Annotated in this window: 47 protein-coding genes and 1 pseudogene; 26 read left to right on the top strand and 22 right to left on the bottom strand. The window is 72.2% G+C overall.

Annotated elements, in window-relative coordinates; all coding sequences use genetic code 11:
- The 5 genes and pseudogenes from IE145_RS31020 to IE145_RS31000 all read left to right on the top strand — a co-directional run.
- Positions 1 to 1,027 (top strand): family 2 encapsulin nanocompartment cargo protein polyprenyl transferase (locus IE145_RS31020; protein ID WP_189528751.1); only part of this gene is annotated, 1,027 nt, incomplete at its 5' end.
- Positions 1,028 to 1,116: 89 nt separating this feature from the next.
- Positions 1,117 to 1,713 carry a GNAT family N-acetyltransferase gene (locus IE145_RS31015; protein ID WP_189528750.1) on the top strand — a complete coding sequence of 199 codons (597 nt, stop codon included), beginning with the start codon at positions 1,117 to 1,119 and terminating at the stop codon, positions 1,711 to 1,713.
- Positions 1,714 to 1,743: 30 nt separating this feature from the next.
- Positions 1,744 to 2,175: pseudogene (locus IE145_RS31010) on the top strand (DUF6304 family protein); the annotation flags it as partial.
- Positions 2,176 to 2,396: 221 nt separating this feature from the next.
- Positions 2,397 to 3,365: an SdpI family protein gene (locus IE145_RS31005; protein ID WP_189528748.1), complete on the top strand. Its 969-nt coding sequence runs from the start codon at positions 2,397 to 2,399 to the stop codon at positions 3,363 to 3,365.
- Positions 3,366 to 3,367: 2 nt separating this feature from the next.
- Positions 3,368 to 3,724 (top strand): GntR family transcriptional regulator, encoded by a 357-nt coding sequence (locus IE145_RS31000; protein ID WP_189528747.1) that lies wholly within the window; start codon positions 3,368 to 3,370, stop codon positions 3,722 to 3,724.
- 164 nt (positions 3,725 to 3,888) lie between these two features.
- Here the strand turns inward: IE145_RS31000 and snpA are convergent, their stop codons facing one another.
- Positions 3,889 to 4,542, bottom strand: coding sequence for a snapalysin (snpA, locus tag IE145_RS30995; RefSeq protein ID WP_189528746.1), 654 nt, complete (start codon positions 4,540 to 4,542; stop codon positions 3,889 to 3,891).
- 259 nt (positions 4,543 to 4,801) lie between these two features.
- Here snpA and IE145_RS30990 point away from each other — a divergent pair, with 259 nt between their 5' ends.
- The 5 genes from IE145_RS30990 to IE145_RS30970 all read left to right on the top strand — a co-directional run bounded on the left by IE145_RS30990 (position 4,802) and on the right by IE145_RS30970 (position 9,783).
- Positions 4,802 to 5,755 carry a LysR family transcriptional regulator gene (locus tag IE145_RS30990; protein WP_189528745.1) on the top strand — a complete coding sequence of 318 codons (954 nt, stop codon included), beginning with the start codon at positions 4,802 to 4,804 and terminating at the stop codon, positions 5,753 to 5,755.
- Between the two features lie 92 nt (positions 5,756 to 5,847).
- Positions 5,848 to 6,846: an NAD-dependent epimerase/dehydratase family protein gene (locus tag IE145_RS30985; RefSeq protein ID WP_229825977.1), complete on the top strand. Its 999-nt coding sequence runs from the start codon at positions 5,848 to 5,850 to the stop codon at positions 6,844 to 6,846.
- Positions 6,847 to 7,003: 157 nt separating this feature from the next.
- Positions 7,004 to 8,512 carry a choice-of-anchor A family protein gene (locus tag IE145_RS30980; protein WP_229825976.1) on the top strand — a complete coding sequence of 503 codons (1,509 nt, stop codon included), beginning with the start codon at positions 7,004 to 7,006 and terminating at the stop codon, positions 8,510 to 8,512.
- 33 nt (positions 8,513 to 8,545) lie between these two features.
- Positions 8,546 to 8,905: a DUF952 domain-containing protein gene (locus IE145_RS30975; protein ID WP_189528744.1), complete on the top strand. Its 360-nt coding sequence runs from the start codon at positions 8,546 to 8,548 to the stop codon at positions 8,903 to 8,905.
- Positions 8,902 to 9,783 (top strand): SDR family oxidoreductase, encoded by an 882-nt coding sequence (locus tag IE145_RS30970; RefSeq protein ID WP_189528743.1) that lies wholly within the window; start codon positions 8,902 to 8,904, stop codon positions 9,781 to 9,783. Before IE145_RS30975 ends, IE145_RS30970 begins: the two co-directional genes overlap by 4 nt.
- Before the next feature lie 16 nt (positions 9,784 to 9,799).
- Here the strand turns inward: IE145_RS30970 and IE145_RS30965 are convergent, their stop codons facing one another.
- The 7 genes from IE145_RS30965 to sodN all read right to left on the bottom strand — a co-directional run bounded on the left by IE145_RS30965 (position 9,800) and on the right by sodN (position 17,148).
- Complete coding sequence (locus IE145_RS30965) at positions 9,800 to 11,023, bottom strand: DUF1266 domain-containing protein (protein WP_373296652.1); 1,224 nt, start codon at positions 11,021 to 11,023, stop codon at positions 9,800 to 9,802.
- A gap of 5 nt (positions 11,024 to 11,028) precedes the next feature.
- Positions 11,029 to 12,207 carry a DUF1266 domain-containing protein gene (locus tag IE145_RS30960; protein ID WP_189528742.1) on the bottom strand — a complete coding sequence of 393 codons (1,179 nt, stop codon included), beginning with the start codon at positions 12,205 to 12,207 and terminating at the stop codon, positions 11,029 to 11,031.
- A gap of 43 nt (positions 12,208 to 12,250) precedes the next feature.
- Positions 12,251 to 12,925: a response regulator gene (locus tag IE145_RS30955; RefSeq protein WP_189528741.1), complete on the bottom strand. Its 675-nt coding sequence runs from the start codon at positions 12,923 to 12,925 to the stop codon at positions 12,251 to 12,253.
- Positions 12,922 to 14,244 (bottom strand): sensor histidine kinase, encoded by a 1,323-nt coding sequence (locus IE145_RS30950; RefSeq protein WP_189528740.1) that lies wholly within the window; start codon positions 14,242 to 14,244, stop codon positions 12,922 to 12,924. Before IE145_RS30950 ends, IE145_RS30955 begins: the two co-directional genes overlap by 4 nt.
- 28 nt (positions 14,245 to 14,272) lie before the next feature.
- Positions 14,273 to 15,445: an acyltransferase family protein gene (locus IE145_RS30945; RefSeq protein ID WP_189528739.1), complete on the bottom strand. Its 1,173-nt coding sequence runs from the start codon at positions 15,443 to 15,445 to the stop codon at positions 14,273 to 14,275.
- The gene (locus IE145_RS30940) at positions 15,442 to 16,407 is read right to left on the bottom strand and encodes an alpha/beta hydrolase (protein WP_189528738.1); all 966 of its coding nucleotides are present in this window, start codon (positions 16,405 to 16,407) and stop codon (positions 15,442 to 15,444) included. The genes IE145_RS30945 and IE145_RS30940 overlap by 4 nt, the downstream gene beginning before the upstream one ends.
- 345 nt (positions 16,408 to 16,752) lie before the next feature.
- On the bottom strand, positions 16,753 to 17,148 hold the full coding sequence (gene sodN, locus IE145_RS30935; protein ID WP_003966342.1) for a superoxide dismutase, Ni: 396 nt from the start codon (positions 17,146 to 17,148) through the stop codon (positions 16,753 to 16,755).
- 191 nt (positions 17,149 to 17,339) lie between these two features.
- Between sodN and sodX the strand changes: the two genes are divergently transcribed.
- Positions 17,340 to 17,768, top strand: coding sequence for a nickel-type superoxide dismutase maturation protease (gene sodX / locus IE145_RS30930; protein WP_078489397.1), 429 nt, complete (start codon positions 17,340 to 17,342; stop codon positions 17,766 to 17,768).
- Here the strand turns inward: sodX and IE145_RS30925 are convergent.
- Complete coding sequence (locus IE145_RS30925) at positions 17,681 to 18,301, bottom strand: CGNR zinc finger domain-containing protein (RefSeq protein ID WP_189528737.1); 621 nt, start codon at positions 18,299 to 18,301, stop codon at positions 17,681 to 17,683. The genes sodX and IE145_RS30925 overlap by 88 nt on opposite strands.
- Before the next feature lie 100 nt (positions 18,302 to 18,401).
- On the opposite strand from IE145_RS30925, the gene IE145_RS30920 reads away from it, so the two are divergent.
- On the top strand, positions 18,402 to 19,163 hold the full coding sequence (locus tag IE145_RS30920) for a class I SAM-dependent methyltransferase (protein ID WP_189528736.1): 762 nt from the start codon (positions 18,402 to 18,404) through the stop codon (positions 19,161 to 19,163).
- Between the two features lie 83 nt (positions 19,164 to 19,246).
- Here the strand turns inward: IE145_RS30920 and IE145_RS30915 are convergent, their stop codons facing one another.
- Genes IE145_RS30915 through IE145_RS30905 form a run of 3 tightly spaced genes read right to left on the bottom strand, consistent with a single transcriptional unit; the run spans position 19,247 to position 21,967 of the window.
- Positions 19,247 to 20,011, bottom strand: a complete 765-nt coding sequence (locus tag IE145_RS30915; protein ID WP_100561495.1) for an amino acid ABC transporter ATP-binding protein — start codon at positions 20,009 to 20,011, stop codon at positions 19,247 to 19,249.
- A complete protein-coding gene (locus IE145_RS30910) occupies positions 20,008 to 20,976 on the bottom strand; it encodes an amino acid ABC transporter permease (RefSeq protein ID WP_189528735.1) in 969 nt (322 codons plus the stop codon). Before IE145_RS30910 ends, IE145_RS30915 begins: the two co-directional genes overlap by 4 nt.
- 28 nt (positions 20,977 to 21,004) lie before the next feature.
- On the bottom strand, positions 21,005 to 21,967 hold the full coding sequence (locus IE145_RS30905; RefSeq protein ID WP_189528734.1) for an ABC transporter substrate-binding protein: 963 nt from the start codon (positions 21,965 to 21,967) through the stop codon (positions 21,005 to 21,007).
- Between the two features lie 523 nt (positions 21,968 to 22,490).
- Here IE145_RS30905 and IE145_RS30900 point away from each other — a divergent pair.
- From IE145_RS30900 to IE145_RS30875, 6 genes are all read left to right on the top strand, one after another.
- Positions 22,491 to 23,744 carry an NAD(P)-dependent malic enzyme gene (locus IE145_RS30900; protein ID WP_189528733.1) on the top strand — a complete coding sequence of 418 codons (1,254 nt, stop codon included), beginning with the start codon at positions 22,491 to 22,493 and terminating at the stop codon, positions 23,742 to 23,744.
- Between the two features lie 237 nt (positions 23,745 to 23,981).
- Complete coding sequence (locus tag IE145_RS30895) at positions 23,982 to 24,950, top strand: zinc-binding dehydrogenase (RefSeq protein WP_189528732.1); 969 nt, start codon at positions 23,982 to 23,984, stop codon at positions 24,948 to 24,950.
- Positions 24,951 to 25,037: 87 nt separating this feature from the next.
- Positions 25,038 to 26,471 (top strand): cellulase family glycosylhydrolase, encoded by a 1,434-nt coding sequence (locus IE145_RS30890; protein WP_189528731.1) that lies wholly within the window; start codon positions 25,038 to 25,040, stop codon positions 26,469 to 26,471.
- Entirely contained in the window at positions 26,449 to 26,988 is a 540-nt protein-coding gene (locus IE145_RS30885) for a GNAT family N-acetyltransferase (RefSeq protein WP_189528730.1), read from the top strand. Before IE145_RS30890 ends, IE145_RS30885 begins: the two co-directional genes overlap by 23 nt.
- A 31-nt stretch (positions 26,989 to 27,019) precedes the next feature.
- Positions 27,020 to 27,229: a helix-turn-helix domain-containing protein gene (locus IE145_RS30880; protein WP_189528729.1), complete on the top strand. Its 210-nt coding sequence runs from the start codon at positions 27,020 to 27,022 to the stop codon at positions 27,227 to 27,229.
- The gene (locus IE145_RS30875) at positions 27,229 to 27,816 is read left to right on the top strand and encodes a Clp protease N-terminal domain-containing protein (RefSeq protein WP_189528728.1); all 588 of its coding nucleotides are present in this window, start codon (positions 27,229 to 27,231) and stop codon (positions 27,814 to 27,816) included. Before IE145_RS30880 ends, IE145_RS30875 begins: the two co-directional genes overlap by 1 nt.
- Before the next feature lie 33 nt (positions 27,817 to 27,849).
- On the opposite strand, the gene IE145_RS30870 is transcribed toward IE145_RS30875, so the two are convergent.
- Both IE145_RS30870 and IE145_RS30865 read right to left on the bottom strand, forming a co-directional pair.
- Positions 27,850 to 28,920 (bottom strand): PadR family transcriptional regulator, encoded by a 1,071-nt coding sequence (locus tag IE145_RS30870; RefSeq protein ID WP_189528727.1) that lies wholly within the window; start codon positions 28,918 to 28,920, stop codon positions 27,850 to 27,852.
- Between the two features lies 1 nt (position 28,921).
- Positions 28,922 to 29,779: a DUF4097 family beta strand repeat-containing protein gene (locus IE145_RS30865; RefSeq protein ID WP_189528726.1), complete on the bottom strand. Its 858-nt coding sequence runs from the start codon at positions 29,777 to 29,779 to the stop codon at positions 28,922 to 28,924.
- 164 nt (positions 29,780 to 29,943) lie between these two features.
- Here IE145_RS30865 and IE145_RS30860 point away from each other — a divergent pair, with 164 nt between their 5' ends.
- Positions 29,944 to 30,768: a hypothetical protein gene (locus tag IE145_RS30860; RefSeq protein WP_189528725.1), complete on the top strand. Its 825-nt coding sequence runs from the start codon at positions 29,944 to 29,946 to the stop codon at positions 30,766 to 30,768.
- A gap of 24 nt (positions 30,769 to 30,792) precedes the next feature.
- Here the strand turns inward: IE145_RS30860 and IE145_RS30855 are convergent, their stop codons facing one another.
- The 5 genes from IE145_RS30855 to IE145_RS30835 form a co-directional block, all read right to left on the bottom strand.
- Positions 30,793 to 30,978, bottom strand: a complete 186-nt coding sequence (locus IE145_RS30855; RefSeq protein ID WP_003966321.1) for a DUF6104 family protein — start codon at positions 30,976 to 30,978, stop codon at positions 30,793 to 30,795.
- Between the two features lie 90 nt (positions 30,979 to 31,068).
- Entirely contained in the window at positions 31,069 to 34,869 is a 3,801-nt protein-coding gene (locus tag IE145_RS30850; RefSeq protein ID WP_189528724.1) for a multifunctional oxoglutarate decarboxylase/oxoglutarate dehydrogenase thiamine pyrophosphate-binding subunit/dihydrolipoyllysine-residue succinyltransferase subunit, read from the bottom strand.
- Between the two features lie 282 nt (positions 34,870 to 35,151).
- Entirely contained in the window at positions 35,152 to 36,228 is a 1,077-nt protein-coding gene (locus IE145_RS30845) for a HAMP domain-containing sensor histidine kinase (protein ID WP_189528723.1), read from the bottom strand.
- Complete coding sequence (locus tag IE145_RS30840; protein ID WP_006127534.1) at positions 36,225 to 36,962, bottom strand: response regulator transcription factor; 738 nt, start codon at positions 36,960 to 36,962, stop codon at positions 36,225 to 36,227. Before IE145_RS30840 ends, IE145_RS30845 begins: the two co-directional genes overlap by 4 nt.
- A gap of 234 nt (positions 36,963 to 37,196) precedes the next feature.
- Positions 37,197 to 37,928, bottom strand: coding sequence for a spermidine synthase family protein (locus tag IE145_RS30835; RefSeq protein WP_229825974.1), 732 nt, complete (start codon positions 37,926 to 37,928; stop codon positions 37,197 to 37,199).
- A 269-nt stretch (positions 37,929 to 38,197) separates the two neighbouring features.
- Between IE145_RS30835 and lon the strand changes: the two genes are divergently transcribed.
- Positions 38,198 to 40,621 (top strand): endopeptidase La, encoded by a 2,424-nt coding sequence (lon, locus tag IE145_RS30830; protein WP_189528722.1) that lies wholly within the window; start codon positions 38,198 to 38,200, stop codon positions 40,619 to 40,621.
- Between the two features lie 128 nt (positions 40,622 to 40,749).
- Here the strand turns inward: lon and IE145_RS30825 are convergent, their stop codons facing one another.
- Positions 40,750 to 41,502: a polysaccharide deacetylase family protein gene (locus tag IE145_RS30825; protein ID WP_189528752.1), complete on the bottom strand. Its 753-nt coding sequence runs from the start codon at positions 41,500 to 41,502 to the stop codon at positions 40,750 to 40,752.
- Between the two features lie 241 nt (positions 41,503 to 41,743).
- Between IE145_RS30825 and IE145_RS30820 the strand changes: the two genes are divergently transcribed.
- A complete protein-coding gene (locus IE145_RS30820; protein WP_189528721.1) occupies positions 41,744 to 42,226 on the top strand; it encodes a MarR family winged helix-turn-helix transcriptional regulator in 483 nt (160 codons plus the stop codon).
- A gap of 19 nt (positions 42,227 to 42,245) precedes the next feature.
- Here the strand turns inward: IE145_RS30820 and IE145_RS30815 are convergent, their stop codons facing one another.
- Positions 42,246 to 43,040, bottom strand: a complete 795-nt coding sequence (locus tag IE145_RS30815) for a protein phosphatase 2C domain-containing protein (protein WP_189528720.1) — start codon at positions 43,038 to 43,040, stop codon at positions 42,246 to 42,248.
- 364 nt (positions 43,041 to 43,404) lie between these two features.
- Here IE145_RS30815 and IE145_RS30810 point away from each other — a divergent pair, with 364 nt between their 5' ends.
- From IE145_RS30810 to IE145_RS30790, 5 genes are read left to right on the top strand one after another with little or no spacing between them, the layout of a single operon-like run.
- Complete coding sequence (locus tag IE145_RS30810) at positions 43,405 to 46,569, top strand: sensor histidine kinase (protein ID WP_189528719.1); 3,165 nt, start codon at positions 43,405 to 43,407, stop codon at positions 46,567 to 46,569.
- Entirely contained in the window at positions 46,566 to 47,045 is a 480-nt protein-coding gene (locus IE145_RS30805; RefSeq protein ID WP_189528718.1) for a roadblock/LC7 domain-containing protein, read from the top strand. Before IE145_RS30810 ends, IE145_RS30805 begins: the two co-directional genes overlap by 4 nt.
- Positions 47,042 to 47,458: a DUF742 domain-containing protein gene (locus tag IE145_RS30800; protein ID WP_030579658.1), complete on the top strand. Its 417-nt coding sequence runs from the start codon at positions 47,042 to 47,044 to the stop codon at positions 47,456 to 47,458. The genes IE145_RS30805 and IE145_RS30800 overlap by 4 nt, the downstream gene beginning before the upstream one ends.
- Complete coding sequence (locus tag IE145_RS30795) at positions 47,439 to 48,113, top strand: GTP-binding protein (RefSeq protein ID WP_189528717.1); 675 nt, start codon at positions 47,439 to 47,441, stop codon at positions 48,111 to 48,113. Before IE145_RS30800 ends, IE145_RS30795 begins: the two co-directional genes overlap by 20 nt.
- 38 nt (positions 48,114 to 48,151) lie before the next feature.
- Positions 48,152 to 49,387 carry a styrene monooxygenase/indole monooxygenase family protein gene (locus IE145_RS30790; protein ID WP_189528716.1) on the top strand — a complete coding sequence of 412 codons (1,236 nt, stop codon included), beginning with the start codon at positions 48,152 to 48,154 and terminating at the stop codon, positions 49,385 to 49,387.
- Between the two features lie 118 nt (positions 49,388 to 49,505).
- On the opposite strand, the gene IE145_RS30785 is transcribed toward IE145_RS30790, so the two are convergent.
- On the bottom strand, positions 49,506 to 50,816 hold the full coding sequence (locus IE145_RS30785; protein ID WP_189528715.1) for a C40 family peptidase: 1,311 nt from the start codon (positions 50,814 to 50,816) through the stop codon (positions 49,506 to 49,508).
- Between the last annotated feature and the right edge of the window lie 231 nt (positions 50,817 to 51,047).

The raw sequence follows: 51,047 nt of genomic DNA, 5'->3' as shown, positions 1-51,047 counted from the left end.
AGCGACGGAAGGGCACGAGGCCGCCGCGCTCCTGGAGCGCACCCGCGTCGTCGTCGACCCGCATCTGCGATCGGCCGTGGAGTCGTTGCCCGGCGCCATACGCCGCATCGCGATGTACCACTTCGGCTGGCAGAACGCCGATGGAACCCCGGCCTCCGGCCAGGCCGGAAAAGCCATCAGGCCGGCCCTCGTGCTGGCCGCCGCCCGCGCGCTCGGTGGCGATCCGGAACGCGCGATCCGGGCCGCCGTCGCCGTCGAACTCGCCCACAACTTCACCCTGCTCCACGACGACGTCATCGACGAGGACACCACCCGCAGGCACCGGCCCACCGCCTGGGCGGTCTTCGGTGTCCCGGACGCCATCATCACCGGCGACGCCATGCTCGCCCTCGCCCAGCGGCTGCTGGCCGAGGACGCCCATCCGGCCGCCGCGCCCGCCGTCTCCCGGCTCTCCACCTGTGTCATCGAGCTGTGCGCGGGCCAGCAGGCGGACTGCGCCTTCGAGGAGCGCGGACCCGACGAGGTCACCCTCGACGAATGCCTCACCATGGCGACCGCCAAGACCGGCGCCCTGCTCGGCTGCGCCTGCGCGCTCGGCGCCCTCTACGCCGGGGCGGAGGACCGGGCGGTCCGGGCGATGGACGGGTTCGGCCGGGAGGCGGGGCTCTCGTTCCAGCTCATCGACGACCTGATCGGCATCTGGGGCGACCCCGACCGCACCGGCAAGCCTGTCGGGGCCGACCTCTCCGCCCACAAGAAGTCCCTGCCCGTGGTCGCCGCCCTCACCTCGGGCACCCCGGCCGCCGCCGAACTCGCCGCGCTCTACCGGGGGCCCATGAACACCGCCGCCGACGTGAGCAGGGCGGCCGACGCGGTGGACCGGGCCGGCGGGCGCGACTGGGCCCAGGGCTGCGCGGCCGACCGGATGGCCCGGGCGGTCCACCACCTCTCCCGGGCGGTCCCCGACCCGAGCGCGGCGGGCGACCTGCTGGCGCTGGCCGAATTCGTCACCCGCCGGACCAGCTGACCCACCTCGGGTGACCGGCGACACCCTGTCAACTCTAGTATTCCGGAGGTTGGTTGAAGGAAGGCAGCGCAGAGAGGCGGCGGCCCGTCATGGGTATACGGATTCAGCAGGCGGAGCGACGCGACCGGGGGCTCGTCGTCTCGGTCATGGAGGAGGCCTTCCACGACGACCCGGTCAGCGGCTGGGTGTTCCCCGACGAGGCGCACCGGCGCGCGGTCCACGGGAAGTTCCTCGGTGTCTTCGTCGACGTCGCCCTCGACGAGGGCCGTATCGACATCGCCGAGGACGAGGCGGCCGTGGCCCTGTGGCTGACGGTGCCCGCCGGGGCCCCGGAGGAGGAGGACCCCACGCCCGCCCTGATGCGTGAGACCGCCGACCCGGACAACGAGCGTTGCGAGCTGGTGGGCAGGCTCACCGGGGCGGTTCACCCGCACGACCGCGCGCACGCCTACCTGCTGATGATCGGCGTCCGCCCCGACCGCCAGGGAGAGGGCATCGGGGCGGAGCTGATCGGGGCCGAGCTCGAACGCTGCGACCGGGAGGGGCTGCCGGCCTATCTGGAGGCGAGCAGTGCCCGGAGCCGGGCGCTGTACGAGCGGCTCGGATTCCGCTTCCTCGGCCGCACGGTCGACCTGCCGGACGGCCCGCCGATGTACCCCATGTGGCGGGAGCCCCAAGCGGGTTGATGTCGGTGGCAGGGGCTACAGTCCCTGCCCATGACAGATGAGTCGTGGGCCGGCTGGTACCGGGACCACAAGGGTTCCGATTCCGTCGTTCTCACCACGGACGGACAGTGGATCCGGATCCGGATCAGAGGGGCCGATTTCGAGGGCGAGAGCTTCGACGGCCTGAGGCCCGTCGCGGGCGTGCCGCCGGAGAACGGAACGTTCGGTCTGCGGGACGGCGTGCTCGCCGACTGCGTCCTGGAGTGGGACCGACCGCTGCCCGTTCTCGTCGCGGGCACGCCCCGCCCCGCCACGCTCAGTTGTCTGCTCTCCCTGCGCCGGGCCGAACCGGATTTCCATCTCGCCCTCCACCTGGACGGCGCGGTGTACGAATCGGCCCGCGCCGAACGTGACTTCGCCGCGGCCCTGGCGGCTGTCCAGCGGCTCCTGCCGGACGACGTCAGCGTTGAGGCCTGTTTCGCCCGGTCCGGGGCGGCCTGACCCGAAGCCGTCCAGCCGCCACCGGCTACCCGGTGACCGGCGCTCTCCCGGTCACCGCCGGCCTCCCGCCCCCGCGTCCCTGCCGACCCGCTCGCCTCCGCCCCGTACCGCGTCCCGGTACGGGGCGGACGCGCGTCTCCTCCGCGCCGCTCCGTTGCCTCCGCCATATTGTTCTACTAGCATGCGAACAACGGAGGTTTTCCATGACCAGCAAGAACCTTGGCCGCGTCGCTCTCGCCGCCCTGCCCTTTCTGCTCGCACTCTTCATCGACCTCACGCTCTACGCCGCCGTCGAGGACCGCCTGCCCGACCGGCTGGCCGTCCACTTCGACGCCGGCGGATCCGCCGACGGGTTCATGAGCCTCGGCGCCTATCTGCTCTTCACGCTCCCCTCGCTGCTCGTGCTCGGTGCGCTGTGGGCGTTCATCGCGGTCAGGGGCGGGCTCCACGGCCGCGCCGACCGCTGGTTCATCGGCGGAGGTTTCGCCGTGGCCGCGTTCCTCGGCTATCTGCTGGTCGCCGTCCTGTTCGTCAACGTGGACGGCCCCGAAGGCGGTCCGGCCGACGGGCTCCCGCTGTGGCACATCGCGGCGGCCCTCGCGGCGGCCGCCCTCGCCGGAGCCCTCGGGGCGCTGCTGTCCCGGTCGGCCCCGCTGCCCGAGGACCCGCGTCGCCCCGGCCCGGCGACCAGGGAGAGGATCCTGCTCGCCGACGGCGAGGTGGCCGCCTGGGGGTGCGGCATCGGCGCCTGGTGGGCACCGGTCGCCGTGCTGGTGCTGCTGGCGGCCGGTGTCACCGCGGGCCGGGAGCAGAGCTGGTTCATCGGGGTGCCGCTGATTCTGTTCGCCCTGGTGACGGGCACCTTCTGCCGCCCCCACGTCACCGTGGACCGGCGCGGCCTCACCGTCTCCGGCCTGCTGCCCCGGCCCCGGGTGCGGGTGCCGCTGGAGCGGATGGAGATCGCGGACAGCCGCCCGGTCAACGCCCTCGCGGAGTACGGCGGCTGGGGCTATCGCATCCGCCCCGAGCGCAGCGGGGTCATCACCCGCTCGGGCGAGGCCATCGTCGTCAGCCTGACGAGCGGCCGCGAGTTCGCCGTCACCGTCGCGGACTCGGCCACCGGCGCCGCTCTGCTCAACACGCTGCTCGACCGGCAGCGGGCGGGGCGCTGACCATGCTCTTCCGGGTCGATCCGACCTCCACCGTGCCGCTCGGCGACCAGATCGCCGCCTCCGTCCGGCGAGCGGTCGCCGAGGGCACGGTGGCCCCGGGTGAGCGGCTGCCCGCCGCCCGGGCGCTCGCCGCATCCCTCGGCGTGAACGTCCACACCGTGCTGCGCGGCTACCAACGGCTGCGCGAGGAAGGGCTCATCGAGCTGCGCCGGGGCCGGGGCGCGGCGATCACCGCGGGCGCCTCGCCGCAGCGCGCCCGGCTGCTGGAGAGAGTCCGCGAAGTGGTCGCCGACGCCCGGGACCTGGGCATGACCGAGGACGAACTGCTGACCCTCGTCCGTAACGAACTCGACGCCTGACCCCGGCGCCGGACAGCGCAGAGGGCCGCTCCGGAGACGGAACGGCCCTCTGTGTGAAGCGGCGGGGGGCAGGCCGGCCCCGGGACGGGGGACCGGCCTCCTGCTCCCTCGTGGGGAGCCGCACGGTGGTGCGGAACGGGGTGCGCAGCGATGCCGTGTACGAGTCAGGAGGCCGCGGCGGCGAACCCGTAGCGCCACAGCTGGTCGACCCGGGCCCGCTCGTTGTAGTCCGGCTGGGCGTTGGTGCAGGACGGGCCGGGGCCGCCGCCCGACATCAGCTGGCTGCACGGGCCGGAGTAGGTGTCGGGGAGGCCGAGGACGTGCCCGGTCTCGTGGGTGGTGACGCGGGTCGAGTTGTACTGCTGGTTCTGCCGGTAGTCCAGGAAGATGTAGCCGCGGCCGTGCCCGTCGGTGCTCGCGTAGGAGCCCCGGGAGTCGTTGCCCTCGTAGTACCGGAAGTCCGCGTTGGAGCCCTCCTGGAGGCGGACGTTGGAGACCGAGCTGTTCCAGATCTGGGTGCTGCGGGCTATCTGGGTGCGGAAGCTCGGGGCGCTGGACGCGTTGTACGTGACGGTGACCGCCAGCGCTCCCGGGTTGGCCGCCCGCTTCTTCGCGACCGACTTCATGACCGCGTCGTGGAACGCCTTGTTGGCCGCGGCGTTCTCGCTCGACCCGGTGTAGGCGGCGATGGTCGAGGCGGTGGACGTCGTGGGCGTGACGGGGGCCGGAGCGGCGGTCACGGCGGGTGCGGCGCCCAGCGTCGCCACGAGGCCGAGACCGGCGACTGCGGAGGCGAGAACGGTCCTGAGGTGTCTCATGGGGGGTCTCCTACGGATCCGGTGAACCCATGCCGTGGGGGTGCCCTGGGTAGGGGCCCGGCGTGGGGGCGGTACGGGGAGAGTGTGGTGGAGCCGACAGGCGTCGCGGATGATGTCAAACGGGGATAGGGCCGCCCTATCCCCGGTGACCGAACTGGTGCGGGCGCCCGTCCTGTTGGCCAACACTCGGTGAAATAAGGCCGTTTGTTGGGACAGCGACGTCTGGCGTGCGACTGGTGGCGGTCATAGTCTCCGCAGCATGGAGCTGGAGGTGAGACACCTCAGGGCGCTGTGCGCCATCGCCGACGCGGGCAGTCTGCACCGGGCGGCCCGTCGCCTCGGCGTGAGCCAGCCCTCCCTGACCACTCAGCTGCAACGGATCGAGAACGTTCTCGGTGCCGAACTGTTCCTCCGTGAACGGACCGGCTGCCGCCCGACCCCCCTGGGGCGTGCCGTCCTGAGCCGGGCCCGGCCCCTCGTCGACGGTATGAGCGACCTGGTCGCCACCGCGCTGGCGGAGGCCGAGGCCGCCCGTCCCCGCGGCCCCCGGCTGCGCATCGGCTCCACCGCGAGCCGGGTCATCGGCGGCTGGCTGCGCCGACTGCGGGTCGCCCTGCCCGGCACCGACATCTCCCTGCGGGTCGACGTCTCCGCCCACGCGCTGCTGCGCTCGGTCGCGGCGGGCCGCCTGGACGTTGCGTTCGTGCACGAGGTGGAGGGCTGTCCGCTCACCTTGCCGGAGGGCCTGGAGCAGCGCGTACTCGTGGACCGGGAACCGCAGTTCATCTCCCTCTCCCGGGACCACCCGGCCGCCCGCCGCCGCGTGGTGGAACTCGGCGATCTGGCGGGCGATCCGTGGATGGTCGATCCGACGGTGGACGGCGAGTGGGACGGGGTACGCCGGGTGCTCGGCGCCGCCGGACTGAACCCGCCGGTCCTGCACGGCGACTACCTCACCGCCGCCTCCCTCGTCGTGCTCGGCGAGGCGGTCGCCCCCTGTCAGCCGACGTCGGGCCCGCGCGACGACATGGTGATCCGCCCGCTGCTGGGCGATCCGCTCGCCGTCCGCCTCCTCCTGGCGTCCCGGCCCGGGACCGACATCGAGGTGGTGTACGCGCAGTTGGAGGACGCCTACCGGGACGCCGCACGACGGGCGAGCGGCTACCACGAGTGGCTCCTGCGCCACCGCTCCCCGCTCGCCCGTACGTCCTGACCCGTATGGTTCCGCGCGCCCCGGAGAGTTCCCCGTTCCGCTGACAGCGTGCCCGGGTTCCTTTGCCGTCCGCCGGTGGGCAGAGTCGTTCCATGAGGCTTCTGATGCTGGGCGGTACGGAGTTCGTCGGACGGGCCGTCACCGACGCCGCGCTGGAGCGGGGCTGGGACGTCACGGTGTTCCACCGCGGCCGCCACGCGCCCCCGCCCGGTGTGAGCGCGCTGACCGGGGACCGGACCGCGGGCGCGCGGGGGCTCGCGGCACTGGCGGAGAGCGGGCGGGACTGGGACCTGGTCGTCGACACCTGGAGCGGCGCCCCGGCGGCCGTCCGGGACGCCGCCCGTCTGCTGTCCGGCCGGGCGGGGCACTTCAGTTACGTCTCCAGCCGCTCGGTGTACGCCCATCCGGCCGCCCCCGGGCTCGACGAGGACGGCCCGCTGGTGACCGGGGCCTCGCCCGACGCCGGCGGGGACGCGCCGTACGACCTGGCCAAGCGCGGCGGCGAGCTGGCCGCCCTCGACGTCTTCGGGGACCGGGCCCTGCTGGCGCGGGCCGGGCTGATCATCGGCCCCGGGGAGAACATCGGCCGGCTTCCCTGGTGGCTGTCGCGTATCGCCCGCGGCGGACCGGTGATCGCCCCCGGCCGGCCCGGCACCGAGCTCCAGTACATCGACGCCCGGGACCTGGCGGCGTGGATCCTGGACGCGGCGGCGGACGGCCTCCACGGCCCGTACAACACCGTCAGCCGCCCCGGCCACGCGACCATGGGCGAGCTGCTGGGGGCCTGTGTACGGGCCACCGGCTCCGACGCCGAGCTGCGCTGGACCGATCCCGAGGTGCTGCTGGCCGCCGGGGCCGAGCCCTGGAGCGACCTGCCGATCTGGCTGCCGCCGGGCGAGCTGTACGACACGCTCCACCGGGGCGACCACACCAAGGCGTACGCGGCGGGGCTGCGCTGCCGCCCGGTGGTCGAGACCGTCGCGGACACGTGGGCCTGGCTGCGGGCGCTCGGCGGCACCGCGCCCCGGCGCCCCGACCGCCCGGCCGTCGGCCTCGACCCCGAGCTGGAGGCGAAGCTGCTGGCGCTCTGACGGCTGCCGACGCGTCGGCGCCCTGACACTCGTGCGCTCCGACCCTGCCACTCCCGCGCGCGTGTCGCGCGAAGAAACCACCTATAGGCCTACGTAACCGGGCAAGAGTGGCGTGTCATACAAAACGACAATGTGGTGAGCATGCATATTGCGCGGCATGGAACAGAAGGCGCGCAGGCGCGGCAACGCAATCCGGGCAGCAGTGACAGTGGCCACGGCCGCGGCGATGGTGGGCGTGCTGGCCCCGGCCGCGGGGGCCGATCCGCTGCCGGGCGGACTGGGACCCTGCCTCGGCAGCTCCTGCCCGCCCAGCTGGAACGATCCCAACAACGGTCCGGTCGTCGGCTTCGACAGCAACATCAACGTCTTCGTCGGCGGGGACTTCCTGGTCCGCGAGGCGGCGGCCGAGGCGGAGGGCAAGGTCGTCACGCTCGGCGAGTTCGACATGAACAAGCGGGCGGGGGTCTCTCAGGTCTACAACGTCGGTATCGCGGGTGTCGGCTCGCGGGTCCCGCCGCCGGACGGCTCCGACTACCTGACGACGGGCGGTGACATCACCATCGCCGAAGGCCAGCGCCTCCTCGCCGAGGAGGGTGAGCACTCCGGCCGCGTCGCGTACGCGGGGGAGCTCACGGGCACGGTGAACCCCACCACCGCCCCCCGCTTCGACGGGGACGCGGCAGCCCCCTTCACCCAGCTGCGCCCGCAGCTCACCGAGGCCAGTCAGTGCTACGCGTACGACGGCGCCGAGCACCGGGAAGCGACGGGCACGTGGCAGCAGGTCGGTGACGTCATGACGTTCACCGGCGACGGCACGTCCGCGATCCAGATCTTCGACGTGGACGCGGACCTGGAGTCGGAGGCGGGCGGCAACACGGGGTTCGTGTTCAACGGGATCCCCGAGGGCGCGACCGTCCTGGTCAACGTGTACGGCAGCACCCGCAGCGTCGCCACGTTCATGGGTTCGTTCCCCAACGAGGGCCTCCGCGAGAACCTGCTGTGGAACTTCCCGGACGCCACCGACCTGTCGCTGACGGGCCCGGCCCAGTTCGAGGGCAGCGTCCTGGTCGGCCAGCCGACGAGCGCCACCGTACTCAGCATGAGTGGTACCAACGGACGCTTCTACACGGCGGGTTCGCTCACCCACACCTCACAGGGCCAGTCGGGCGGCCAGGAGATTCACGCGTACCCCTTCGACGGGGACCTGCCGTCGTGCACCCCCGACCCGACGCCGACGCCGACGGATCCGACCCCGACGCCGACGGACCCGACGCCGACGCCGACGGACCCGACGCCGACGCCGACGGACCCGACGCCGACCCCGACGGATCCCACGCCGACGCCGACGGACCCGACGCCGACCCCGACGGATCCCACCCCGACGCCGACGGACCCGACCCCGACCCCGACGGATCCCACGCCGACGCCCACCGACCCGACCCCTACCCCCACCGAGCCGACGCCTTCCCCCACCGAGCCGACGCCGACCCCGACCGCCACCCACCACACGCCGCGCCCCACGCACTCGCCGAGCCACCCGGGTGAGCTGCCCGACACCGGCTCCCGCGGCGGCGAATGGATCATCGGGTCCATCGCGGCAGCGCTGGTGGCCGCCGGCGGTACGGTCCTCGTGGCCACGCGCAGGGCTCGTCGCCGCACCTTCTGACCGGCGCGAAGCAGCGCCCGTTAGCGTGGTTCGATGACCGAACCGCTGCTGCACCTCGCCGAAGCACCTCTGTGGGAGGCGGCCCGCGGGACAGGGACGTACGAGACGTCCACCCGCGGCCGCACCCTCCAGGAGGAGGGCTTCATCCATCTCTCGCTGCCCCACCAACTCCCCGGTGTGGCGCGGATGCTCTACGGGGGCGACGACCGGGACCTCGTGGTCCTGGTCGTCGACCCCGGCCGCCTCACCGATCCCGTCCGGTACGAGGCGATGAAGCCCGGCGGCGAGGAGTTCCCGCATCTGTACGGCCCGCTTCCCGTAGGCGCGGTCGTCGAGGTGCGGTCCCTGGCCGACTGGTACCACGACCGACGAGAGGAAGAGGAATCCCAGTGATCGGCCCCCTCACCGCGGTGACCGGAGCGAGCGGAGCGGTCGGCGGCCGGGTCGCCCGACGGCTGGCCCGGACCGGTGTCCCCGTGCGGCTCCTCGGCCGCGACCCCGCCCGGCTGCCCGACATCCCCGGCGCCGACCACGCGCCCCCCGCCCCCTACGGCGACGGGGAGGCCATGCGCCGCGCCCTCGACGGAGCCCACACGCTGTTCCTGGTCTCCGCCCACGAGAGCCCGTACCGGGTCCGCGAGCACACCACCGCCATCGACGCCGCCGTGGCGGTGGGGGTGGAGCGGATCGTGTACGTCTCCTTCCAAGGGGCCGCGCCCGACGCCACGTTCACCTTCGCCCGCGACCACTGGGACACCGAGGCCCACATCCGTACCGCCGAGCTCCGCCACACCTTCCTGCGGGACAACTGGTACCTCGCGGGGCTGCCCGCGATGACCGGGACCGACGGCGTCCTGCGCGGACCCGGCGGCGACGGGCGGGTGGCGGCCGTCGCCCACGAGGACATCGCCGACGCGGCGGCGGCCGTCCTGCTGGACGAGGGCACGGACCACGACGGCCGGGTCTACGACCTCACCGGGCCCGAGGCGTTCACCCTCGCCGAGGCGGCCGACGAGCTGAGCCGGGTCACCGGACGGCCCGTCGTCTACGTCCCCGAGACCCGGGAGGAGGCCTACGCCTCCCGGGCCGGTTACGGGGCCGAGGACTGGGAAGTGGCCGGCTGGGTCACCTCGTACGAGGCGATCGCCAACGGCGAGCTGGCCGCCGTCTCCGACGCGGTGCCCACGCTCACGGGACGTCCGGCGCAGAGCTTCGCCCAGTTCCTGGTGGAGAACCCGGACAGCTACCGCCATCTGCTCCCCGGCGGCTGACCGGGAGACCCCCGCCTCAGCGCCACGGGATGTGACGCCACGGACTGCCCTCGCTCTCCGTCAGCAGACGGTGGGCGAGGACGTTCTGTTCGTAGAACGGCCCGTACTCCTCCTCGTCGAACCGCAGCACCCGCCCCAGCGCGTACCCGGCGGAGAACTCCTCCCACGAGCGGTACGCCGACTTGCTCAGCGCCCCGGCGTACACGATCGCCGCCTCCGCGTCGGCCGGACCGCAGAACCGCGCCGACAACCCCCAGCGCGCCAGGTTCACCGCCCGCCCGTAGTCGTACGCCACCGTCGTGCGCACCCGGCCCTCCGGCGGCAGCAGCCCGTCCGCGCGGAACCGGGCCTCGTAGCGCATGATCCGGCGCACCAGGTCCTCGATGCCCTTGACCGTGCTCGCGTCGGCCCCGAGGTCCTGGGCGTGACCGGCGGCGGTCTCCCGCCACAGATCCGCCGAGGGGGCTTCCCCGATGGCCGCCGCCAGCTGTTCGCGGGCGCGCAGCGCGAAGTCCGGTTCCGGCGGGCTGTTGGCCGCGTCCAGCAGGAAGTCCAGCTCCCGGCGCCACCCCTCGTGGCCGGTGATGCCCCAGGAGTCGCGGAGCTGCTCGCGCTCGTCGACGTACTCGCGGTAGACGGTGCCGACCTCGTTCCACGGGACGGCGTTCCCGATCGCCAGATGCACCCCGCAGGCCAGCCCGTACGCCAGCGGCCCGTGCAGCGCGCCGTGCCGCAGGGCGACGAGCCGGTTGCCCGACGCCCGGTCGTTCTCCGCGTACGCCCGCTGCCACAGGGCCAGGTCGGGCGGGGCGGTGGGCAGCAGCAACTGACCGGGCGTTCCCACGTTCACGCCCAGCCACACCTGCGGATCGGACCAGCCGAACTCGGCGACCCACCGCAGCGAGACCCCGCGGAAGACCCAGTCCGGGTGCCACGCGGGCAGCATGCCCCGGGTGAGGAGCGGCCGGCAGACGAAGCCCGCCGGGTCGACGTGCCGTCGCCACATCACGGTGTCCGGATCGGCGTCCACCTCGGCGCGCGGGGCCGGGATGTACAGCTCCGTCCCGGCCAGCGCGGCCAGTTGGCCCCGCACGTCGCCGCGCAGGGCGGCCTCGTGGAGGAGCTGCTCGGTCTCGGACGGCGGAACCCAGGGGGCGGGGGCCCAGGGCGCGGACCCGGGCGCCCCGGGGGCCGGGGGAGCGGCGTGAGAGCCCGGGTCGGGGATCGGATGCGGATTCATGAGGTTCATGACCAGGGGAGGTTCCGGTAGGGGCCGGTGGGGTCCTGGGTCAGGGTGCGGTGCTCGGCGAGCGACTGTTGGTACGTGTCCTCCGCCGCCTCCGGGCCGTCGTCCTCCGCGCGGTGGACCAGCCGGGCCATGAGGTAGCCGAGGGAGAAGTCCGGCCAGGAGGAGCAGGCGCTCCGGGCGAGTTCGCCCAGGCGCAGGACGTCCTGCTCGGCCTCGTACGGGTCGGTGTACCGGGCGCCGAGCGCGAGCCGTACGACGTTGACCGCCCGGCCCAGGTCGAAGGCGGCCAGGGTGTCGACGCGGCCGTCCGGGGCTAGCGCGCCATCGGCCCGGAGCTTGTCCTCGTACAGGGTGATCCAGCGCAACGACCGTTCCGCCAGGGCCCGGTCGTAGGCGTCACGCGCGGCGAACGCCCGGCCCACCGCCTCGGCCCACTCCTCGCGCGCCGGTGTCCGCCCCGTGCGGGCGGCCAGGGTGTGCCGGGTGCGCAGGACGGCTTCCTGGACGCGCCCGACCAGCTGGTACTTCATCAGCGACGCGAGGCGGTCGCGGTACTCGGCGCGGTGCTGGATGCCCCACGGACGGCGCAGCCGGGCCCGGTCGGTCGCGTAGTCCTCGTAGGCGGCGCCGAGCCGGTTCCAGACGAGGCCGTTGGTGACGGCCAGGTGGGCGCCGAGCGCCAGTCCGTGGGCGAGCGGGCCGTGCAGGGGCCCGCCGCTGTCGGTGAGCAGCATCCCCCGCTCGGTCCCGCCGAGGCGTTCGGCGGCCTTCAGCCAGGCCTTGAGGCGCCCGGGCCGGGCGTCGACCATCGCCGCGTACGGGGTGCCGTGGTTCACCGCGAGGCGGCGCACGTCGTACGGCCAGGTCCGGGCCAGTTCGCCGAGACCCACCTCGCGGAAGACCCACTCCGGGTGCCAGGGCGGCAGCATCCCCTGGGTCAGGACCGGGACGCAGGTCCGCCGGGTGGCCTCGTCACGGATCGTGGGCAGCGGGGCCGTCCAGCCGGGGATGTCCGCGTGCAGCCGGGCGACGAGCACGTACAGCCGGGTCCGCGCGAGCAGTTCCACCACCGCGTCGGCGCTCCCGGCCCCGACGGCGGCGGACAGCGCGCGCTCGATCTCCGTGGGCGGCACCGTACCGACGCCCCCTGTTCCTGCCCCGTTCCCCGTTGTCACGGAGCCGATCCTACGGAACGGGCCCCGCGCCCGGCCCGGGTGGTCAGAGGCCCGCCGGGCGGACCAGCCCCGACTCGTACGCGAACACCGCCGCCTGGGTCCGGTCGCGGAGGCTCAACTTGACCAGGATGCGGCCCACATGGGTCTTCACCGTCTGCTCGGCGACGATCAGCTGCCGGGCGATCTCGGCGTTCGACAGGCCGCCCGCGATCAGCGTCAGCACCTCCGTCTCCCGCTCGGTCAGGTCCCCGACCCGCTCCTTGAGCGGGGCGCGGGGCGCCCCGGCCGTCCGGGAGAACTCCACGATCAGCCGCTTGGTGATGTTGGGGGAGAGCAGGGCGTCGCCCGCCGCCACCACCCGGACGGCATGGGCGAGTTCATCGGCGGAGGCGTCCTTGAGCAGAAAGCCGGAGGCGCCCGCACGCAGGGCCTCGTAGACGTACTCGTCGAGATCGAACGTGGTCAGGACGAGCACCTTCACCGTCGAGCCCTCGGGGGAGGTGATCCGCCGGGTCGCCTCGATGCCGCCCAGCTCCGGCATCCGGATGTCCATCAGGACGACGTCCGGGGTGAGTTCGGCGACCTTGTCGATCGCGTCGAGCCCGTTCACGGCCTGGCCGACGACCTCGATGTCCGGCTCGGCGTCGAGCAGCACCGTGAAGCCCTGGCGGACCATCATCTGGTCGTCGGCGATCACGGCACGGATGGGTGGATTCATCGGGCTTCCTCGGTCGTCCGGGTGGTCTGCGTGCTGGTGCCGGGCAGGATCGCGGTGACTTCCCAGCCGCCGTCGGGGGTCGGTCCGGTGGCCAGTTCGCCGCCGAGCATCGCCGCGCGCTCACGCATCCCGAGCAGTCCGTGGCGTACGCCGGGGGACGGGGCGGCCGGTCGCTTGGGCGGGGAGTTGACGACCCGGACGGTCAGCCCGGCGGGCCGGTGGCCGATCACCACCTCGGCGCTCGCCCCGGGCGCGTGGCGCATCACATTGCTCAGGGACTCCTGCACGATGCGGTACGCGGACAGCTCGACGCCCGGCGGGAGGGGGCGGGGGTCGCCGGTGGTGGAGACGGTGACGGCGAGACCGGTGGAACGCACGGTGGCGACCAGCTCGCCGAGCCGGTCGAGACCGGGCTGCGGGGCATGCCGCGCACTCTGCGCGGGCGCCTCCTCCGAGCGCAGGACCCCCAGCACCCGGCGCAGTTCGGTGAGGGCTTCGAGCGCGTTCTCGCGGATGCCGGTGAGATTCTCCCGCAACTCCTCGGTGGGGTGCTCCACCAGATGCGGGGCGACCTGCGCCTGGATGGAGATCACCGACATGTGGTGGGCGACCACGTCGTGCAGCTCGCGCGCGATCCGGTTGCGCTCCTCCAGCAGGGTGCGCCGCGCCCGCTCCTCGGCCGTCAACCCGGCCTGGACGACGAGGTCCTCACGGGCCAGGCGCAGGCTGCGCAACGCCGCGCCGAGGACCAGGGCGACGACGAACACCGGCGCGGAGCGGTCCAGGTCGAGGTTGTGCCGCTGCGTCTGGTGCAGCGTGAGGGCCATGCCCGCCAGCAGGGTGAGGGCCAGCGCCCCCGTCGCGCGGCGCAGCGGGACGCGCAGCGCCAGCAAGAACAGCGCCCCGCCCTGGAACACCATCCCCATGACGCTCCAGGGGAACAGCCGGTCCGGGCTCATGACCGGCTCGGTGACCAGGACCGTGGTCACCGAGAGCGCGGTCGCCGCCCACCAGGCCCCGACCGGGCGGATCATCCCGGCCACCAGCACCACGGACTGCGCCAGGGCGGCCAGCACCGCCCACCCGCTGACTCCGTTGCTCGCGTCCGTGACCAGCTCGTTGGTACGGGGCACCGCGAAGCAGGCGGCCGCGATGATCAGCAGCACCAGCAATGACGGCCGCCACGCCGGCGCGCCCGGCTCCCCCATGCGCGGCACCCGGTCGGCGGGCGCGGCCCACAGCTCCTCGTACAGCGCACGCGGCGCACGGCGCACCGCCGCCCGCAGGCGCACCGCTCTCGATGACGTCACGGCCCCCACCGCCCCCTCGGCTCGACCAGCCCACAGACTAGGCACGACGCGCCCGTCCCTTCCGCTCGGGGGCGGCCTCCCGCACGACGAGGGAGCCCCCGACCGTACGGCGTCCGCCCTGCTCGTAACCCCGGAACGCCGCCCAGCACCCCAGCAGCGCCAGGGCGAACACCGGCAGCCAGAGCAGTCGGGCGGCCACCCAGCCGGCTCCGTCGGGCACGGTGTGCAGCCCCGGCAGCGGCCCGTCCGCGAGCAGCAGCGCGCTCGTCGTCACCACGATCATCGCGGTCTGGTGCCAGAGGAACACGGTCATCGCCGCCAGGTTCACCACCGCCACCGCGGCCCACGCGGCGGGCCTGCGCAGCACCCGGCGCAGTGGCCCGAGCAGGAGCAGCGCCGCCCCGCACTGGGCCAGGCCGAACGCGACGGCGGCCGGGCTCGGCGGGTCCAGGTTGGACATCCGGCCGCCCGGAACGCCGACCATGGACGCCGGATAGCCGGCCCACAGCACGAGTCCGGCCGCCGCCGTCGCCCCGCCGAGCAGCAGCGCCCAGCGGCTCCTCCGGCCGCGCAGCCCGCCCCGGGCCACCAGCGCCCCCAGGCAGTACGGCACCAGCCACCCCGCGACCACGTTGACCCACCCCAGCTCCCGCGGACCGCCCAGACCCAGGCGTACGAGGTCGACGTGCAGCACGATCACGAGCGGCCACATCGGGTGCAGCCGCGCCACCAGCGGAGTCAGCGCGGTCAGCACGGCGAAGACCAGCAGGAACCACAGCGGGGACCAGACCAGCTTGCCCAGCGCCCGGACGGTCGACTCGCCCGCCCCGGCCGCCAGCATCGCCGCAGCCGCGAGCGTCCACACCACCAGCACCGCCGCCACCGGCCGGAACAGCCGAGCCAGACGGCCGCCCACCCACGGCCCGTACGGCACACCCCGCTTCCGTGCCGAGGCCCAACTCCCCGCCGCCACCATCCCGCCGACCAGGAAGAACACCGCGAGCGTCTGGAACACCCAGGAGACGGGGGCGAGGTGCGGCATGGCGGTCAGCGGACTCGCCCCGCGCACCGTGCCGCTGTCGGCCACGAGCGCGGTGACCAGCCAGTGCCCGCCCACGACGCCGAGGATCGCCAGGGCCCGCAGGGCGTCGACGGCCCGGTCGCGGCCGGGCGGGGTGGCGGCCTCGATCCGCGCGACGAGCCCGGTCATCGGGAGGCCCCCAGCGGTTCGGCACCGGCCACGATCCGGGCCAGATTCGTCAGCGAACGCGAACCGCGCAGCAGATAGTCGCTGTGGCCGCCGTCGCCCGCGTCGAACACCTCGGCCCCGAACTCCTCCGTCACCGGATCGGTCCCGAACCCCACCGTGGCCACGAACGGCACCCGCACCCGGACGTGGGGCACGCGGGCGATCCAGTCGTCACCGCCGCGCCCCGCCCACACCCGCGCACCGGTACGGAGCGCGGTGGCATCGTCGCTGCCGACCCCGGGGCTGCCGTAGAGGACGAGGGCGTCGGCGGAGGTCCCCGGTGCGGACCGGGCGCAGATCACCGAACCGTACGAGTGGCAGAGCAGGCTGATCCGGGCGGCGGGGCGCACGGCGCGCACCTCGTCCACCAGGGCCCGCAGCCCCGGCGCGGCGTCGTCGGCCCGCCCGGTCGTCAGGGCGGCCGGGCTGACGGTGGCGGGTGAGCGGTACCCCAGCCAGACGACGACGGCCCCGCCCTCGCCCAACTCCCGGCGCAGGGCGGTCGCGTCGCGCCGCAGCCGCCCGTACGCGTCCAGGCCGACACCGGCTCCCGGCACCAGGACGGCGATCCGCCGAGCCGAGGACAGCTCGCCCACGACCTCCACGCTCCGGCCGCCGTCCCGCCCGTCGAAGGACAGGAACTGCCGCCCCGGCGCGGCCATCCCCCGCAGCGAGTCCGCCCGCTTCAGGTCCCCGTGCGCCTCCGCCGCCCGCCCGGCCGCCCGGATGTCGCTCCGGCTGACGGCGTACCGCTCCGCCAGCGCCGCCGCACCCGCGTCCCGCAGCGGCCCGAGCACGGTCGGCGCGGGGGCGGGCACGGCCTCGGGACGGGCCGCCCCGGACACCGGCACGGCCACGGCGAAGGTGACGAGGGCGGCGAGCAGGGAGCGGCGCAGACGGGGTCTGCGCGGGCGGTCGGGCATGGGGAGGGGTCCTTCCGTACCGGGGTCCTGGGGTGCTTCCGGTACAGAAGGTAGGGAGGAGCGGCGGTAGTCGACGTCCCGCTCGGGAGGGCACCTGCGGGGTGGCTCTCAGGTATGACGTGGGGGACGCGGCCCGGGAGTGCGGCTCCGGCCGGTCGGCGCGTACCGCCGTCTCCACGCCGGCGAGTTGGGCGGCGAAGAAAAGACCGCACCCGGTCCGTGATGGACGCCGTTTTACGGCGGCCTGTGGACCGGGTGCGGACCGGGGCCGGTGGCCGGACGGGGAACGGCCCCGGTCCGCACGCGAAACGTGCGGACCGGGGCCGTCGAACCCTGTGCGGGTGATCAGGCCTTCTTGGTCTCCCAGAAGATCCGGTCGACCTCGGCGATCAGGTCCAGCGCCTTCTGGCCCGTCTTCGGGTCGTTCGAACCCTTGGCCGCGGAGAGCGCCTTCAGGGTGTCGTTGATGAGCTGGTGCAGCTCCGGGTACTTCTCGAAGTGCGGGGGCTTGAAGTAGTCGCTCCAGAGCACCGAGACGTGGTGCTTCGCGAGCTCGGCGCGCTGCTCCTTGATCAGGACCGCGCGGGTGCGGAAGTCCGCGTCCTCGTTGGCCTGGTACTTCTCCTGGACGGCCTTGACCGACTCGGCCTCGATGCGGGCCTGGGCCGGGTCGTACACGCCGCAGGGCAGGTCGCAGTGGGCGCTGACCTTCACCTTGGGGGCAAACAGGCGGGAAAGCATGGAGCTGTCCTCCTCGTGATCGTCTTCTCAGGTGGGACATTACTCCGTGGAGTGCCGCTTTCCGTGGCTGCCCCAGGGGCTTAGGTCAAAAGTCCGGTGTGAGAATCGGGCCGTCGGCCGAATGTACGGGGCGGTCCGCGGAAGGGCGTCCTACGGGACGGTGTACGGAGGAGGAGCGGACGGTGGCGCAGATGCCGGAGCGGCGACAGGTGTCCGGGGGCGGGCGGGTGACGCGGCGTCCGCTGCGGGTGGTGGAGGTGACGGGGCCCTCGATGGTGCCCACGCTCTACCACGGCGATCTGCTGCTCGTGCAGTACGGCGTGCCCGTCCGCCCCGGTGACGTGGTCATCCTGCGGCACCCCTTCCAGCAGGATCTGCTGGTGGTGAAGCGGGCCGTCGAGCGGCGGCCCGGTGGATGGTGGGTCCGGGGCGACAACACCTTCGCGGGCGGGGACAGCACGGATTACGGGGTCGTGCCCGAGGAGCTCGTGCTGGCCCGGGTGCGGGCCCGCTACCGGCCCCTGGCGAAGGGTCAGCGGTCGGTGACGGCGGTGCTGGGCTGGGCGGTCTCCGCGCTGCGGCCGGTGCGCTCGGCCTCCTCGCGCTTGCGGGCCCGGTAGGCGGCCACGTTCGCCCGGGTCGCGCAGCGGTCCGAGCAGTAGCGCCTGGAGCGGTTGGTGGACGTGTCCAGGTAGGCGTTGCGGCAGGGTGCCGCCTCGCAGAGGCCGAGCCGGTCCACGCCGTGCTCGGTGAGGTGGAAGGCCAGGCCCATCGCCGCGATGGCCGCGTAGCCCGCGGTCGCGTTCGACGGGTGGTCCGCCAGGTGCATGTGCCAGTCCGGCCTGCCGTCCTCGTCCCGGAAGTCGTGCCCCGAGATCTGCGGGCTCACCGGGAATTCCAGCAGCAGCGAGTTCAGCAGGTCGACCGCGAGTGTCTCCTCGCCGTCGTCCGCGGCCTCGAAGACCGCGCGCAGCCGTGCCCGTACGGAACGGAACCGGGTCACGTCCGCCTCCGTCGCCCGCCGTGCCGCCTGCCGGCTGCCGCCGAAGAGCTCCCGGACCGCCTCGACGGAGATGAGCGTGTCCTTGCTGCGGGCCGGCTCCTCGGTGTTGACCAGGCGCACGGCGTAGTCCGAGTAAGAGGCCAGTTCCACTTGTAGTCCTTACGGCGTCGGTCTAGAGTCGGGGCATCGACCAGTGTAATGGTCGAGAGGTTCTATCAGGCATTACGGCAGGTATGGCGTGGAGGCTGATGTGACGGAGACGGCTACGGGCACCGACTGGCAGTCCTGGCAGGAGAGCTGGGACCGGCAGCAGGAGTGGTACATGCCCGACCGCGAGGAGCGGTTCCGGGTGATGCTGGACATGGTCGAGGCGGTCGTCGGACCGGAACCGCGGGTGCTCGACCTCGCGTGCGGTACGGGAAGTATTACGGACCGGCTCCTCAAGCGGTTCCCGAACGCCACGAGTACCGGCGTCGATCTCGACCCCGCGCTCCTGGCCATCGCCCGCGGCACCTTCGAAGGCGACGACCGGGTCACCTTCGTCACCGCCGACCTCAAGGACCCGGACTGGACCGAGCGGCTGCCCCACACCTCGTACGACGCCGTCCTCACCGCCACCGCCCTGCACTGGCTGCACAGCGAGCCGCTCGCCGCGCTGTACGGGCAGCTCGGCGGGCTCGTCCGGGACGGCGGGGTCTTCATGAACGCCGACCACATGATCGACACCGGCACGCCCCGCATCAACGCCGCCGAGCGCGCCCACCGGCACGCCGCGATGGACCGCGCCAAGGCCGCGGGCGCCCTGGACTGGGCGGAGTGGTGGGCCGTCGCCGCCAAGGACCCCGTCCTCGCCGCACCCACCGCCGAGCGGTTCAAGATCTACGGCGAGCACGCGGACGGCGACATGCCCTCCGTCGACTGGCACGCCCGTACGCTCGTCGCCTCCGGCTTCGGTGAGGCCCGCGCGGTGTGGGCGTCCCCCTCGGACAGCCTGGTCCTCGCGGTGAAGTGAAGCAGGGCGCGGGAGCAGGACGAAGAGGGCGGTACGGACATGTGTCCGTACCGCCCTCTTCCGCATCGGCTGTCAGCCCGCCGCTACAGCACCTTCGACAGGAACGACTTCGTGCGGTCGTGCTGCGGGTTGGTCAGCACCTCGCGCGGGTGGCCCGACTCGACCACCACGCCGTCGTCCATGAAGACCAGCGCGTCGCCCACCTCGCGGGCGAAGCCCATCTCGTGGGTGACGACGATCATCGTCATGCCGTCCTCGGCGAGGCCCCGCATGACGTCCAGGACGTCGCCGACCAGCTCGGGGTCGAGCGCGGAGGTCGGCTCGTCGAAGAGCATCAGCTTCGGCTCCATGGCCAGCGCGCGGGCGATGGCCACGCGCTGCTGCTGGCCGCCGGAGAGCTGCGAGGGGTAGTTCTTCGCCTTGTCGGCGAGGCCCACCCGGTCCAGCAGCTTCTCGGCGCGGGCCCGGGCCACGGCCTTGGCCTCGCCCTTGACCTGGATCGGCGCCTCCATGACGTTCTCCAGCGCCGTCATGTGCGGGAACAGGTTGAAGCGCTGGAAGACCATGCCGATGTCGCGGCGCTGGAGGGCGACCTCGCTGTCCCTCAGCTCGTAGAGCTTGTCGCCCTTCTGCCGGTAGCCGACCAGCTCGCCGTCGACCGAGAGCCGGCCGGCGTTGATCTTCTCCAGGTGGTTGATGCACCGCAGGAAGGTCGACTTGCCGGAGCCGGACGGGCCGATCAGGCAGAACACCTCACGCGGGGCGACCTCCAGGTCGATGCCCTTGAGGATGTGGGCGGCGCCGAAGGACTTGTGGACGCCCTCGGCCTTCACCATGGGGGTGGTCATGCGGAGACACCTCCGGAGGGCCGGTTGCCGAACGCGGTGAGGTTGACCTTGACGCGCTGCCACGGCGTGAGCGGCAGCGAACGCAGCGAGCCGCGGGCGAAGCGGCGCTCCAGGTAGTACTGGCCGACGCTGAACACACTGGTCATCACGATGTACCAGATGGACGCGACGAACAGCATCTCCATCACCGCGTACGACGTGGAGCCGATCTGCGAGGTGGAGCGGAGCAGTTCGTTGTACGTGACCGCGTAGACGAGCGACGAGGTCTTCAGCATGTTGATGAACTCGTTGCCGGTCGGCGGGATGATCACCCGCAGCGCCTGCGGCAGGACCACGCGGCGCATGGTCTTCGCCTGGGTCATGCCCAGCGCGTGCGAGGCCTCGGTCTGGCCCTCGTCGACGGACTGGATGCCGGCGCGGCAGATCTCCGCCATGTAGGCGGCCTCGTTCAGCGCGAGACCCAGCAGGGCGCACATGAACGGGGTCATGACGTCCGTCATCTCGTCCTTGTAGATGAACGGGATGTTCAGCACCGGGAAGATGAGCGCCAGGTTGAACCAGAGCAGCAGCTGTACGTAGACCGGGGTGCCCCGGAAGAACCAGATGTACAGCCAGGCCACCCAGCTGGTGACCGGGTTCTTCGACAGCCGCATCACGGCGAGCACGATGCCGAGGATCACGCCGAGCACCATCGCGAGGACGCTGATCAGCAGGGTGCGGCCCGCACCGGCGACGACGTTCTTGTCGAACAGCTTGTCGCCGACGGCCTGCCACTGGATGTTGCCCTGCGAGAAGGCGTACACGAGAGCGACGAGGAGGCCGATGACCACGACGCCGCTGATCCAACGGCCGACGTGGCGGACGGGAATGGCCTTGATGTTCTCCGGGGCCGTGGTGGCGGCCTTGGAGACGGACACCTGGCCGGCCGGTGGGGCGGCGGGTGTCTTGTCGAACTTGTCAGTCATGGTGACTGCCCTTCGGTGAAGCGTCCGGTCACTTGCCGCCGTTGATGGCGGCCTTGTCGATCGCTCCCGTACCGGCGCCCCACTTGTCGAGCACCTTCTGGTACGAACCGTCGGCGATGATCGCGTCGACGGCCTCCTTCAGGGCGTCACGCAGCCCCGTGTTGTCCTTCTTGACGGCGATGCCGAACGGGCCGGCGTCGACCTGCTCGCCCACGACCTCGAACGCGTTGCCGCCGTCGGCCTTGCGGGCCAGGTCGACCGCGACCGGGTAGTCGTTGACGCCGGCGACCGAACCGCCGGACTTGACGCGGGTCTGTGCCTCGGTGTCGTTCTCGAACGACTCGATCTTGATGGCCTTCTCGCCGCCGTCCGTGCAGGCCTTCGACTGCTTCTTGAGGGCCTCCTCGTACGTGGTGCCGCGCTGCACCGCCGCGGGCTTCCCGCACAGGTCCTCGATGGACTTGATGTTCTGCGGGTTGCCCTTCTTGGTGTACACGGCGGTGCCGGCCAGGAAGTAGTCGACGAAGTCGACGCCCTCGCCCAGCTTCTTGCCGGAGTCGTCCAGACCCTCCTGGCGCTGCTTGTTGTCCGTGATCGACGACATCGCGATGTCGTGGCGGCCGGAGTTCAGGGCGGTGATGAGGCCGTCGAAGGAACCCGAGGTGAACTCGAACTTCACACCGAGCTGCTTGCCGAGCGCGGCGGCCAGATCGGGGTCGACACCCACGATCTTCCCGTTCTCCACGGACTCCATCGGGGCGTATTCGGCATTCGTGCCGACCTTGATCACACCGGACTTCTGGTACTTCTCCGGCAGCTTCGAGAAGAGCGGAGCGCCGCTCTTGGTCTCCTTGCCGCTGCCGCTCTCCTGGGAGGCGCTGTCGGTCTGGTCGCCACAGGCGGTGAGGAGCAGCGTGCCGGCGACCGCGATGGCGCCGACCGCCGCGATCCGGGCCCTGGCGGTCGTACGACGCGTGGTGCTTGCGGTCATGTCGGGATCCTCCGGCAGGTGAGGGTGAGGTACTGATGGGGCGGCTTGGCACGCACCTTCGAGTGTCGCCACCTCGTGTGAACGGCATCCTGCCATTCGGACTGGCCCATTCAGGGGTCCTGCCATGTCAAAATCGGATAACGGGCGACCCCCGAACATCAACGGCCGGTACCTCGGGACCGGACCTTCTGCAGGGATTCATTCCCCCCGCCGGAGAATCTTCGGTGCGTCTCGACTGGTGGACGGCATTTATGCCGGTTTGCCGACTTGTCCAGATATTCGACTATGAGTCACGTCACCGCGTCGATATGGACTCGTCCGTAACACCGTTCGTCCGGTAAGAAAGACGTTTACACCCCTCATCCGGGGCTCAGGGCGCGTGTGCGGCGCGCCCGCGCGTATGTACCTCTCCCTGCCAGGGCGGGCCAACCGCTCGGTGCGGGGCACGTACGCGGTGCCCGCCCACCCCTCCTCAACCAGGAGTGGCCACCCTCAAACGATGAAGACTTAAGGGGTCAACACCATGGCAGCGGAGATCGTCAATCCTCGCAGCGACAGCACCATCGACAACGCCACCGACCGTGGCATCCAGCGCACGCGCGCGACGGGCACCGGGGCCGACGAGCCCTTCGATCCGGCCTTCGCCCTCCACCGGGGCGGGAAGATGGCCGTGCAGTCCACCGTCCCGATCCGGGACAAGGACGACCTCTCCCTGGCGTACACGCCCGGAGTGGCGAAAGTGTGCAGCGCCATCGCCGACAACCCCGAGCTCGTCCACGACTACACCTGGAAGTCCCAGGTCGTGGCCGTCGTGACGGACGGCACCGCCGTGCTCGGCCTCGGCGACATCGGCCCCGAGGCGTCCCTCCCCGTGATGGAGGGCAAGGCCATCCTCTTCAAGCAGTTCGGCGGCGTCGACGCGGTGCCGATCGCGCTCGCGACCACCGACGCCGACGAGATCGTCGACACCGTCGTCCGGCTCGCCCCGTCCTTCGGCGGCGTGAACCTGGAGGACATCTCTGCCCCCCGCTGCTTCGAGATCGAGCGCAAGCTCCAGGAGCGGCTGGACATCCCGGTCTTCCACGACGACCAGCACGGCACCGCGGTCGTCACCCTCGCCGCCCTGCGCAACGCCGCGAAGCTCTCCGGGCGGACGCTGGGCGATCTGCGCGGTGTCATCTCCGGTGCGGGCGCGGCGGGCGTGGCCATCGCCAAGTTCCTGCTGGAGGCGGGGATCGGCGACGTCGCGGTGGCCGACCGCAAGGGCATCGTCAGCCGCGACCGCGACGACCTCACCGAGGTCAAGCGCGAGTTGGCCGAGCTGACGAACCGGGCCGGGATCTCCGGTTCGCTGGAGCAGGCGCTGGCCGGTGCGGACGTCTTCATCGGCGTCTCCGGCGGTACGGTCCCGGAGGCGGCGGTGGCGTCGATGGCGCCCGGCGCGTACGTCTTCGCGATGGCCAACCCGAACCCCGAGGTCCACCCGGAGGTCGCGCACAAGTACGCGGCCGTGGTGGCGACCGGGCGGTCGGACTTCCCGAACCAGATCAACAACGTGCTCGCCTTCCCGGGCATCTTCGCGGGCGCGCTCCAGGTCCGGGCCTCCCGGATCACGGAGGGCATGAAGATCGCCGCGGCGAACGCGCTGGCGGACGTCGTGGGCGATGAGCTGGCGGCGGACTACGTGATCCCCTCCCCGTTCGACGAGCGGGTCGCGCCTGCCGTCACGGCCGCCGTGGCCGCGGCGGCGCGGGCGGAGGGGGTGGCTCGGCGCTGAGGTTGTAGCCGAGCTATGCGTGAGGGGCGGGGCCCGTACTCGTACGGGGCCCGCCCCTGTGCCCAGCCCCTGCGGCGCTTGAGCGGCGGGGGCCTGGGGGCGGAGCCCCGGAACCCGCTGCTCAAGCGCCGCAGGGGCTCAGTGGTGCGGCTCGAACGCCGCAGGCGCTGGGTTTGTTGGTGCGCGTCACACGGGGAGGCGGTTTCGCCGAGGACCCGGCCCGCCTATCGTCGACCCATGTTCGCCGCCTACGCAGCCCGCATCGACCCCGACCAGCCCCTCGACGGCCTGGAGCTGGGCGATCGCCCGGCCCCCGAGGCGCGTCCCGGGTGGTCCACCGTCACCGTCCGGGCCGCTTCCCTCAACCACCACGATCTCTGGTCCCTGCGCGGCGTCGGCCTGCCGCAGGACCGGCTGCCGATGATCCTCGGCTGCGACGCGGCCGGCGTCGACCAGGACGGCAACGAAGTCGTCCTGCACTCCGTCATCGGGCAGTCCGGGCACGGTGTCGGGCCGAAGGAGCCGCGCTCCATCCTCACCGAGCGCTACCAGGGCACCTTCGCCGAGCAGGTCACCGTCCCCACCTGGAACATCCTCCCCAAGCCGGAGGGGCTCAGCTTCGCCGAGGCCGCCTGCCTGCCGACCGCCTGGCTCACCGCGTACCGGATGCTGTTCACCAACGCCGGGGTGCGGCCCGGGGATTCCGTGCTCGTCCAGGGCGCCGGCGGCGGGGTCGCCACCGCCGCGATCGTGCTCGGGAAGGCCGCCGGGCTGCGGGTCTTCGCCACCAGCCGGGACAAGGCCAAGCGCGAGCGGGCGGTCGAACTCGGCGCGCTGGAGGCGTACGAGCCCGGTGCCCGGCTTCCGCAGCGCGTGGACGCCGTCATCGAGACCGTGGGGGCCGCCACCTGGTCCCACTCCGTGAAGTCGCTGCGCCCCGGCGGCACGCTCGTCATCTCCGGGGCCACCAGCGGTGACCGGCCCGCGCACGCCGAGCTGACCCGGATCTTCTTCCTGGAGCTGAAGGTCGTCGGCTCCACCATGGGGTCCAAGGACGAGCTGGAGGACCTGCTCGCGTTCTGCGCCACCACCGGCGTGCGACCGGTCATCGACGAGGTGCTGCCGCTCGACCGGGCCCGCGAGGGGTTCCAGCGGCTGGAGTCCGGCGACCTGTTCGGGAAGATCGTGCTCACGCCCACCCCCTAGGCCCGCAAGAACTGCTCCACCACAGATACTTGAACAAGTCTCAGCTTTGCTGATGGGATGCCGCCCATGCGAATGGGCAGAGCACTCATGGCACTTGTCGTCGCGTCCGTGCTCGCGGCGGGGGCCCTCGCCCCCGCCGCCTCGGCGCGCCCCGCACCCCGCTCCTCGTCCCCGTCCCCTTCCTCGTCCGCGTACGAACGCGCCCTTCCGCCTCTCACCGACGACCGGGGCCGCACCCTCACCCTGCGCGGCTGGAACGTCGAGGACAAGGCGAACCGCGGCGAGGACGCCCTCAGCGCCATCACCGAACGCCACTTCCGCGACCTGCGCGCCAACGGCTTCAACTTCGCCCGGCTGCTGGTCTTCTGGGACGATCTGGAGCCCCGGCGCGGGCAGTACAGCGCCCGCTACCTCCACAGGATCGAGCGCATCCTCGACTGGGCCCGCAAACACCGCGTCCACGTCCTCATCGATGCCCACCAGGACGTCTTCGGGCCCGCGTTCGGGCACCGGGGCATCCCGGAATGGGCCACCAGGACCGACGGGCTGCCGTTCACCCCGAACCCCGACGACTGGTTCTCCGAGTACTTCCAGCCCGCCGTGCAGCGGGCCTTCACCCACCTCTACGAGGACCCCGACCTCCAGCGCGCCCAGGCCGCCATGTGGCAGCTCCTCGCCGAACGGTTCGGCCGCCACCCCGCCGTCATCGGCTACGACCTGATCAACGAGCCCATGGGGGAGCTGCGCCCCGGCGAGGACCTGCCGACCGCCGCCCGCCGCATCGAGGCCGAGCACCTCACGCCCCTGTACAACCGCCTCGCCCGCGCCGTCCGGGCGAAGGACCGCTCCACCTGGATCTTCGTCGAGCCGACCCCCATCGTCGGCGAGGGCGTGCCCACCGGGCTGGGGCGCATCGAGGACAGCCGGACCGTGTACGCCCCGCACTTCTACAACACCGCCATGGAGGCGGGCGCCGACTACGACCCGGACGCGGGCTGGATCGAGGCGTACGAGGCCGCCGTCACCGCCTATCCGGCCCGCCACCGGATGCCCGTGGTCGTGGGGGAGTGGGGGCCGCTGAACAACGCCCTCCCCAACATGGGCCGCTTCTACCGGGAGGCCGTCGCCTCGCTGAACCGCTACAGCTCCGGCTGGGCGGGGTACGTCTGGTGCTACGGCGGCGGCTACTGCGCGGTCGACGAGCGCGGCCGATTCCGTACGAACAAGGAGCAGACCGCCACCCCGTACGCCCCGGCCGTCGCCGGAACCGTCCGCTCCGACACGTACGACGCGGGTACGCGCACCTACCGCCTCGCCTACCGGGCCGCCGTCCGGCCCGGGGTGACGGAGCTGTCCCTGCCGCCCTCCTCCCGGGGGTGGCGTGTCTCCGTCACCGGCGCCGCCCGCGTCCTCGGCGACGGGGCGCGCGGGGGATGGCCGGCCGTCGTGGCGTGGCCCGGGGCGGAGGTGGTGGTGACCGTGCGGGAAGCTGGCCCTTATGGACGAACTGACCACCCCTGAAGGGTTTCTGCTGCGCCCCTGGCTGCCCGACGACGCCTCGGCGGTCCTCCGCGCGTTCGCCCCGGCCGAGATGGACCGCCAGACGGACCGGCCCGTGGACGACCGGTCCGGGGCGCTGGCCTGGATCGCGGAACGCGCGCGCGAACGAGGGGCGTGCACCGGCTACTCCTGGGCCGTCGTGGGGGAGGACGGCGAGGCGCTCGGCTGTGTGGCCCTCAACGTCGTCAACCGGACGCACGACAGCGGCTGGGTCTCCTACTGGACCACCGAATCCGCCCGCGGCCGGGGCGTCGCCCCGGCCGGCGTGCGGGCCCTCGCTCGCTGGGCCTTCGACGAGCTCGGGCTGTACCGGCTGGAGCTGGGACACCGCACCGACAACGTCGCCTCCTGCCGGGTCGCGACCCGCTCCGGATTCGCGTCCGAGGGCATCGAACGGGCCAAGCTGCGGTACGGCAAGGTCCGGTACGACGTCGAGCGGCATGCTCGCCTCGCCGACGATGTTGTCAACTTCCATTGACGCGCGACAGATGTCAACGTAGGTTGACGTCATGACCGAAGCAACGGATCTGGCCGCGCGCGCCGGTGACCGCGACCCGCGCGTCGGGCTGCGGGCGGTGGCCGCGCTGCGGCGGCTGCTGGAGCAGCTCGAAGCCGTACAAGTCGCAAGCGCCCGCGAGCAGGGCTGGTCCTGGCAGGAGATCGCCGCCGAGCTGGGCGTCAGCCGGCAGGCCGTGCACAAGAAGTACGGGAGGCGTTGATGTTCGAGCGATTCACCCGAGGGGCCCGCGCGACCGTGAAGGGGGCCGTGGCTCAGGCCGAGCGGGCCGGAGCCGGCTCGGTCACCGAGGAACACCTGCTGCTCGCGCTGCTGGAACAGGAGGGCGGCCGGGCCGCGTTCGCCGTCACCGCGCTCGGCCTCCACGACCGCCGGTCCGCCCTGGAGGCGTCCTTCGCCGAGGCCCGCCGCCGTGGCGGACTGACCAGGGCCGACACCGAGGCCCTCGCCGGTCTCGGGATCGACGTCGGCGCGATCGTCTCCCGTGTCGAGGAAACCCACGGCGAGGGCGCCCTCGACGCCGGCCGTGGTGGCCGCCGGTGGTGGTGGTCCGGGCACCGCCCCTTCACCCCGGGTGCGAAGACCGTGCTGGAGAACTCCCTCCGGGCCGCCCTCGGCCGCGGTGACCGGTTCATCGGCGAGGAGCACCTCCTCCTGGCCCTCACCGCGAAGCCCGGATCCGTCGCCGACGTCCTCGCCGAGCACGGCGCGACCCGCACGGCCGTGCTGCGCGCGCTGTACGGCTCCGACGACGGCGCGGCGGGCCAGGGGCACGCCCAGGCCGGGTGAGCGGAGGGGGCGGGGCTGCCTCCCCGCCCCCTCTCAGGCCCGTTTGCCGTCCTCGTCCTCCGCCGTCAGCAGCGCCTCGATCCGCGCCGCCGCCTCGCCCAGGTGGCGGCGGGCCTCCGCGAGCCGGGCCTCCGTCACCCCGTGATCGCGGGCCGTGTCCCGGATGCCGTCGCGGAACCGGTCCAGCAAGCGGTCCAGATCGCGCACCGGGTCGCCCGTCGTCGGCACGTCCTGCCCCCAGTCCGCGCCGGGGGCCGGGTCCTGGACGGGCGGGGCGGGCTCCGGGCCGGGCTTGCCGAACGGAGGCCAGGCGCCGGACCGGGCGAAGCCGCCGAGCTGGCCGGTGATCTCCGCGAGGCCTTCCCGTACCCCGGAGGGCCAGTCGCCCCGGGCGAAGTGCTCCTGCACCTGGCGGGCGGCGTTCTGCATCTGCTCCCGCGCCTTCTCCTGGGCCTCCTCGGCCTGGCGGCGGGCCTGCTGGGCGTCCTCGCGGGCGCGCCGGGACTCGTCCTTCGCCCGGCGGGCCTGCTCCTTCCACTCCTGCTTGGCCCGGCGCAGCTCCTCCTTCGCCGTGCGCCACGCCTCGCTGTCGCCGAGGTCGCCCAGACTGCCGAGGTTGCCGAAGTCCCCGAAGTCACCGAAGGGGGACGAGGAATCGCCCTTCCCTTTCCCCTTCGCCTTGCCGGACCCGGACCCGGACCCGGCCTTCGTGCCGTGCCGGGACTCCGACGCCGCCGCCCGCACATCGCTGCGGAGCCGGCCCGCCGCGCCCCGTACGTCATCGCGTATCTCGGCGGCCAGCTCGGAGAGCGAGTCGCGGATCTCCAGCTCCAGGTCGGCCAGTTCGCCGCTGCGGCCCGCCAGCTCCTCGCGGCCGGCGTCGGTGATCGAGTAGACCTTGCGGCCGCCCTCGGTGGCGTGGGTGACCAGGCCCTCGGCCTCCAGCTTGGCCAGCCGCGGGTAGACCGTGCCGGCGGAGGGGGCGTAGAGGCCCTGGAAGCGTTCCTCCAGCAGGCGGATGATCTCGTAGCCGTGGCGCGGAGCCTCGTCCAGCAGCTTGAGGAGATACAGGCGCAGTCGGCCGTGGGCGAATACGGGGGGCATGTCAGAGAACCTTTCCGGTCGGCTCGGCGGCGTACGCGTCGTCCTCGGCGGGCGGCCTGCGCAGGAGGGCGATCGAACCCGACACGGTCGTCGCCCGCAGGGTCCCCGTCCCGGCGCCCAGGGTGCCGGTGATCTTCTTCGCGCCCCAGTGCCCGCCGACCCGCAGGTCCTCGAAGGCGTTGGAGACGGCCCCGCTCGCGGTGTTCGCCTCGACCCTGGCGTCCGCCGGGTGCGGCAGCCGGATCGCGATCTCGCCGGATACCGAGGTCAGCCGGATGTCCGTGGGCTTCCCGGACGGGTCGACGTCCAGCACCATGTCACCGCTGACCGACTCGGCCCGGACCGAGGCCCCCGCCCCGTCGATCACCGTCAGATCACCGGCCACGGACTGGAAGCGCAGGTCCCCCGTGACGCTCTGGGCCTCCAGGCTGCCCGACACCGACTCCCCGCGCACCGCGCCCGTCAGCCCGACGAGCGTGGCGTCCCCCGTGATGCCGCGGACCTCGGTGCGGCCGCCGATGCCGGAGACGACGGCCCCCGCGCCGATCACGCCGACCTCGACCGAGGCCGTCGTGGGCACGACGAGCGAGACGACGGCGCTGCGGCGGCGGCCCTTGGGGTCGAGCCAGCGCAGCAGGTCCTGCCAGGGCAGATCCTCGTACGCCACGGTGAGCCGGCCGTCCTCCTGGGTCACGATCAGCGGCGGCCCCTCGATCGCGGAGACCTCCAGCCGGGCGCCCGGTTCGTCGGTCCCGACCACGTTGACCGTGCCGTCGACGATACGCACCTGGAGCGCCGTCACCGGATCGTCGAAGGAGAGCTTCCGAGGCTCATCGATGGTCCATGTCGACACAGGCATGGATATGACCTCCCGGGAAGCGTGGCAACGCAACATATCGCGTCTCGTGAAGAACACGATATATCGCGGATGGGGGAAGTCAAGGGAGGTCGCGCCCCGGTGGAGGTCAGCACCATGCCTGCAAAAACGATCAAACATGGGCATATTGCCCTAGCGTATGAGCCATGAACGCGACATCCACCGGGGCCCTCCTGCTCTGCCGGGCCGATCCCGAGACCGTACGGCCGCTCGCCCACCTGCTGCGCGAGCAGATGCTGCTGGTCCGCGCGGGCGAGGAGTGGAGCGTGCTCGTCCCGGAGGGGAAGCCCTGGCGGGCCGGGGGCGCGGAACAGGACGCCGAGCCGGTCGACCGGATCCTCGGCGGCTGGGCCACCGCGCTCGCCGTCGGCTCCACCTGGCCGGTGCTCGCCCTGTGGTGGGACGCCGACCGGGCCGGATACACCCTCGCCGCCGGATTCCGCCGGCCTGTGGGCTACATCTGGCTGACCGACGGCACCCCGGTCGGCGAGGACGAGGCCATGCGCACCTTCGCCGCCCGGCTCGGTCTCGACCCGGTGCTCGACGTACAGGCGTTGGAGCAGCTGACCCGCCCCGATCCGGAGGCGGACGCGGAGGCCCGGCTGCGCGGTCTGCTCGCCGTGCTCACCGGCACCGGACTGACCCTGCCCGCCGGACTCTCCCCGGGCGAGAGCGCCGACCGGCTGCGCAGCGTCGCGGCGGCGCAGCGCCAGGTGGACCGCGTCGAATGGGCCGGCTGGCGCGATGCCGTACGGGTCGAACTGGACGCGGTCGAGAGCAGCCGGGTCGGTCCCTGGGTACGCGGCCCCCGGGCCCGGGCCGTCGCCGCCGTCCAGCTCGCGGCCGGGCTTCCGCTCCTGCTATGGGGCGCGCGACGCCGCAGCGGCGGCTGGGCGGCGGCCGGCGCGGTTCTGCTGGCGCAGGGCGCGCTGGGGCTCGCGTACGAGCGGGCCAGGGCGGGCACGTCCTGAGCCGGGCCGATCAGGCCCCGAAGGTCACGCGTCCTCGTCGTCCTCGTCGTCCAGCCGGGCCAGCCAGGTCGCGAGGCGCTCGACGGGCACCTCGAAGTCGGGGTTGAGGTCGACGAACGTCCGCAGCTGCTCGGCGAGCCACTCGAAGGTGACCTCCTCCTCGCCGCGCCGCTTCTCCAGTTCCTCGATGCCACGGTCCGTGAAGTACATGGGAGAAGGATATCCAGCGGGGAAGCGCCGGGGACCCGGCCCCGCGACATGCGCGGAACCGGGTCCCCGGGGTGTTCGGCGTTACGGTCCTCAGGCCTCGAAGACCTCGTTGACCAGCTGCGTCTGCTCCGCCTGGTGACGCTTGGCCGAGCCGACCGCCGGGGACGAGCCGTGCGGCCGCGAGATGCGGCGCAGGCGCTCGCCGTGCGGCACGTCCGCGCCGACCGCGAGGTCCAGGTGGTCGATCAGGTTGAGCGCGATGAACGGCCACGCACCCTGGTTCGCCGGCTCCTCCTGCGCCCACAGGTACTTCTCGGCGTTCGGGTACTTCGCGATCTCGGCCTGGATCTCCGCACCCGGCAGCGGGTACAGCCGCTCCAGCCGGATGATCGCGGTCTCCGTGTCGCCGCGCTTCTCCCGCTCGGCGTCCAGGTCGTAGAAGAGCTTGCCCGCGACGAAGACGACCTTGCGGACGTCCTCCGCCTTGACGGTGTCGTCGCCGATCACCGGACGGAAGCCGCCGGAGGTGAACTCCTCGATGGACGAGGCCGCGGCCTTCAGACGCAGCATCGACTTCGGGGTGAAGACGATGAGCGGCTTGTGGTGCGGGTTGTGCACCTGCCAGCGCAGCAGGTGGAAGTAGTTCGACGGCAGGGTCGGCATCGCGACCGTCATGTTGTCCTGCGCGCACATCTGGAGGAAGCGCTCGGGGCGGGCGGAGCTGTGGTCCGGGCCCTGGCCCTCGTAGCCGTGCGGCAGGAGCAGCGTGACGCCGGAGGTCTGGCCCCACTTCTGCTCGGCCGAGGAGATGAACTCGTCCACGACGGTCTGCGCGCCGTTGACGAAGTCACCGAACTGGGCCTCCCAGATGACCAGCGACTCCGGGCGGGCCAGCGAGTAGCCGTACTCGAAGCCCATCGCCGCGTACTCGCTGAGCAGCGAGTCGTAGACGTTGTACCGGGCCTGGTCGTCCGCCAGGTACAGCAGCGGGGTGTAGTCCTCGCCGGTGACCTGGTCGACCAGGACCGCGTGGCGCTGGCCGAAGGTGCCGCGGCGGCTGTCCTGGCCGGCGAGCCGGACCGGGGTGCCCTCCATCAGCAGCGAACCGATGGCCAGGGTCTCGCCCATGCCCCAGTCGATCGTGCCGTTCTCCACCGAGGCGGCGCGACGCTGCATCTGCGGCAGCAGACGCGGGTGCACGGTGATCGAGTCGGGGATGTTGACCTGGGACTCGGCGATCCGCTTGACGACCTCGGCGGAGACGGCCGTCTCGACGGCCACCGGGAACGCGGCCTGCGGCTCCGGGACGTGCGGGGAGGCCGGCTGCGAGGTGGCCTCGCGGACCTCGGCGAACACCTTCTCCAGCTGACCCTGGAAGTCCTGGAGCGCCTGCTCCGCCTCTTCCAGAGTGATGTCGCCGCGACCGATGAGGGACTCGGTGTAGAGCTTGCGCACCGAGCGCTTCTTGTCGATCAGGGTGTACATCTGCGGGTTGGTGAACTCCGGGTTGTCGCCCTCGTTGTGACCGCGGCGGCGGTAGCAGATGAGGTCGATCACGACGTCCTTGTTGAACGCCTGCCGGAACTCGAAGGCGAGCCGCGCGACGCGGACCACGGCCTCCGGGTCGTCGCCGTTGACGTGGATGATCGGCGCCTCGATCATGCGCGCCACGTCGGTGGCGTACATCGAGGAGCGCGAGGACTCCGGGGCGGCGGTGAAGCCGACCTGGTTGTTGATCACCACGTGCACGGTGCCGCCGGTGCGGTAGCCGCGCAGCTGCGACATGTTGAGCGTCTCGGCGACGACGCCCTGGCCCGCGAAGGCCGCGTCGCCGTGGAGCGCGACCGGCAGGACCGTGAAGTCCGTACCGCCCTTGTTGATGATGTCCTGCTTGGCGCGGGCGATGCCCTCCAGGACCGGGTCGACCGCCTCCAGGTGCGAGGGGTTGGCGGCCAGCGAGACCTTGATCTGCTCGCCGTCCAGACCGGTGAAGGTGCCCTCGGCGCCCAGGTGGTACTTGACGTCGCCGGAGCCGTGCATCGAGCGCGGGTCGAGGTTGCCCTCGAACTCGCGGAAGATCTGCGCGTACGACTTGCCGACGATGTTCGCCAGGACGTTCAGGCGGCCGCGGTGGGCCATGCCGATGACGACCTCGTCGAGGCGGGCCTCGGCGGCGGAGTCGAGGACGGCGTCGAGCAGCGGGATGACGGACTCGCCGCCCTCCAGCGAGAACCGCTTCTGGCCGACGTACTTCGTCTGCAGGAACGTCTCGAACGCCTCCGCGGCGTTCAGCCGGCGCAGGATGCGCAGCTGCTCCTCGCGCTCCGGCTTCGGGCGCGGGCGCTCCACCCGGTCCTGGAGCCACTTGCGCTGCTTCGGGTCCTGGATGTGCATGAACTCGATGCCGGTGGTGCGGCAGTACGACTCACGGAGCACGCCGAGGATGTCGCGGAGCTTCATCATCGTCTTGCCGGCGAAACCGCCGACCGCGAACTCGCGCTCCAGGTCCCACAGGGTGAGGCCGTGCTCGGTGATGTCCAGGTCGGGGTGCTTGCGCTGGTGGTACTCCAGCGGGTCGGTGTCGGCCATGACGTGGCCCCGGACCCGGTAGGAGTGGATCAGCTCGAAGACCCGCGCGGCCTTGGTGACGTCGTCGTCGTGCGAGGCGTCGATGTCCTTGAGCCAGCGGACCGGCTCGTAGGGGATGCGCAGCGCCTTGAAGATCTCGTCGTAGAACTCGTTCTCGCCGAGCAGCAGCTGGGAGAGGACGCGCAGGAACTCGCCGGAGGCGGCGCCCTGGATGACCCGGTGGTCGTAGGTCGACGTGAGCGTCATGACCTTCGAGATGCCGAGCTTGTTGAGGGTGTCCTGCGAGGTGCCCTGGAACTCCGCCGGGTAGTCCATCGCGCCGACGCCCATGATGAGGCCCTGACCGGGCATCAGGCGGGGCACCGAGTGGACGGTGCCGATGCCGCCGGGGTTGGTCAGCGAGGCGGTGACACCGGTGAAGTCGTCCATGCCGAGCTTGCCGATGCGGGCGCGCCGGACGATGTCCTCGTACGCCTGCCAGAACTCGAAGAAGTTGAGCGTCTCGGCCTTCTTGATGGCCGCGACGACCAGCTGGCGGTCGCCGTTCGGCTTGACCAGGTCGATGGCCAGACCCAGGTTGACGTGCTCCGGCTTGACCAGGGTCGGCTTGCCGTCCTTCTCCGCGAAGGAGTAGTTCATCGACGGCATGGCCTTGAGGGCCTGCACCATCGCGTACCCGATGAGGTGCGTGAAGGAGATCTTCCCGCCGCGGGCGCGCTTGAGGTGGTTGTTGATGACGATGCGGTTGTCGAAGAGCAGCTTCACCGGGACCGCGCGGACGGACGTGGCCGTCGGCAGCTCCAGTGAGGCGTTCATGTTCTTCGCGACGGCGGCCGAGGGGCCGCGCAGCGTCACGTACTCCGGGCCGGCCGGGGCCTCGGTGGACTCGTCGGCCTTCGCCTGGGGCTTGGCGGGCGCGGCGGCGGGCTTCGCGGCCGCGGGCTTCGCCGGAGCCGCCGGGGCGGCCTTCGCCGGGGCCGGCTGCGCGGGGGCGGCCGGAGCGGCGGCGGGCGCGGCCTTCGCCGGAGCCGGAGCCGCAGCGGCCGCGGCAGGGGCGGCGGCCTCGGTCACCGGGGCCCCCGAGGCCCCGGGAGCGGGCTTGTCCGCCGTGCCGGCGGTACCCGGCTTGTAGTCGGCGAAGAAGTCCCACCAGGCGCGATCGACCGAACTGGGATCCTGGAGGTACTGCTGGTAGATCTCGTCGACGAGCCATTCATTGGCGCCGAAAGCCGCGGCCGGGTTGGTGCCCGGGCTGGCTTGGTCGGTCGAGACGCTTGAGTTACTGGGGGACTGAGACGACACGGCGGCAACCGCCCTCTTCCGCTTCACAAGGTGATGGACAGCGGAAATCAAGGCTACGCCCCCCGAACCGTTCCTTGCAGGCCGGGCCGGTGCTTCGTCGTGCACATCACATCGAAGGGCGGGTTTCGGCGCAGGAAATGGCGGGAAACAAGCGAGGTTCCACTGCACTTCGGGTACGCGGGACCGTGGATACGGTCCCGCGACCGTATCCCCTTGAGGCCCCCTACTGGCAGGACACGGATGAACGTGCCCTTCCGGTTCGACCCTATGCCAACGAGACCGTCAACCGTGCTGCTCGGGGATTCCCGGGAGGGTGACCTGGATCCGGCAGCCCCGTACGGATTCGGCCACCCTGATCCGGCCGCCGTGCAGATCGACCGCCCAACGGGCGATGGCGAGCCCCAGGCCCGTACCGCCGTCGCTGCCCGGACCGTGCGGGGAGGGCGCCTGGCCCCGGTTGAAACGCTCGAACACCCGGTGGCGCTCCGCCTCCGGGATGCCGGGCCCCTCGTCCATGACTTCCAGCTCCAGCGACTCGGGGCGGGCCCCGCGCCGCGCCAGCACCGTCACCCGGCCGTGCGGCGGGCTGTGCTTGACCGCGTTGTCGATGAGGTTCGCGACCACCTGGTGCAGCCGCTCGGCGTCCGCGTGCGCGGTGAGCTCCGGCGGCGAGACGTCCAGATGCAGATGGACGTCCGTACGGGAGTGATTGCCCGAACCCGAGGACAGGCGTCGCTGCGAGGCGGCGAGATTGGCCTCCTTCAGTACGCCCGACAGATACGGCCAGACCTCGAAGCGGCGTGCCTTGAGTGCGATGACCCCGTTGTCCAGGCGCGACAGGTCCAGCAGCGTCTCGACCAGCCGGCCGAGCCGCTCCGTCTGTTTCAACGCGGTGCGCATCGTCTCCGGATCGGCGGCGGACACCCCGTCCACCACGTTCTCCAGCACGGCTCTCAGCGCCGCGATGGGCGTACGCAGCTCATGGCTGACATTGGCGACCAGCTCTTTTCGATGCCGGTCCTCCGCCTCCAGATCGTCCGCCATGCGGTTGATCGTCTGCGCCAGGTCGCCCAGCTCGTCCCGCCGCCCGGCGCCGCTCACCCGGCGCGTGTAGTCGCCGTGCGAGATCGACCGGGCCACCGCTCTCATCTCGTCCAGCGGCGCGGTCAGACCGTGCGCCACGAACTGGGTGATCAGCAGCGTGGCGATGACCGAGAACACCGTGATGAAGCGGAACTCCGTACGGGTCCGCAGTGCGACGATCAGCAGGCCCGTGGTGATGAACACCGAGACCACGACGAGCGTGCCGAGCTTGGCCTTGATGGAGAAGGGCCGCAGTCCGGACCCTGGCCGGGTCATGGGGCCGGAGTCTCCAGGGCGTATCCCACGCCGTGCACCGTACGGATCCGCTCCGCGCCGATCTTCCGGCGCAGCGCCTTGATGTGGCTGTCGACCGTGCGGGTGCCCGAGGCGTCCGCCCAGTCCCACACCTCGGCCAGCAGCTGCTCCCGGGAGAGCACCGCGCGCGGGGTGTTGGCGAGGCAGACCAGCAGGTCGAACTCGGTGGGCGTGAGGTGGACGTCCTCGGCGCGCACCCGGACCCGGCGCTGCGCGTGGTCGATCTCCAGCTCACCCAGGCGCAGTATCCCGCTGCGCGGGGTGACGGCGGCCAGCGCGGCCCGCTCCACCCGGCGCAGCAGCACGTGCACCCGGGCGGCCAGCTCCCGCATCGAGAACGGCTTGGTCATGTAGTCGTCGGCGCCGACCCCGAGCCCGACCAGCATGTCGGTCTCGTCGTCGCGTGCGGTGAGCATCAGCACCGGCACCGGGCGCGCCGCCTGCACCCGGCGGCAGACCTCCAGGCCGTCGAAGCCCGGGAGCATGATGTCGAGCACCATCAGATCGGGCTGCCAGGCCTCGGCCGCGTCCACGGCCGCGGGGCCGTCCAGCGCGGTCTGCACCAGGAAGCCCTCCGCCCGCAGCCGGGCGGAAATGGCGTCGACGATCGTGGCGTCGTCCTCGACCACCAGCACCCGGCGCTGAGCCCCCGGGGTGGCCGCGACGCCGTTGTGGGTGGTGTGTGTCTGTTCCATCGCCCCGCCCCTGCCCGTTCTCGCGGGAGCCATTCCCCCGGAGACACGGTCTTCGCTCGTGGTTTTCGTGGGTGATCCCGTGTGCCGGTCAGCAGCGTAAGGGCAGCGGAGGGCTCCCGGCTACGCAGGGTGTTGCCCCGGGGCGACGAGTCCGGGCCGGGCGGTCCGCCGGATCGTCTGCCTTGTGCCGGTTGGCCCGTGCCACCGCCGGGCCGTGCATACCGGGAGGGGGATTCAGCCGGCCCGGAGTGCGAGATGGACCACGTCGGGCACACCTCGGGCAACGGCCACTTCTTCCGTCCGAACCCCGCTGAACCCGGCATTCCGCAATGCCTGTTCGAAGGCGGGCGACGGCTGCGCGGACCAGACGGCGAGCACGCCGCCCGGGGTCAGCCGGTCGTGGCAGTGCGCCAGACCGGCGGGCGAGTAGAGGCTTTCGTTGCCCTCCGTGACCGTCCAGTCGGGCCCGTTGTCGATGTCCAGGCAGAGCGCGTCGTAACGCTCCGTGGTGGTACGGAGGTGGGCCACCAGGTCCGTGTGCAGGATCCCGGCCCTGGGGTCGGCCAGCGCGGGTCCGGAGATCCGGTCCAGCGGCCCGTCCCGGTGCCAGTCCACGATCGCCTGCTCCCGCTCCACGACCGTGATCCGCCCCCAGCGCCCCTCCTCGGCGGCCCGCACCAGGGAGAACCCGACGCCCAGGCCGCCGATGAGCACCGACGGGCCGGTCCGGCCGGCGGGCAGCGCGGCCAGCGCGGCGTCGATCAGCAGCCGCTCGGAGCGCCCGTCGGAGGTGTCCATCAGGAAGCAGCCGTTGGCGATGATCTCGAAGTGCTCCCCGCGCTCACGCAGGACGACCTCGCCGAAGGGGCCGTCGCGGCGGTCGAGCACGACGGGGGCGTCGCTCGCGGAGCGCACGGGCGGTGTCGCCGTCGGTTCGGGGGCGGGCCAGAGGGATGTCGCGGACATGGGGGCGGTTCTCCGGTATCCGGTCGTGGCGGTCGGTGCCCGTCCATCCTTCCCGCCGCGCGGGGCGAGGGCCAGCGCCTTTCCCGTATCGGGCGAGGGAACAACTGCCCGCTGCGGATCGCTCCCGGACGAGGAGGGGCGCCCTGGTGCCAGGGGTCGGCGGGCGGCCGGGCGGCCTGATCGCCCAGAGCGAACATCGATCGGGGAACATTCGGCGACTCACAAGCATTGAGTCCACATAGCTCAACTTGCCTGCCGAAGGGGAGATCATGACTAACGAGTCCCAGGCGTTCACACCGATCGACCTGCCCGTGCTGCCGCTCGACGACGAGGTCGTCCTGCCCGGCATGGTGGTGCCGCTGGACCTGTCCGACACCGAGGTGCGCGCCGCCGTCGAGGCCGCGCAGGCCGCAGCCCGCCCCGGCGGCGGCAAGCCCCAGGTGCTGCTGGTCCCGCGGATCGACGGCACGTACACGGGGACCGGTGTCCTCGGCACCGTCGAGCAGGTCGGACGCCTGTCGGACGGCGACCCGGGCGCCCTCATCCGGGCCCGCGACCGGGTCCGCATCGGAGCCGGGACCAGCGGTCCCGGCCGGGCGCTCTGGGTCGAGGGGACCGTGCTGGAGACCACCGCCCCCGACCCGCTGCCCGGATCGGCCGCCGAGCTGGTCAAGGAGTACAAGGCGCTCGCCACCAGCTGGCTGAAGAAGCGCGGCGCCTGGCAGGTCGTGGACCGGGTCCAGCAGATCGACGACGTCTCCGCGCTCGCCGACAACTCCGGATACTCACCGTTCCTCTCCACCGCCCAGAAGGTCCAGCTCTTGGAGACCGTGGACCCGATCGCCCGGCTGAAGCTCGCCATCCAGTGGCTGAGCGAGCACCTCGCCGAACAGGACGTCGCCGAGTCCATCGCCAAGGACGTCCAGGACGGCGTCGACAAGCAGCAGCGCGAATTCCTGCTGCGCCGCCAGCTGGACGCCGTACGCAAGGAGCTCGCCGAGCTCAACGGCGACCCGGAGGGCGAGTCCGACGACTACCGGGCCCGCGTCGAGGCCGCCGACCTGCCTGAGCACGTCCGCGAGGCCGCGCTCAAGGAGGTCGAGAAGCTGGAGCGGGCGAGCGATCAGTCGCCCGAGGGCTCCTGGATCCGCACCTGGCTGGACACCGTCCTCGAACTGCCCTGGACCGAGCGCACCGAGGACGCCTACGACATCCGCGGCGCCCAGGAGGTCCTGGACGCCGAGCACGCCGGCCTCGCCGACGTGAAGGAACGCATCACCGAGTACCTGGCGGTGCGCAAGCGGCGCGCCGACCGGGGCCTCGGTGTCGTCGGCGGCCGTCGCGGCGGTGCGGTCCTCGCCCTCGTCGGGCCGCCCGGCGTCGGCAAGACCTCGCTCGGCGAGTCCGTCGCGCACGCCATGGGCCGCAAGTTCGTCCGCGTCGCGCTCGGCGGCGTCCGGGACGAGGCGGAGATCCGGGGCCACCGGCGTACGTACGTGGGCGCGCTCCCCGGCCGGATCGTGCGGGCCATCAAGGAGGCCGGCTCGATGAACCCGGTGGTCCTGCTCGACGAGATCGACAAGGTCGGCTCCGACTTCCGGGGCGACCCGGCCGCCGCCCTCCTCGAAGTCCTCGACCCGGCGCAGAACCACACCTTCCGCGACCACTACCTGGAGGTCGAGCTCGACCTCAGCGACGTGGTCTTCCTGGCCACCGCCAACGTCCTCGAAGCCATCCCCGAGGCCCTGCTCGACCGCATGGAGCTGGTCCGTCTCGACGGTTACACCGAGGACGAGAAGGTCGTCATCGCCCGGGACCACCTGCTCCCGCGCCAGCTGGAGCGGGCGGGCCTGGAGAAGGACGAGGTCACCCTGGAGGAGTCGGCGCTGCGCAAGCTGGCCGGCGAGTACACCCGCGAGGCGGGCGTACGGAATCTGGAGCGGTCGGTCGCCCGGCTGCTCCGCAAGGTCGCGGCCCAGCACGAACTGGGCGACCGCGAGCTGCCGTTCACGGTGACCGACGCGGATCTGCGCGGCCTGATCGGGCGTCCGCACCACGTGCCCGAGTCCGCGCAGGACCCGGCCGAGCGCCGCACCGCGGTGCCGGGTGTGGCCACCGGACTCGCGGTGACCGGGGCGGGCGGCGACGTCCTCTTCGTCGAGGCGTCCCTCGCCGACCCGGAGACCGGGGCGTCCGGACTGACCCTGACCGGTCAGCTCGGGGACGTCATGAAGGAGTCGGCGCAGATCGCGCTGAGCTTCCTGCGGTCGCACGGCGCGGAGCTGGAGCTGCCGGTCGGCGACCTCAAGGACCGGGGCGTGCACGTCCACTTCCCGGCGGGCGCGGTCCCCAAGGACGGCCCGAGCGCCGGCATCACGCTGACCACGGCGCTGGCCTCGCTGCTCTCCGGACGCCTCGTCCGTACGGATGTGGCGATGACCGGTGAGGTGTCGCTGACCGGGCGGGTGCTGCCGATCGGCGGCGTCAAGCAGAAGCTGCTGGCCGCGCACCGGGCGGGCATCACGACCGTGGTGATCCCCCAGCGCAACGAGGCCGACCTGGACGACGTCCCGGCCGAGGTGCTGGAGAAGCTGGACGTCCACCCGGTCACGGACGTCCGCCAGGTGCTGGAGATCGCCCTCGCCCCGGCCACGGCCCAGGCGGAGGAGAGGATTCCGGCCGCGGCTGCCTGACCGTGCCCACGACGGCCCGATCCCAGGACGGCCCGCTCTCCGCTTCGGCGGACGGCGGGCCGTTCCGCGGGGCCGGGCCGTGGCGCACGGGCGTGGTCTCCGGGGCCCGCTGCTCAGGGGCTCGCGGCTCAGGGGCGGTAGATCGTGCCCGGCTGCGGCTCGGCCGGGGCCATCAGCTCGGGGACGGTCACGAAGGTGTAGCCGTCCTTCTGGAGCGCGTCGATGATCCCGGGCACGGCGGGGACGGTGCCCTTGTAGATGTCGTGCAGCAGGATGACGCCGTCCTTGCTCGCCTGGTCCAGGATCCGCTTCTTGATCAGCGCGGAGTCGTTCGTCGAGTAGTCCTTGGCGGTGGCGCTCCACAGCACCTGGGAGAGCCCGAGGTCCTTGCTGATCTCCGAGACCGTGTCGTCGGTGCGGCCCTGCGGCGGACGCATCAGCCGGGGCTTCTTGCCGGTGATCTTCTCGATGGCCAGCTGGGTCTTCTCCAGTTCGGCCCGTATCCCGTCCGGCTTCTGGTCGGTCAGGACCTTGTGCGTCCAGGTGTGGTTGGCGACCTCGTGGCCCTCGTCCTCGATGCGCCGCACCACGTCGGGGTGCTTGACGACGTGGTGCTTGCCGAGCAGGAAGAAGGTGGCGTGCACCTTCTTCTCCTTGAGGATGTCCAGCAGCTCCGGCGTGTCCTCGCCCGGGCCCGCGTCGAAGGTCAGGGCTATGCACTTGGCCTTGCGGCAGTCGACCGGACCGAACTCGCCCTTGGCGTCGGACGCCGCCTCCCCGCGCGCCGAACCGGGCGCGGTCGTCTCCATCGAGCAGCCGCTCAACGTCAGTGTGACCGCCGTCACCAGCACCGCAGCCAACCTCATGCCGGGCAACGGCATCTTTCCGGGCACGACACACCACTCCTCTGCGCGGGAAATTCCGCACAGGTGTGCGGTACGGCGATGACTATACAGAGCACGTATACATCGAGTGCATAGTGGGGTCGAGGTGGCCGCGGACCCCGGATCGGGGCCGGGTCGGCGTGGTCGGCCCACTCCTGCGAAATACTGGCCGAGCTGCGCCGATGACGGGTCGCGGCAGAAGCTTTCATCGGCAGGGAACCGTACGAGGGGTACTGACGTGCGCGGAGACGACAGCGGGCCGGAGCCGGGCGCGTCCGGCGTGAGCGGCGTGGACAGCGCGTTCCTGGCGCTGGAGCGTGAGCTGGCCGTGTTCCTGCGCCGGGCGCGCGCCAGCTCCGGCGAGATGGCCCGGGAGGTCCACCCCGAACTGGAGCCCGCCGCCTACGGTCTGCTCGTCCGTCTGGAGGCGGCGGGCCGGCAGCGGGCCACCGAGCTGGCCGCCTACTTCGGTGTCGGCAAGGCCACCATGAGCCGCCAGTTGCACTCCTTGGAGAACCTCGGCCTGGTGGCCCGCGAACCCGATCCGGCCGACGGGCGCGCCTGGCTCGTCCACCTCACCGAGGACGGCCTGGCCCGCTTCCGCAGCGTCCGGGACGCCCGCCGCGGCCGCTATGTGCGCAAGCTGGCCGACTGGGACCGGACGGAAGTCGCCGAGCTGGCCCGGCTCCTGCACCAGCTGAACGCCCGCGCGGAGAGCTGACCCGGCCCGGGACCGCCGGTCAGGCCGGCTCCACCAGGAGCGCGGTCGCGTCGTCGTGCGTCTTGCCGCGCCGCAGCCGTACGCGCCCGGCCGCCGCGTCGGCCTCCTCCAGCTCCCGCACCCGGTCGATCAGCCCCTGGGGCCCCGCCTTGCGCAGCAGCCCCAGCGTGTCCGCCCAGTCGCCCTCGCCGAACATCTCCGTCCAGCGGGCCGCGCCGTCCGTGAGCGCGGCCAGCGCCCGGACGTCCGCCGCCGGGACGCTGCCGGTCACCGCCCGCGAGGCCACGGCCGGATCGGCGGCGGCCGTGAAGAAGCCGCCCTCCTTGTTGCGCACCGTGGCGTCGGCGATCTCGTTCGAGGCGAGCGAGCCCGGCGGCAGCCGCGTCAGCCGGTCGTCCAGGACCGCCCGGACCGCGCCGTCGGAGGACTCCAGCAACAGGACCGCGTCGGACAGCACCAGGTACTCGATCGCGCGTTCGTTCCAGCGTGCCAGGGCCACCGTCGCCTGAGGCGTCCGTACGTGAGAAAGGTCACAGGTGACCCGATGGGCTTCGGCTGTACGGGAGATGGCCGCGGCCAGGATCTCGGCCAGGGGCAGATCAGGGCGGGAACCGGACAGTTCCACCAGTGCGCCGCCCAGCCGCGCGGTGAACCACGGGACCGAGTGCACACAACCGTCATCCCCGCGTGGCGGGGTGACGCCGTCGAGCAGCACCAGCACGCCACCCTGGCCGGACGCGGGAAGAGTCCCGGAGACCCAGTCCTCGTTGGGGCGTTCGGGGCTGCCGGGAACGGTGGCGAGTTCGATGCGCATACCGCCAGTCTGCACGAGCCCTTCACCATCCCCCCACGCGGCCGAAGATGGCCTGTACCAGCAGGTCAACGCGGGCGTACCCGCCGGAGGGAGGGGCTCCGGGAAGCGTGCGGGCGGGCATCCTGCCAAAGGCGGAGCGGAAGTTCCACCCCGTGGTCCACGCATGGTCAGGGCTGCGGCGGGGGAGACTTGTTCGCCAACTCCGGAGTGATGTTCACTCCTTCGAGTGGCGGAGCGGTTGATGCGCGCCCCCCTCTCACAAGCGCTGGAATGGTCGGAAGCCGTACCAGGAGCGGGGCGCCCTTCCATGTGACCGTGCGTCACCTCTGCTTCAAGGGTGGACGAGTCAAGATTGCGAGCACCGGTGCAGAAGAAGCGGCCGCGGAGCAAGGGCACGACGCGCGACGGTTCCGGGGCGACGCCTCCGGCACCCGGTGCGTCCGGTGCGGACAAGCGGACCGTGCGGGTGCGCAGCCGACTGGTCGCCGGGGTCGCGGTCGTCGGCGTCATCGTCGTGGCGGCGGGCACCCCCGCCGTGCTCGGCGCCTCCGCCGACCTCACCGAGTCCCAGCGGCTGGTCACCCTCGCCGAGCTGAACCAGCAGGCGGTCACCCTCGGGCACTCCCTCGCCGACGAGCGTGACGCCGTCACCGCGTACATCGCCGCCGGCCGGGCCGAGGAGGGCGACGGCGACGAGGGCGCGAAGAACCGCGCCGCCCGCACCACCCGGGTCGACCAGCAGATCGACGAGATCCACGAGGCGGCCTCCGCGGCCCTCCGCCGGGACCTCTCGACGGTCGCCTCCCTCCGCCGTACCGCGCTGACCGGCAAGGGCTCCGCCCTGGAGGCGCACCGGGCGTACTCCGACCTCATCGCCAAGCTGCACGGCATCGCCGCCGAACTGGCGGAGAAGACCCCGCCGCGCGCCGCCGACGCCACCCGGGCCCCGCTCACCCTCGGCGGCGCCTCCGAACAGGCCTCCGCCACCCGCGGGCTCCTCCTCGCCGCGCTCGCCGTGCCGAGCCCCGAGCCGACGGCCCCGCAGACCGACCCCTTCACCGGGCTGCCCGTGCAGACCCAGGACGAGGGCGCCACCCGCGCCGACCGCGACCGCGACGCGCTGAGCGCCGCCGCCCAGCAGGCCCGGGTACGGGAGCTGGCCGCGCTCGCCGACTTCGACCAGGCGGCGGACCCGGAGGCCCGTGACAAGCTCTCCGCCACCGTCACCGGCCCCGAGGTCAACGACGCGGAGAAGTACCTCACCCGCCTCACCGACCGCCCAGAGCTGTCGGAGGCGGAGCGCGGGGTCAGCCCGCAGAAGCTGGAGGCCGCGCTCTCCGCCCGGGTCGACCGGATGCGCAGCGTCGAGTCCGCCCTGACCACCGGCCAGGTCCGGCACCTGGAGGGGCTGCGCGACGACGACGTCACCGCCCTCGAACTGGCCATCGCCCTGCTCGGCGGCTGCTTCCTGCTCGCCGTCGGCGTCTCCACCGCCGTCGCCCGCACCCTCACCCAGCCGCTCGCCGTCCTGCGGATCGGTGCCGCGCGCCTGGCCGAGGACCCTTCGAGCGCCGAACCGGTCCGCTACACCGGCCGCAACGACGAGTTCGCCCAGGTCGTCCGGTCGATGAACGCCCTCCACGGCCGGCTCACCGAGCTCCACCAGGACCTCGGCGGACGCGTCGAGAGCCTCACCGCCGAACGGTCCGGCCTGATCAAGAGCCGGGAAGCCCTGGCCGGGCAGCGGACCGAACTCCAGGAGCGGACCGCCGAGCTGACCACCCAGCTGGGACAGCTGAAGAACACGGTCCACCACACCTTCGTCAACCTCTCGCTGCGCACCCTCGGCCTGGTCGAGCGGCAGCTCGGCGTCATCGAGGGACTGGAGGAGCGGGAGCAGGACCCGGAGCGCCTGGCCACGCTCTTCAAGCTCGACCACATGGCCACGGTCATGCGCCGCCACAGCGAGAACATGCTCGTCCTCGCGGGTGCCGAGCACGGCCACGGCCACGCCGGGCCGATCCCGCTGGTGGACGTGGCGCGCGCCGCCGTCAGCGAGATCGAGCGGTACGAGCGCGTCACCATCCAGTCCCTGCCGCCGCACGCCCAGATCGCCGGGTTCGCCGCCGACGACCTCAGCCATCTGCTGGCCGAACTCCTGGAGAACGCCACCTCCTTCTCCCCGCCGGACTCCCATGTCGAGCTGTCCGGCTGGCTGCTGGAGAGCGGCGAGGTGATGCTCTCCGTGTCGGACGAGGGCATCGGCATGTCGACCGTCCGGATGGACGAGCTGAATGCCAGGCTGGCGGACCCGGCCTCGTTCGAGGTCGGTGAGCAGAATGCCGACGGCGCCGGCCTCGGTCTCCAGGTGACGTCGCTGCTGGCCGCCCGGCACGGGGTGCGGGTCCAGTTGCGTGAGCAGAAGGGGAGTGGAGTGACGGCCGTCGTCGTCCTGCCGCAGGCCCTGCTGCCCAAGACGCTGCCCGCCGCCACCCCGCCCGCCGTGCAACTGCCCGGTGAGGCGCCCACGCTCAACCTGCCGGGCTCGGTGGCGGAGGCCAACTCCAACGCCCTGCCCAGCCGTTCGCCGCAGTCGGCCGCGCCGTCCGAGTCGGCCGCGCCGTCCGAGTCGGCCGCGCCGTCCGACTCGGCCGTCGACGCGGAGGACACAGCCGCGACGCTGGCGGACGCCGAGCCCGGCCCGGCCGACGCCGACCCGATGATCGCCGCCGCCGAGCGGACGATCCGCGAGAACGCCGCCTCCGAGAACGCCGACGAGAGCCGGGAAGCCGCTGACGTACCGCCGGGGGAGCAGGCGCAGGACGCCCAGCAGCCGGTCACGGAAGCCGAGTCCGCAGCCGGGAAGGACGCGGGATCGGGCGCGGACTCGGATGCGGAAGCCGACGTCGAGACCGGCGTCGGGACCGCCGTCGAGACCGACTCCGAGATCACGCTCCAGGTCCGGCTGCCGAAGCCGCCCGCAGCCCCGGCGGCAGAGGCCGCACCGACCGCCGACCCGTACGCCATCGGCCCCGACCGCCACGAACGCCCGGCCGAGACCGGACCCGGCGACCAGGACCCGGACGGGCCGGCGTTCCGCCCCGCGCCCCACGCCGAGGCGGCCGGAGCGCCCGGAGCGCCCGGGACAGCCGAGCCGACCGCCGCCCCCGCCGAGACCGTTCCCGGCCCGCGCCGCCCCGAGGCCGGCCGTGTCACCGACAAGGGACTGCCCAAGCGCACCCCGAAGGTGGTCCGGCCGGACGGCTCGGCCTCCGCCCCCGGCCGCGCCGGCAGCCTCGACCGGGACGCCCTGCGCCGCCGGCTCGGCAGCTTCCACCAGGCCGCCAAGGAGGGCCGGCGCGACGTCGAGGCGGAGATCGCCGAGACCGGCGGCATCGCCGTCGCCGGACCCGGGGGCGTACCCACAGGGCGTACCGGGCACCAGAGCACCACCGCACACGTCACAAGCGCCGCACAGGACACAGGGAACGAAGAGACGGGGGACACAGTCGAGGAGGCACGCAGTTGACTGCGCCCAGCACATTCGGGCTGAGTACCGAGGCCCGGAACCTTCACTGGTTGCTGAGCAATCTCGTGGAGGAGGTGCCAGGGGTCCACTCGGTCACCGTCGTCTCGTCCGACGGTCTGATGCTGCTCTCCTCCGACCCCGGCCATCACGAGACGAAGGCCGCCGGACCGTCGGACGGCCCCAAGAGATCCAGCGCCGACCTGGCCACGATCGTCTCCGGCATCGGTTCGCTGACCGTCGGAGCCGCGAAGCTGATGGACGGCGGCGGTGTGAAACAGACGATGGTCGCCATGGACGAGGGCAGCGTCTTCGTCATGTCGATCAGCGACGGTTCCCTCCTCGGCGTCCACGCCACCCCGGACTGCGACATGAGCGTCGTCGCGTACCACATGGCCCTCTTCGTCGGCCGGGCCGGACACGTCCTCACCCCCGAACTCCGCAGCGAGCTGCGCAAATCGATGGAGAGCGCCCTGTGACCACCGCCGCAGCGGAACCCGCGCCCCGGCTCCCCGTCCGCGGGGCCGACAAGCGACCCGCCCGGGTCCGCCCGTACTCCCTCACCGGCGGCCGCACCCGGTTCGGGCACGTCCTGCTGGTCGAGACGTTCGTCGCCGCCCTCGAAGCACCCGAGGAGCGCCGCGAACTCACCAACGGCAACCTCGCGTCGCGGGTCATGCCGGAGCTCCAGGCCATCGTCGAAATCTGCCGCCGCATGCGTACGGTCGCGGAGATCTCGGCCCTGCTCAAGATGCCGCTCGGAGTCGTCCGGGTGCTGCTCAGCGACCTGGCCGACCAAGGAAAGATCCGCGTGTACGGAACCGGTCACGGCACCGGCCAGCCCGACCGCGCACTGCTCGAAAGGGTGCTCAATGGACTCCGCCGTCTCTGAGGCGCCGCTCTTCGCCCCGCGCCAGCCGGGGTCCCGGGACGACCGGCCCTCGCAGCCCCGGGAACAGCCGGAGGAAGCCCTCCAGGCCTGGCAGCTCGACCACACCCGCGCCCCCACCGCCACCAAGATCGTGGTGGCGGGCGGATTCGGCGTCGGCAAGACGACGTTCGTCGGCTCGGTCTCCGAGATCACACCGCTCCAGACCGAAGCGCTGATGACCCAGGCCAGCGAGGAGACCGACGACCTCTCCGCGACGCCCGACAAGACCACCACGACGGTGGCCATGGACTTCGGCCGTCTCACCCTCGACGACGACCTCGTTCTGTACGTCTTCGGCACCCCGGGCCAGCAGCGCTTCTGGTTCATGTGGGACGACCTGGTGCGCGGGGCGATCGGCGCGGTCGTCCTCGCCGACACCCGGCGTCTGGAGGACTGCTTCCCGGCGCTCGACTACTTCGAGAGCTGCGGCCTTCCCTACATCGTGGCGGTCAACCACTTCGAGGGGACGCCCGGTTACGAGGCGGAGGACGTCAGGGAGGCCCTGACCGTACCGCCGCAGGTGCCGATAGTGATCATGGACGCGCGTAACAGGATCACCGTCGTCGAGTCACTGCTGGCCCTCGTGGGCCATGCTCTCGACGTCACACCCGCCTGACGCCTCGAATCAGAAACGACGGAGCACGGAGAGCCGCGATGCGGAAGATACTCATAGTCGGAGCCGGTCAGTCCGGGCTCCAGCTGGCCCTGGGGCTGCAGTCCAGAGGCTACGAAGTCACCCTGATGTCCAACCGGACCGCCGACGAGATCCGCTCCGGGCGGGTCATGTCGACGCAGTGCATGTTCCACACCGCGCTCCAGCACGAGCGGGACTACCAGCTGAACTTCTGGGAGTCCCAGGCCCCGAAGATCGAGGGACTCGGCGTCTCGGTCGCCGCCCCCGACTCCTCCCGCGCCATCGACTGGGTCGGCAAGCTGGACGGGTACGCCCAGTCCGTCGACCAGCGCGTGAAGATGGCCGGCTGGATGGAGACCTTCGCCCAGCGCGGCGGACAGCTCGTCATCCACGGGGCGGCCGTCTCCGACCTCGACTACTTCTCCCGCACCTACGACCTGGTGATGGTCTCGGCCGGCAAGGGCGAGCTGGTCTCCATGTTCGGCCGGGACGCGGCCCGTTCCCCGTTCGACGCCCCGCAGCGCGCGCTGGCCGTCGCCTACGTCCACGGCATGGGCCCGCGCCCGGAGCACCCGGAGTTCGACGCGGTCCGCTGCAACCTGGTGCCGGGCGTCGGGGAGCTGTTCGTCATGCCGACGCTCACCACCTCCGGCCGCGCCGACATCCTCTTCTGGGAGGGCATCCCGGGCGGACCGCTCGACGCCTTCCAGGGTGTCAAGGACCCCTCCGAGCACCTGGCCAAGACCCTGGAGCTGATGGAGAAGTTCACGCCGTGGGAGTACGCCCGCGCCACCAAGGTCGAGCTGACCGACGCCAACGGCACCCTCGCCGGCCGCTACGCCCCCACGGTCCGCAAGCCGATCGGGCGGCTGCCCGGCGGCGGCCTGGTCCTCGGCGTGGCGGACGTCGTCGTGGCCAACGACCCGATCACCGGCCAGGGCTCCAACTCGGCGTCCAAGTGCGCCAACTCCTACCTGGACTCGATCATCGAGCACGGCGACAAGGAGTTCGACGCGGCGTGGATGCAGTCCACCTTCGACCGTTACTGGGAGACCGCCCAGCACGTCACCAAGTGGACCAACGCCATGCTCGGCGTCCCGCCGGAGCACGTGCTGAACCTGATCGGCGCCGCCGGTCAGCTCCAGCCGGTCGCGAACCGCTTCGCCAACGGGTTCAACGACCCGGCGGACTTCGAGAACTTCTTCTACGAGCCCGAGAAGACGAACGCGTACCTGGCCTCGGTCGCCGGGGCCTGAGGAACACACCCGCTTCGGCGGCCGGACCCGCACCGCCGGTCCGGCCGCCGATCCGTTCCCGCCGACTGCCGACTGCCGACTGCCGACTGCCGACTGCCGACGGCCGACTGCCGACTGCCTACGAGGCGTCGGGCGCCGCGTCCGTGCTGTACCCCGTGTCCGCGCCGTCGCGTGCGCCCTCGGGCAGCTCCGGGCGGGTGTACGTGGACAGCGGGGTGCCGCCGGGGTCGGGGCGTACGGCTCCCAGCAGCGGGTTCGACGCCAGCGGTGACACCTTGACCTTCGCGCCGGGGCGGGGCGCCTGCACCACCAGGCCGTCGCCGATGTACAGCGCCACATGGGTCGCCTTGGGGAAGTAGATCACCAGGTCGCCGGGGCGCAGCGCGGAGACCGGCACCCTCGGGAGCTGCTTCCACTGCTCCTGCGAGGTGCGCGGGATCGTCCGGCCCGCCGCCGACCAGGCCTGGGAGGTGAGCCCGGAGCAGTCGAAGGAGTCGGGGCCCTCGGCCCCCCACACGTACGGCTTGCCGATCTGCCGGACCGCGTACGCCACCGCGTCGCCACCCTGCCGGGTGGGCGGCCGGGTGGAGCTGAGCGCCCCGGAGGCCACCAGCTCCCGCTGGGCCTTGTCCACCCCCTGCTGTTCGAGACCGGCGAGCTGGGCGATCTGCTCCTCGGAGAGCGTGGCCAGCAGCCCTTCGACCTCCCTGAGCTTGCCGTTCACGGCGTCGCGCTGCTTCTTCTGCCGTGCGGCCAGATTCTTCTGCTGGTCCAGCGCCTTGCGGGAGGCGGCCGCCAGCCGGTCGGCCCGCCGGGCGGCGTCGGTGAGCCGGTCCACCGTGGCCGCGCGGTTCGCCGCGAGCCGCCCCACGACGTGGCTCTGGTCCAGGGCCCGCTGGGGATCGTGGGCCAGCAGCAGCCGGAGGTACGCGGAGAACTCCGTACGCCCCTGGTACTGCTCCCGGGCCAGCCGCCCGGCGTCCCCGCGGCTGACCTCCAGCGCGGCCCGCGCCTTCGCCAGGTCCGCGTTCACCTTCTTCAGCTGCGCCGTGCGCTGCTTCAGCTTCTCGGCGGTGGCGTTGTAGGTCTCGCTCGCCTCCTCCGCCGCCTGGTAGCGGGTCTGGAGTTCGCGTAGCAGGGCGGCGACGCTCCTGGGCGCCTCGGGGGCGGCGAGAGCGGTCCCGGCGTCGACCTCCGCCGCGTCCTGGTCCGTTGCGTCCGCTTCCGCCGCGTCCGCTGCCTCTTCGTCCGCGTCCGCCGCATCCGCCGCTTCTTCGTCCGCCGTGTCCGCGTCCGTTTCCGCGTCCGTCGTGTCGGTCTCCTCCGACGGCACGGGTCCGGGCTCGGCCGCCGCGACGATGGCGGGCGAGACCGTGAGCGCCGTGGTCAGCACGGTCGTGCAGACCGCGCGCAGAATCCTGCCTGACACGACATCACCTCCGTGACGGAGACGTGGTCCGGCAGCGGACCCGTCCATAAGTGAGCGAATCCTATTAATCCGGTCACTCGGTGTCGGGTGATGCAAGCACCGCGCGGCGCGCCGCCCGGGGCTTCCCCCGGACGGCGGCTGTGATGATCATGTGAGGGTGCCGGCCGCCTGCCTCAGAAAGTGTTGGGTAACTGATCAACTGCTGCTTGTAGTCGACGGCGGTGATCTTCG

The sequence above is a fragment of the Streptomyces sindenensis genome (assembly GCF_014649035.1).
Classification (GTDB): Bacteria; Actinomycetota; Actinomycetes; order Streptomycetales; family Streptomycetaceae; genus Streptomyces; species Streptomyces sindenensis.
This window is presented reverse-complemented; position numbering and strand designations above follow the sequence as displayed.

What these genes read in the sequence shown, in the direction of transcription:
- IE145_RS31015 (WP_189528750.1), top strand. Translation starts at nt 1,117, where the DNA reads ATGGGTATACGGATTCAGCAGGCGGAGCGACGCGACCGGGGGCTCGTC.
- IE145_RS31005 (WP_189528748.1), top strand. Translation starts at nt 2,397, where the DNA reads ATGACCAGCAAGAACCTTGGCCGCGTCGCTCTCGCCGCCCTGCCCTTT.
- IE145_RS31000 (WP_189528747.1), top strand. Translation starts at nt 3,368, where the DNA reads ATGCTCTTCCGGGTCGATCCGACCTCCACCGTGCCGCTCGGCGACCAG.
- snpA (WP_189528746.1), bottom strand. Translation starts at nt 4,542, where the DNA reads ATGAGACACCTCAGGACCGTTCTCGCCTCCGCAGTCGCCGGTCTCGGC.
- IE145_RS30990 (WP_189528745.1), top strand. Translation starts at nt 4,802, where the DNA reads ATGGAGCTGGAGGTGAGACACCTCAGGGCGCTGTGCGCCATCGCCGAC.
- IE145_RS30985 (WP_229825977.1), top strand. Translation starts at nt 5,848, where the DNA reads ATGAGGCTTCTGATGCTGGGCGGTACGGAGTTCGTCGGACGGGCCGTC.
- IE145_RS30980 (WP_229825976.1), top strand. Translation starts at nt 7,004, where the DNA reads ATGGAACAGAAGGCGCGCAGGCGCGGCAACGCAATCCGGGCAGCAGTG.
- IE145_RS30975 (WP_189528744.1), top strand. Translation starts at nt 8,546, where the DNA reads ATGACCGAACCGCTGCTGCACCTCGCCGAAGCACCTCTGTGGGAGGCG.
- IE145_RS30965 (WP_373296652.1), bottom strand. Translation starts at nt 11,023, where the DNA reads ATGAATCCGCATCCGATCCCCGACCCGGGCTCTCACGCCGCTCCCCCG.
- IE145_RS30955 (WP_189528741.1), bottom strand. Translation starts at nt 12,925, where the DNA reads ATGAATCCACCCATCCGTGCCGTGATCGCCGACGACCAGATGATGGTC.
- IE145_RS30945 (WP_189528739.1), bottom strand. Translation starts at nt 15,445, where the DNA reads ATGACCGGGCTCGTCGCGCGGATCGAGGCCGCCACCCCGCCCGGCCGC.
- IE145_RS30940 (WP_189528738.1), bottom strand. Translation starts at nt 16,407, where the DNA reads ATGCCCGACCGCCCGCGCAGACCCCGTCTGCGCCGCTCCCTGCTCGCC.
- sodN (WP_003966342.1), bottom strand. Translation starts at nt 17,148, where the DNA reads ATGCTTTCCCGCCTGTTTGCCCCCAAGGTGAAGGTCAGCGCCCACTGC.
- sodX (WP_078489397.1), top strand. Translation starts at nt 17,340, where the DNA reads ATGCCGGAGCGGCGACAGGTGTCCGGGGGCGGGCGGGTGACGCGGCGT.
- IE145_RS30915 (WP_100561495.1), bottom strand. Translation starts at nt 20,011, where the DNA reads ATGACCACCCCCATGGTGAAGGCCGAGGGCGTCCACAAGTCCTTCGGC.
- IE145_RS30910 (WP_189528735.1), bottom strand. Translation starts at nt 20,976, where the DNA reads ATGACTGACAAGTTCGACAAGACACCCGCCGCCCCACCGGCCGGCCAG.
- IE145_RS30905 (WP_189528734.1), bottom strand. Translation starts at nt 21,967, where the DNA reads ATGACCGCAAGCACCACGCGTCGTACGACCGCCAGGGCCCGGATCGCG.
- IE145_RS30900 (WP_189528733.1), top strand. Translation starts at nt 22,491, where the DNA reads ATGGCAGCGGAGATCGTCAATCCTCGCAGCGACAGCACCATCGACAAC.
- IE145_RS30895 (WP_189528732.1), top strand. Translation starts at nt 23,982, where the DNA reads ATGTTCGCCGCCTACGCAGCCCGCATCGACCCCGACCAGCCCCTCGAC.
- IE145_RS30890 (WP_189528731.1), top strand. Translation starts at nt 25,038, where the DNA reads ATGGCACTTGTCGTCGCGTCCGTGCTCGCGGCGGGGGCCCTCGCCCCC.
- IE145_RS30885 (WP_189528730.1), top strand. Translation starts at nt 26,449, where the DNA reads ATGGACGAACTGACCACCCCTGAAGGGTTTCTGCTGCGCCCCTGGCTG.
- IE145_RS30880 (WP_189528729.1), top strand. Translation starts at nt 27,020, where the DNA reads ATGACCGAAGCAACGGATCTGGCCGCGCGCGCCGGTGACCGCGACCCG.
- IE145_RS30875 (WP_189528728.1), top strand. Translation starts at nt 27,229, where the DNA reads ATGTTCGAGCGATTCACCCGAGGGGCCCGCGCGACCGTGAAGGGGGCC.
- IE145_RS30870 (WP_189528727.1), bottom strand. Translation starts at nt 28,920, where the DNA reads ATGCCCCCCGTATTCGCCCACGGCCGACTGCGCCTGTATCTCCTCAAG.
- IE145_RS30865 (WP_189528726.1), bottom strand. Translation starts at nt 29,779, where the DNA reads ATGCCTGTGTCGACATGGACCATCGATGAGCCTCGGAAGCTCTCCTTC.
- IE145_RS30860 (WP_189528725.1), top strand. Translation starts at nt 29,944, where the DNA reads ATGAACGCGACATCCACCGGGGCCCTCCTGCTCTGCCGGGCCGATCCC.
- IE145_RS30855 (WP_003966321.1), bottom strand. Translation starts at nt 30,978, where the DNA reads ATGTACTTCACGGACCGTGGCATCGAGGAACTGGAGAAGCGGCGCGGC.
- IE145_RS30845 (WP_189528723.1), bottom strand. Translation starts at nt 36,228, where the DNA reads ATGACCCGGCCAGGGTCCGGACTGCGGCCCTTCTCCATCAAGGCCAAG.
- IE145_RS30840 (WP_006127534.1), bottom strand. Translation starts at nt 36,962, where the DNA reads ATGGAACAGACACACACCACCCACAACGGCGTCGCGGCCACCCCGGGG.
- IE145_RS30835 (WP_229825974.1), bottom strand. Translation starts at nt 37,928, where the DNA reads ATGTCCGCGACATCCCTCTGGCCCGCCCCCGAACCGACGGCGACACCG.
- lon (WP_189528722.1), top strand. Translation starts at nt 38,198, where the DNA reads ATGACTAACGAGTCCCAGGCGTTCACACCGATCGACCTGCCCGTGCTG.
- IE145_RS30825 (WP_189528752.1), bottom strand. Translation starts at nt 41,502, where the DNA reads ATGCCGTTGCCCGGCATGAGGTTGGCTGCGGTGCTGGTGACGGCGGTC.
- IE145_RS30815 (WP_189528720.1), bottom strand. Translation starts at nt 43,040, where the DNA reads ATGCGCATCGAACTCGCCACCGTTCCCGGCAGCCCCGAACGCCCCAAC.
- IE145_RS30795 (WP_189528717.1), top strand. Translation starts at nt 47,439, where the DNA reads ATGGACTCCGCCGTCTCTGAGGCGCCGCTCTTCGCCCCGCGCCAGCCG.
- IE145_RS30790 (WP_189528716.1), top strand. Translation starts at nt 48,152, where the DNA reads ATGCGGAAGATACTCATAGTCGGAGCCGGTCAGTCCGGGCTCCAGCTG.